Genomic DNA, 57,671 nt, shown 5'->3' on the forward strand with positions numbered 1-57,671 from the left:
AATCTGTTCCCCTGTAGTTCAGTCGGTAGAACGGCGGACTGTTAATCCGTATGTCACTGGTTCAAGTCCAGTCAGGGGAGCCACTTCAAATTAAACCTAAGCGAAATCTGTTCCCCTGTAGTTCAGTCGGTAGAACGGCGGACTGTTAATCCGTATGTCACTGGTTCGAGTCCAGTCAGGGGAGCCACTTCAAGCAAGTCTTATGAAAACAATANCACTTCGATTTCAACTCAACAAAATATTCTATTCCCCTGTAGTTCAGTTGGTAGAACGGCGGACTGTTAATCCGTATGTCACTGGTTCGAGTCCAGTCAGGGGAGCCACTTCACTTCTATTTCTGTGTTTTGTATTTATAACAAATACGTATACAATTTCGACACTCGTTTCGGGATTGGTCTGAACTCAGAAAAATATGGGCATTTCGCGCTTTTTTCAGCTGTTACTACTATTGGGCTTTCTGGCTACCGGCATAGTCCTGCTACAGCAGGAGCGACAAATACTGCAGCAAGAAGGCGATCTGCTATTGCAGCAATTGCAACAAGCAGTAATGCAGGCTCAAGCTACAGAAGAAGCCGCCCTACTCTATCAACAGCTGCAAGACAGAGTGCCACTGCAGTTTTTCCAATATACCGATGACGCCGACGGCCAGAATAATCTCACTCGAGGACATTTCCTGCCGGAGATGAACTGGCAATATTATCTGTTGCCGTTACAACTCGAGTCCCAATACCGCTTCGCTTCCGGACGGGTGTTACTTAAGCCCGACCTCAGCCCGCTTAGATATCAAGGGATCCATACTCTCTGGCTCACCGGATTACGCTTGCTGCCTCTTTATCTGGCGCTGGCGTTAATCTTTGCCTTGATGATGGGCCGTCACAAGCGCGTCCTCCAATATGCGGCCGACTATCTGACAAAGATGTCCCAAGGTGAGTTCAATGCGCTGGCACAGAGCCGCTTTCGGGGTGAGCTCAAGCCCTTGGGGCAAGCATTGGAGCAGAGTCGACAGCTGTTCAAACAGCGGCTTGAGAAACTTGAGTCAGAAAACCTGGCTCTGAAGAAGCTCGCCTACGAGGATCCGATAACCGGCTTTGGCACCCGCCAGCACTTCACCGAAAAACTGCAACAGTTATCGCTCTCCGGCAAATCGCAAATTGGAGTGCTGGCTCTGGTAAAAGCCACTGAGCTTGGTCATATCAATCAACTGCACGGCCGTCAGGGCGGCGATGACTATCTTGCCCGTGTGGCGGTTTGTATTCGCCGGGCACTCCAGGGTTACAAAAACAGCGAAAGCTTTCGTATTGCCAGCACTGATTTCACCATCTTTGTCCCTTCAATAGTGCTGAAAGACGCGCAAACCTTTGCCACCCAGCTCAAGCGTGAGTTGGAAGAATATCAAGCAGAGCTGCAAACCGACTCCATCGCCCATACAGGCATAGTCACCTACACCAGCGACAAAGATCCCATGGGTATTCTCGCCATGGCCGATACCGCCGCCAATGTGGCGCAAACCTTGGGCCCTAATGCAGTGCAGTTTCAGGATAAGAATATGCTGGATGAAAAACTCGGGGATAACCGCTGGAAACTGGCCATTGAAGACTTGCTGAAGCGCCGGGCACTCAAGTTTTACCAGCAAACCATTCAGAGCTGTCGCAGCGAGGTAGATGGCTACCGGGAGCTGTTGGCACGCTTTTACAACAATGAAGGCAAGTTTCTACCGACAGCCACGGTGATCGCCATGGCCGAACGTCACGGCATGAGCCAAGAGCTGGATAAACTGGTGCTACTCAGTGCCTTGAAGCTCTTGCAAAACCTGCCAAACCTCAGCGGTAATATCGGCGTCAATTTGAGCTCAGGTTCAGCCTCCAAAGAAAGCTTTATTGCCTGGGCCAAAGATCTGCTCTCCAAACATCCGAGATTAGCCTCAAGACTGGTATTTGAGATCAACGAGGCAGGTATGCAGAGTAACCTGGCCGCCAGTCACAAGTTTGTTCGCGCCATGCACAGCGTCGGCTGCCGGGTATCGGTGGAACGCTTCGGCATGGGCTTTACCTCGTTTAAGTTTTTCCGTGAGGTACGCCCCGACTATATCAAACTGGATCCCAGCTATACCCAGGCCATCGATGAAGACACCAATAATCAGTTCTTTGTCCGCATGCTGGTCGATGTCGCTCGTCGCAGTGGTGTCAGGGTCATTGCCTGCGGCATTGAGCGCCAGGAGGAGAAAATGGCCGTTGAGAAACTGCTGATCGACGGCATGCAAGGCTTCTACATCGCCAGGCCACAACAGCTGGATCCGGCCGAAATGAACAGAAATTAATGAACTTTAGGTCTCAATCTAGGTGCAAAGAAGGTAAACCCTGCTTTCTATATGTTGTTTATGACCACTGAAACACTGATAATAACCGCTAAGAAATCACAACACCTGTAATGAGATGAGTGAGTATCTCCTGTTGTTGATTGGCACTGTGCTGGTCAACAATTTTGTATTAGTGAAATTCCTTGGTCTGTGCCCTTTTATGGGAGTATCCAGCAAGCTGGAATCTGCCATAGGCATGTCCATGGCGACCACCTTTGTTATGACCCTGGCAGCCATCCTCAGCTACCTGGTTAACCGGTATCTACTGCTGCCCTTCGATCTCGGCTACCTGCGCACCATGAGCTTTATTCTGGTTATCGCAGTGGTGGTACAGTTCACCGAAATGGTGGTGCAGAAAACCAGTGCGACTCTGCATAGGGCGCTGGGTATCTACCTGCCGCTTATCACCACCAACTGTGCCGTGTTGGGGGTTGCCCTGCTGAATATCAATGAAAACCATGATTTTATGCAGAGTGCCATCTACGGTTTTGGCGCTGCCGCCGGCTTTTCATTGGTGCTTATCCTGTTTTCGGCGATGCGTGAACGTCTGGCGGCGGCCGATGTTCCCGCGCCTTTCAAAGGCAGTGCCATCGCCATGATCACCGCAGGCCTGATGTCGCTGGCCTTCATGGGCTTTACCGGTTTAGTCAAATAGAGTTATGTCTTCCATGCTAATTGCAGTCATTTTATTGTCTCTGCTGGCGCTGGTATTCGGCGTTTTACTCGGCTTCGCCGCCGAGAAGTTTAAAGTTCAGGGCAATCCGATAGTGGATCAGGTCGAAGCCCTGTTGCCACAAACCCAGTGTGGTCAATGCGGCTACCCTGGCTGCCGTCCCTACGCCGAGGCCATAGCCAACGGCGAGAAGATCAATCGCTGCCCACCGGGCGGTACCGCCACTATGGAGAAACTGGCCGATCTTATGGGGGTCGATCCCGAGCCTCTCGATGCCAGTGTTGAAACCCAGGTCAAAAAGGTCGCCTACATTCGCGAGGAGGAGTGTATCGGCTGTACCAAGTGTATTCAGGCCTGTCCGGTAGACGCCATTATAGGAACGGGCAAGCTGATGCACACAGTCCTGACCAGCAACTGCACCGGCTGCGATCTCTGTGTTGAACCCTGCCCTGTGGATTGTATCGATATGATCCCGGTGAAACAGGATCTGAAAACCTGGGACTGGCAGCTTAACGCAATTCCAGTGAAGTTGGTGGAAGAGGACAAGCCGTGCTGACATTACTCGAACAGTTGGATAAAGGAACTCAGTGGCGCCTGACCGGTGGAATTCATCCGCCGCAGATGAAAGACCTCTCCAATGGCAGTCCTATTGGGCGTCTACCGCTTGCCAGCGAATTCTTATTGCCTGTGCCTCAGGTTGGTGACAGCGCCGTGCTCGAAGTCAAAGTCGGCGACAGAGTGCTCAAGGGCCAAGCGCTGACCCGCGGGCTGAGCGCCATGTATCTGGCGGTGCATGCCCCCACCTCAGGCATCATTCGCGCCATAGAGCAAAGACCGAGTAACCACCCTTCGGCCCTGCCGGTTTTGACCTGTGTGCTGGAAGCCGACGGCCAGGATCAAGCCATAGATTTTGATCAGCAAGAGGTCTCAGCACTGAGCCGCGAGCAGATCCTCAGCCGCATTCGCCAGGCCGGGATAGCCGGATTGGGCGGCGCCATGTTTCCGGCTCACATTAAACTCAACCCCGCCAGTGAGATTGAACTGCTGTTGATCAACGGCGTGGAATGTGAGCCTTATATCAGCGCCGATGACAGATTGATGCGCGAACACGCCAGCGAAATTCTGAGCGGCATTGAAATTGTTCACGGGCTGCTAAATCCCAAACGGGTAATTATCGCCATCGAAGATAACAAGCCCGAAGCCATACAGGCGATGCAGCAGGCACTGGATAGCTGCCACCTGCCCAAGGGAAGTATCAGGATCACAGTGATCCCGACCAAATACCCTTCCGGCGGCGAAAAGCAACTGATCCAGATCATTACCGGGCAGGAAGTGCCTTCCGGCGCCATTCCGGCGCAACTTGGGATAGTAGTGCACAACGTAGGCACCGCCTTCGCCATTCGCGAAGCCGTTTGCCTGGGTAAGCCTCTCATAGAGCGGGTTGTCACAGTGACCGGCGGCAATATTCCCAAGCCGGGTAATTACTGGGTGCCACTGGGCACGCCCATAGCCCATATACTCGAGCAAAGTGGCTTCACCGCCAGCGGTCAAGATACCGTCATCATAGGCGGCCCCATGATGGGCTACACCCTGCCCCTTATCAAGGTGCCGCTGCTCAAGGGCAGTAACTGTGTCTTGGTGCCATCGGCCAGCGAGATCAGCCCTCCGGCCGAGGAAAAGGCCTGCATTCGCTGCGGTGAATGCGCTCAGGTGTGCCCGGCGTCGCTATTGCCCCAGCAACTCTATTGGCACAGTAAAGCCGAAGAATACGACAAGGCCAGCTCCTACAACCTCAGAGACTGCATCGAGTGTGGCTGCTGCAGCTATGTTTGCCCGTCGGATATTCCGCTGGTGGAGTATTACCGCATTGCCAAGGCGGCCATCAAACGCAGTCACGAGGAAAAACAGCTGGCCGAGCAGGCCAAGCAGAGATTCGATGCTAGGCTCAAGCGGCTGGAGGCCGAGAAACAGGCGCGGGAAGCCAAGGCCAAAGCTGCAGCCGATAAGCGCCGCGCCGCCATGGGCAGTGGTGAGAAAGATGCCGTAGCCGAGGCTATGGCCAGGATCAAGGCGAAAAAAGCAGCCGAAGCCTCTGTGGCGACCACGGCTAAACCGGCAGAAAAAGCGGCCGACACCGCCGACCCGGCAGTTAGCCAGCCAAAGGCGGATAAGAGAAAGAGCGATGTCGCCGCAGCGATTGCCCGTGCCAAAGCCAAAAAGGCCGCAGCACAAGGCACTGCTGCTGCCAAAGAAGTTGCTGATGCGACGACAGATAATGCAGCTGAAGGCACAACACCTGGCGCAGACAAGAAAGCTCAAGTCGCAGCCGCTATCGCCCGTGCCAAGGCAAAAAGGGCCGTTGCAGCCTCAGGGAAGACTGAAACTGACACTGGCGAAACTCATGATGCACAGGCCAGCAGCACTCAAGCGACAGCCGACGAAGCAAGCCAAAGCGTAAGCGATGACAGCAAACAGGCCCGTATCGCGGCAGCAGTTGCCAGAGCCAAGGCCAAGAAGGCCGCGGCGGCATCTGAATCAACTGCGGCCGATGATAATGGCGTGAGTTCAGCGCAAGGCGCCGAAGTAAACCAAGTCGCAAGCGACGACAGTAAACAGGCCCGTATCGCGGCAGCGGTTGCCAGAGCCAAGGCCAAGAAGGCCGCCGCAGCTGAACCAGTTGGGGCAACTGCGACCGATAATAATGGCGTGGGTTCAACACAAGGCACCGAAGTAAACCCAAGCTCAAGCAAAGCGACAAAACAAGCCGAAGGCGATGACAGCAAACAGGCCCGTATCGCAACAGCACTTGCCAAAGCCAAAGCCAAGGCCAAGAAGGCCGCCGCAGCTGAACCAGTGGAATCAACTGCGACCGATAATAATGGCGTGGGTTTAGCGCAAGGCACCGAAGTAAACCCAAGCTCAAGCAAAGCGACAAAACAAGCCGAAGGCGATGACAGCAAACAGGCTCGTATCGCGGCAGCGGTTGCCAAAGCCAAGGCCAAGAAGGCCGCGGCGGCAAGTGAACAACCGCAGGACAACGGCGCAGCAAATACGCAGGTTTCGGCTGAAAGTCGGCCTCCAAGCGAGTCGACAACCGCTACCGAGCCCACGTCCGCTGATAGTACCCCGTCTGATGACAGTAAACAGGCGCGTATTGCCAGGGCAGTAGCCAAAGCCAAACAAAAGGCCAAAGAGAAGGCGCTCAGCGCACAGGAGAAAGATTGATATGGCGTTTAAAATAGCCTCCTCCCCCCATGTCAGCCGACCGCTGCAAACCAGCACTGTGATGCAAAGGGTGCTGCTCTGCGCCCTGCCCGGCCTGGTAGTCCAGTGTGTATTTTTTGGTTGGGGCAGCCTTATTCAGGTACTGCTGGCCGTGATGGTCGCTTTGATTTCAGAGGCCGCCATCCTCAAGTTGCGTAAGCGCAAGGTACTTTCGACGCTGTCGGATAACAGCGCGGCTCTAACAGCGGTTCTTATCGGTATCGCCATACCGCCGCTCGCCCCTTGGTGGATGGTGGTGATAGGCACAAGTTTTGCCATCATCATGGTCAAACAGTTGTATGGCGGTTTGGGAAATAACCTGTTCAACCCGGCCATGGCAGCCTATGTGTTGCTGTTGGTGGCCTTCCCGGTACAGATGACCAGTTGGGTTGCACCGGCGACGGTTGCCCAACATTCTCCAGATTTTCTCACCAGCTTGCAGGTAATTTTCGGCGCCAGCCAAGGCAGCGTTGCCGAGTACTTCCAGCTCGGTATCGATGGCGTCACCATGGCGACACCGCTCGATACGCTGAAGACGGATCTCTCTATGGGAATGACCACCACCGAGAGCCTGCAAAAACCAATTTTTGCCGGCACTATCAACAGTGGCTGGTTTTGGGTCAACCTGGCCTACCTGTGCGGCGGCCTGGCGCTATTGAAAATGAAGCTTATCCGCTGGCATATCAGTGTTGGAGTGCTGGCGTCACTGTTTATCTGCAGCGGCTTTGCCTATGCGCTTGGGCCAGATACCCATGTCAGCCCTCTTATTCATCTGTTCAGTGGCGCTACCATGCTGGCGGCTTTCTTTATTGCCACAGATCCTGTAACCGCGCCCGCCAGTAACCGAGGCAGATTGATCTTCGGCGCCCTTATCGGCCTGGTGGTTTACCTTATCCGAAGCTTTGGCGGGTACCCTGACGCCTTTGCTTTTGCGGTGTTGCTGGCCAACCTATGCGCCCCTTTGATCGACTACTATGTCAAACCCCGAGCCTATGGCCATCGCGCCGGACATTGATAGCAAGAGAGATAGACAGTGCAAAAATCCATGTTGAAAAATGGCCTGCTTTTGGGCCTGTTTGCCCTGATATGCACCGCAGTGGTGGCGGTTGTCAATGACAGCACCCGGGATGCGATTATGGCTCAGCAAAAGTTGGAGCTCAAACGCACCCTGGAGCAGATCATCCCCAATGAACTGCACGACAATCCGCTCGAGGAAAGCTGCATTCTATTGCAGGACAGAGACGCCCTGGGCACGACTCAGCCCATGCCGGCCTATATCGCTACCCAAGATGCCCAGCCAGTCGCCATTGCCATCGAAACCATAGCCCCAGATGGCTACAATGGTGAAATACGCTTGATCATAGGTATCAAGACTGACGGCACTGTGCTTGGGGTTCGCACTCTGTCGCATCAGGAAACCCCTGGGCTGGGTGACAAGATTGAGCGCAAGAAATCTGATTGGGTGGACAGCTTTATCGGCAGAAAGCTTCAAGGCAGTGATGACAAAGCCTGGTATGTGAAAAAAGACGGTGGTGAAATCGATCAGTTTACCGGGGCGACCATTACCCCCAGAGCCTACGTCAAGTCGATAAGAAACACCCTGGCCTTCTTTGAAGCCAATAAGCAGACCCTCTTTTCGCAATCACAGACATGTGAGGCAAGCCAATGAGTTTATATCGTGATATCGCCTGGCAAGGCTTGTGGAAAAACAACCCCGGACTGGTGCAGATGTTGGGACTCTGTCCCCTGTTGGCGGTAACCTCTACCTTTACTAACGCCCTGGGGCTTGGACTCGCTACCGCAGTAGTGTTAATTGGTTCTAACACCACAGTATCCCTGGTGCGCAACTTTGTACCCAAAGAGATCCGCATCCCCGTGTTTGTAATGATCATTGCCGCACTGGTAACCGCAGTGCAGTTGCTGGTTAACGCTTACGCCTACGGCCTCTACCTGTCTCTCGGTATTTTCCTGCCGCTGATCGTAACAAACTGCGTCATCATAGGCCGCGCCGAAGCCTTTGCCTCGCGTAATTCACCTATGGATGCCGCCTTTGACGGCTTGATGATGGGTATTGGCTTTACCTTAGTATTGATGGTGCTCGGTGGCGGCAGAGAAATACTAGGGCAAGGCACCCTATTTGACGGCGCCGATCTGCTTCTTGGACCATGGGCTGAGAGTCTGCGTATTGAAGTTTGGCAAGTCGATACCCCCTTCCTGCTGGCGATGTTGCCGCCCGGTGCCTTTTTGGGTATGGGACTGCTGATTGCCCTGAAAAACGCCATCGACAAGAAACTCGCTGAGCGCCAACCCAGAGAGCAAACTGCGCCAGTGGAGCGCGCCAGGATCACCAAAGTCAACTGAGGTCATTGAGTGAACAAAGACAAGAGACGGGCGATACTCGAACGCCTGCGGGACAATAATCCTCATCCCCAGACAGAGCTGAATTATTCCAGCCCTTTTGAATTACTGGTCGCGGTAACGCTTTCGGCGCAGGCAACCGATGTCAGTGTCAACAAGGCCACTGACAAGCTGTTTCCGGTGGCCAATACCCCGCAGGCTATCGCAGACCTCGGGGTTGAAGGGCTGAAGGAGTATATCAAGACCATAGGGCTCTATAACAATAAGGCCATCAATGTGGTGGCACTGTCCAAGATCCTTGTCGAGCAGTACAACGGCGAAGTCCCTGAAAACCGCGAGGCGCTGGAGTCACTGCCCGGGGTCGGCCGTAAGACCGCTAATGTGGTGCTCAACACCGCTTTTGGTTGGCCAACCATAGCCGTCGACACTCATATATTCCGGGTCAGCAACCGCACCCGCTTTGCGCCGGGGAAAAATGTTCAGGAAGTAGAAGATAAACTGCTGAAAGTGGTGCCGACCGAGTTCAAAGTTGACGTCCACCACTGGCTTATTCTTCACGGGCGCTATACCTGCATCGCCAGAAAGCCCCGTTGTGGCAGTTGCCTGATTGAAGATCTGTGTGAATTTAAAGACAAGGTCTACCCAGAAGATTAACGACAACTTCTGACACTCTGCAAATCTACACGGCGCACGAAATGTTAGCTTACAGAAACAACAATGCCGCCCAGGGGCGGCATTGTTGTGAGTTCTTTAGCGCTATCAATCAAAACATCTGTACAATCATAGCGGCGAAAACGATCGCGATTACCAAAGTAGAGCCGATTGCCATTTTTAGTTCTGTAGTCATGCTTGTCTCCTGCGTCCAGCTAAGATAGGGTTAGCTCCATTATTGATGAAGCAGGCACAAATACCATACTTATTTCATGGATTTGTGAACTGGCTATCAAGTTGAGCCGAAGTAAAGCGACTCCATTTGGGAGTCATTCTCAGCTACCTTGATTTCACTTGATTATCCTTGCGACCGCCACTAAAGTCGGTCTCAGTTTTAGAACCAAAAGAGGTTGCAATGTCACAAGTTCTGCACACTATGCTCAGGGTCGGTAACCTTGAGCGCAGCATCCACTTCTATACAGAAATCATGGGGATGAAACTGCTGCGTCAGTCTGAAAACCCTGAATACAAATATACTCTCGCCTTCGTTGGTTATGGCGAAGAGTCAAGTGGTCAGGCCGTTATCGAATTGACCTACAACTGGGGCACAGAGCAATATGATATGGGTAACGCCTTTGGTCATATCGCCATAGGTGAAGAAGACATCTATGCCCGCTGTGAAGCCATCAGCGCCGCCGGTGGCAAGGTTATCCGTGCCCCTGGCCCGGTTGCCGGCGGCAGCACCGAAATCGCCTTTGTGGAAGATCCTGACGGTTACAAGATTGAGCTCATTCAGATGAGCTCGGCTGAAAAAGGCCTAGGTTAAACAATCAAACATAAAAAAAGCGCCGAAGGCGCTTTTTTTATTCAAAGATGACTTAGAACTTATAAGTCACACCACCATAGATTTGACGACCGATAGTGTCATAGACTTCAGGTACCGTCCCGGCATCACTACCATTGGATACAAATGAAGGTTCTTCATCAGTTAAGTTCTTAACACCCAGCGAGGCTGTCAAACCATCAGTAAAGTGATAAGTACCGACAATGTTGTGATACATGACCGCATCAGCCTTGGCAACCGCCGTAAACGGTTTATCATTCTGATCGTAATCAGTGTAGATATCATCCATCTCGCCTATATAACGGTTGTAGTACATCAGGCTCCAATCTCCACGACTGGCTTGAATACTAAAGTTATTACGAACTTCTGCATAGCCGCCAAAGTTACCGTCTATGGTACCGTCATAAGCAACGCCGTCCTGTTCAAACTCCAGCAGATAGGTCAGGTCGTTGTTGATTTTCCAATCCAGCCCCAGACCTTCAAAGCTGTAAGCTAGGTTGAAATCGATACCACTGGTATTTTGGCTCCCCACGTTGGTTAGAGGGTTAATAAATTTGGACAGATCGCCATCCTGAGTGATCTTGAAAGTGTCACAGGCAACTTGGTTTCCGGCATGACAGTCATTCAAGCCTTTCTGGGCATCCAGACGGGTAATAGCATTGGTTACCCGGAAACGCCAGTAGTCCAGGGTCAGAGACATACCGTCGATAAAGTTTGGTGAGTAAACCAGACCGGCGGTATATGACTCGGACTCTTCTGCCTTCAGGTTTTCATCCGAGATGTAGTTAACCAGGATCTGTGGATCTTGTTCATTACCCCATGGATCATCCAGGTAGTCATAAGACCCTGTGTTACCACCGTAGAGCTCGCTGACGTTTGGTGCCCGGAAACCGGTAGCCGCAACGGCGCGCAGCATTAAGTCATCGGTCGCTTCATAGGTCAGGCCTATCTTCCAGGTCGATGCCTTACCGAAAGTGGAGTAATCATCGAAACGTAGCGCAAATTCACCTGTCAGTTTTTCGCTAAAAGGTACGCTAACCTCTTGATAGATAGAGATAACGTCGTAGTTACCATCAGTTGGGTCTTGCTGGGCCGCTGTACCCTCACCGGCGACAATCACAGGATCCGGATTAAAGTAACCGCTGTCGTAACGGTATTCGGCACCGATAGCAAAGCTGACCGGACCCGCATCGAGATCAAACAGCTCACCGCTCAACACGCCGGCAACCAGATGCTGTTCATTACCACCATCGTTACGCTCGGTAAAACCGATGTCGTTGATGATCTCCTGAGTCAGGGGGGCACCATTAAACCAGGCGCCTTGATTGTTGTAGAGGGAATCTTCCATCTTTTTGGCATTGATGGAATTCTCAACCCAGGTATCGGCTTTGTTCTTGCCATAGGTGTAAGAAAGATCCCAAGTCATGCCGGTATGAACATCCAGCGTGCCCTGCAGGGCAATCGAGGCGCGCAGCGTATCGACGTCTTGATTATAGATACGAGGCCCTACGTCATTGGTACGGCGACGGTAGTTAACACGGCCGGTCTTATCGGCCTTGATACCGGCATCCAGCATAGATTGATCCAATGTGATGCACTTGGCAGGATTGATATCTGTTTGACCACAAACACCCAGCATGATATTGGCTGGTTGAGCCGCCATCTGCTGATCGGACTTACGCTTGGTATACAGTATGTCACCTGTCAGTACCAGCTCATTACCCAACTCCTGGATCATGTTGGCAAATAGGCTATAGCGCTCGCTTGGCGTCTGGAACCAGCTATCCTGAGTGTAGTCATAACCAGTAGTACGCTTAACCCAGTTACCACTGGCGTCTTTGACCATACCGTCCAGTGAACCGTTAGGGATAAAGGAGCTTGAGCCTGGCTCGGTCCAATCACGCTCCCCTTGAATAACACCACGACGGTCGGAGTAAGCGGCGCCGAAGGTGTAATTGCCGCCATTATCTGTGTTAAAACCGTACAACAGGCTCAATTCACCTGTTTCGCCGTCACCCTTATCGGTTCCGCTGCCATTGAAATCCAGTTGAAAACCTTCAAAATCTTTCTTGGTGATGATATTGACCACCCCGGCAATGGCATCAGAACCGTATACCGCCGAGGCACCATCCTTAAGGATCTCTACCCGGGCAATCATAGCCACTGGGATTGAGTTCAAGTCCACTGCACTGTCTGCGCCCGAGCCTGAGTTCACCATACGGCGGCCATTGAGCAATACCAGAGTACGCTCTGCGCCCATACCACGCAGATCGACCTGAGCCACACCATCCGCACCGTTATTTGTGGTTGAACCTACTGCCGCCCCGGCCATAGAGGTTTGAGCCTGCAGCAACTGATCGACAGAAGTGAAACCTTCCGCACGAATGGCATCGGCGCTGATCACTGTCACTGGAGAGGCGGTTTCCATATCCTGACGTTGGATACGTGAGCCCGTAACTTCGATACGTTCTACCTTGGCACCCTCTTCTGCGGCGTAAGCCATCTGGGACACAGATGCCGCTCCCGTAGAGACTGCGGCAAACAGAGCCAGTCTGACTGCCCCAGTCAGCTTATTAGTTCTTGTCATTTTAAACTCCCTTACTTCATGGTTTGTTTTTATTTTGACCACGCTTATTAACGCAGCGTTACCAAGATACTGTCGCCTCGTTTCAATATCGTCAATAACAGGATTTTAATCTGACAAACAACATGGTGTTTATTTTATGTGTATTTTTTGTTTTCATTTATGACAAATAAAACCATTTGCATTCAGCAGGAATAAATATGCAGCCAAACCAGGGGGAGTTGTTAAAAAATTAATTTAATTTACTGTTAATTTTGCATCCTAAATTTAACAACATACAACCCAATAAATGTGACGCATCTCACAGTTACCGCACTTAAACCACAATGCTTCACAATAAATTTGTGGGGTTTCTCCACTCATTTTTCTGCCTTTAATCGCTTTTTGTAACGTTAATTACATCATCAATAAGCCTGATTAGTCATATTGATTAAGTAATAAAACGATACATTCAATACATTTGTTTCGACTTTGTTTTATTTGAGGAGGGGATAACACAAAGAGCGCGATACTATAGACAATAAAAAGTCACTGGCCATACACAGCCAATCATCTCGACTTGTTACAGTTAAAACAGAGAGAATGTGAAGATAATGACGCCAACCAAATTGGCATGGAAGACAAACCAAAAAAGGCCGGAATATATCCGGCCTTTTCATTTACAACACTTAAAATACTGAGACTAATCTCAAGCTTCATCCTGCTTGTACTTAGCAGCGGTTTCCTTGATCAAGGTTTGCAACTCACCTTTTTGGTACATTTCGGTCAGGATATCACAACCGCCGATCAGCTCACCTTCGACCCACAACTGAGGGAAAGTCGGCCAATTGGCATACTTAGGCAATTCTGCGCGGATATCCGGGTGCTGCAGAATATCAACAAATGCGAACTGCTCACCGATATTGATCATGATCTGAGCCACCTGAGAGGAAAAACCACAGCTGGGCAATTTGGGCGAACCTTTCATGTAAAGGATGATGGGGTTTTCAGCAATTTGCTGCTTAATTTTTTCAACAGTTTCCATTTACGTTCCTGAGTACGACACTATTATTGATACGCCATTGTACGCGAGAGCAGCACAGAACAAAATCCCACTATTTGTAAGGGTATTAGTCATTTGATTTTTCAATGATGTCAATCTGCTCAATCATTCAAACAATGATTCACTTCACAAATTTTATCGGTACAATAGATGGCAGTGAGCAAGTCTGAAAATGATAAACCAAGTCCATGGAGAGATACTAATGGCTTTCGAATTACCAGCATTACCATACGCCAAGAACGCACTGGAACCCCACATTTCTCAGGAAACCATCGAATACCACTACGGTAAGCACCACAATACTTATGTGGTTAAGCTGAACGGTCTGATCGAAGGCACTGAATTCGCAGACAAATCTTTGGAAGAGATTGTAAAATCCTCCACCGGTGGTATTTTCAACAACGCGGCTCAAGTTTGGAACCACACTTTTTACTGGAACTGTCTTGCCCCCAACGGTGGTGGCGAAGCCACAGGCGCTGTAGCCAAAGCTATCGATGCCGCTTTCGGTTCTTTTGAAGCCTTCAAGGCTCAGTTCACTGAGTCTGCAGTCAACAACTTCGGTAGTGGCTGGACTTGGCTGGTCAAAAAGGCTGATGGCACTGTGGCTATCGTTAACACCAGCAATGCAGCCACGCCACTGACAGATGCTTCAGTGACCCCTCTGCTGACCGTTGATGTTTGGGAGCACGCTTACTACATCGACTACCGTAACGTACGCCCTGACTACATGGCGCACTTCTGGCAGTTGCTTAACTGGGATTTTGTAAACCAGAACTTCGCCGGTTAATCGTTCTTAAAGACGATGACCCCAAAGGAGCCATATGGCTCCTTTTTTATGCCTTATCAACGCTTGCTCAGCCCGTGTACTCCCGTTCGGCAATCACTCTTTTCTTCCTTCCCTCACAAATGCAATTGTTGCTTTTGCAATGATTTGCCTTTGTTTTTATTTGCATTTTTTGACATGAAGCAAAAATTTGTGACTAAGATTAGTGGTAGGTGACTGCCAAAGACAGTTCCCTTCCCAGACATATTTGGCGTTTCAGGGGGTTTAATATGGGCATATTTGAGCACTACCAACAGCGCTATGAGAAGAAACTCGATGAAGAATACACATTACAGGAGTTTCTCGAGATCTGTAAGCAAGATCGCAGCGCCTACGCTTCGGCAGCAGAAAGGTTGCTAATCGCCATCGGCGAGCCGGAAGTGATCGACACTTCCAAGAATCAGGTTCTGAGCCGGATATTTTCCAACCGCTTAATCTCTCGCTATCCCGCGTTTAAAGACTTCTACGGCATGGAAGATGCCATAGAGCAGATAGTTTCCTACCTTAAACACTCGGCCCAGGGGCTGGAAGAATCCAAGCAAATCCTCTATCTGCTGGGACCTGTCGGTGGCGGTAAATCTTCGCTGGCAGAGAAGCTCAAAGCTTTGATGCAGCAAGTCCCTATCTATATTCTCAGCGCCGATGGAGTCAGAAGTCCGGTCAACGATCACCCCTTCTGCCTGTTTGACGCCGAGGAAGATGGCAAGTTGCTGCAGGAAGAATACCAGATCCCGACCCGTTACCTGCGCAGCATAATGTCGCCCTGGGCGGTCAAGCGCTTGCATGATTTTGGCGGCGATATCTCCCGCTTCCGGGTCGTTAAGGTATTCCCTTCGGTGCTGGATCAAATTGCCATCGCCAAGACTGAACCCGGTGATGACAACAACCAGGATATCTCTTCTCTGGTGGGCAAAGTCGACATTCGCCAACTGGAGCACTTTGCCCAGAATGATGCCGATGCTTACTCCTATTCCGGAGCATTGTGCCGTGCCAACCAAGGTTTGATGGAGTTTGTGGAGATGTTCAAGGCGCCGATCAAGGTGCTGCACCCTCTGCTGACAGCCACCCAGGAAGGCAACTATAACGGTACCGAAGGCTTATCGGCCCTGCCCTTTAACGGCATTATTCTGGCTCACTCAAACGAGTCTGAATGGAGCAGCTTTAAAAATAATAAAAACAATGAAGCCTTCCTCGACCGAGTTTATATCGTTAAGGTGCCCTACTGCCTGCGGGTGTCGGAAGAGATGCAGATTTACCGCAAGCTTATCGCCAATTCAGAGTTGACCAAGGCGCCCTGTGCCCCAGGCACACTGGAGACCTTGGCTCAATTCAGCGTGCTATCGAGGATCAAGACCCCGGAGAACTCCTCCGTTTACTCCAAGATGCGGGTCTATGACGGTGAAAGCCTCAAGGATACCGATCCCAAGGCCAAGTCTTACCAGGAGTATCGTGACTATGCCGGAGTCGATGAAGGGATGCACGGACTGTCGACCCGCTTCGCGTTCAAGATCCTCTCCAAGGTCTTTAACTTCGACCACTCTGAAATTGCCGCCAACCCAGTGCACCTCTTCTATGTGCTGGAGCGGCAGATAGAGCAAGAGCAGTTCCCTTCCGATACCGCAGAAAGGTATATGGAGTTTCTGAAGGGCTATCTGATCCCTAAATATGTTGAGTTTATCGGTAAGGAGATCCAGACCGCTTATCTGGAATCTTACTCGGAATATGGTCAGAACATCTTCGACCGCTATGTCACCTATGCCGACTTCTGGATCCAGGATCAGGAATACAGAGACCCGGAAACCGGCCAACTGTTTGACCGGGCCGCACTCAACGCCGAATTGGAGAAAATTGAAAAGCCGGCCGGGATAAGTAATCCCAAAGACTTCCGCAATGAGATAGTCAACTTTGTGCTCAGGGCTAGGGCCAATAACGATGGCAACAACCCGCAATGGACCAGCTATGAGAAACTCAGAACCGTGATCGAGAAGAAGATGTTCTCAAATACGGAAGATCTCCTGCCGGTCATTTCTTTCAACGCCAAGACCTCCACAGACGATCAGCGCAAACATGATGATTTTGTCAATCGTATGATGGAGAAAGGCTACACCAAGAAACAGGTGCGCCTGTTGTCCGAGTGGTACTTACGGGTACGTAAGTCCTCATAGCTGTGCCCTTTCGGGGCTCTCGGGCCCCGGTATTTGCTTTGGGAGGTGCGTATGGCGAACTTTATCGACAGGCGGTTGAATGCCAAAGGAAAGAGCACGGTTAACCGTCAGCGGTTTATTAACCGCTATAAACAACAAATTAAAAAAGCGGTCAGTGATGCCGTCACTCACCGTAGCGTCACAGATGTCGACAAGGGAGAAAAAATCAGTATCCCCACCAAGGACATCAGCGAACCCATATTCCATCAAGGTCGCGGTGGCGTCCGTGAGCGAGTGCATCCGGGCAACGACCAATTTACCCGAGGCGACAAGATAGACAGGCCTCAGGGCGGCGGTGGTGGTGGCAGCGGCAAGGGCGATGCCTCGGACTCAGGCGAGGGTCAGGATGACTTTGTATTTCAAATCTCCAAAGATGAGTACCTCGAGCTCTTGTTTGAAGATCTTGAGTTGCCCAACCTGCAAAAAAACCGCCTGAACAAACTGGTGGAATATCAAACTTACCGAGCCGGTTATACCAATGATGGTGTGCCCTCAAATATCAATATCGTCCGCTCTTTGAGATCGTCTCTGGCGCGGCGCACCGCTATGTCCGCAGACAAGAAACGGCGACTGCATGAACTGGAAAACGAACTGGCAGAGCTGGAAAACACCCCGGGAGCCAGTGCCGAGCGGATATTGCAGCTCAAAGAGGAGATTGAAGAGCTTAAACAGCGCATCGCCAAAGTGCCCTTTATTGACACTTTCGATCTGCGCTACAACAACTTTGCCAAACGGGAAGTGCCCACCAGTCAGGCGGTGATGTTCTGTCTTATGGATGTTTCCGGCTCCATGGATCAGGCCACCAAGGATATGGCTAAACGCTTCTATATATTGCTGTACCTGTTTCTGACCCGCACTTACAAGAATCTTGAGGTCGTCTATATCCGTCATCATACCCAGGCCAAAGAAGTGGATGAACACGAGTTCTTCTACTCCCAGGAGACGGGCGGCACCATAGTCTCCAGTGCACTGAAACTGATGCACGAAATTCAACAAGAACGCTATCCGGCCAATGAATGGAATATCTATGCCGCCCAGGCATCCGATGGCGACAACTGGGCCGATGACTCGCCCACCTGTTATCAGATCCTCGAAACACAACTGCTACCCGTAGTACGCTATTTCAGTTACATAGAAATCACCAACAGGGCGCACCAGACGCTCTGGCGTGAATATGAAACCCTGCAAAAACAATTCGACAATATGGCGGTACAACATATTCGTCAGGCAGAGGATATCTATCCCGTCTTCCGCGAGTTGTTCAAGAAGCAGGCGGTTTAAGGGGAAGCGATTATGAACAAAAAGAAAACACGCCAGCCACTGAGCGACGGGCCAGAATGGACTTTTGAGCTGCTGGAAACCTATGAAAAGGAAATCGCCCGGGTCGCGGAGCATTATCGTCTGGGGACCTATCCCAATCAGATAGAGGTGATCACCGCCGAGCAGATGATGGACGCCTACGCCAGCATTGGGATGCCCATAGGGTACACTCACTGGTCCTTCGGTAAGCGTTTTATCGAGACCGAGCAGGGTTATAAGCGCGGCCAGATGGGGCTGGCCTATGAAATAGTCATCAACTCTAACCCCTGTATCGCCTATCTGATGGAAGAAAACACCCTCACCATGCAGGCCTTGGTGATAGCTCACGCCTGCTTTGGCCACAACAGTTTCTTCAAAAACAACTACCTGTTCCGCACCTGGACAGATGCCGGCTCCATCATTGATTATCTTGTCTTTGCCAAGCAATACATCAGTGAATGCGAGCGTAAATATGGCATAGATGAGGTGGAAAACCTGTTGGACTCCTGCCACGCCTTGATGAATTATGGCGTTGACCGCTACAAGCGCCCAACAGAAATCTCGTTTCGTGAAGAGCAGGCGCGCCAGAAAGAGCGCGAGGCCTATCTGCAAACCCAAGTCAACGATCTCTGGCGCACCATCCCCTCGCACCAAACCAAAGAGGAAGCCAAACAGCAAAAACGTTTTCCGTCAGAGCCACAGGAAAACATTCTCTACTTTATCGAGAAGCACGCTCCGCTGCTGGAGCCCTGGCAACGGGAGCTGGTGCGTATCGTACGCAAGATGGGGCAGTATTTTTACCCGCAACGCCAAACCCAGGTAATGAACGAGGGCTGGGCCACCTTCTGGCATTACACCCTGCTCAATCATCTCTATGACGAAGGCTTGGTCACCGACAGATTTATGTTAGAGTTTTTACAGAGTCACACCAATGTGGTGGCTCAACCCGCCTACAACAGCCCTTATTACAACGGCATAAACCCCTATGCCCTGGGGTTCAATATGTTTTGCGACATTCGCCGCATCTGCGAACAGCCAACTGAAGAAGATAGATATTGGTTCCCGGATATCGCCGGCAGCGATTGGCTGAAAACGCTGCATTTTGCCATGGAAAACTTCAAGGATGAGAGCTTCATCAGCCAGTATCTTTCCCCCACCATGATCCGCAAGTTCAAGCTGTTTGGCGTACTCGATGATGAAAGCAAAAACTATCTGTCGGTATCGGCCATTCATGATGAACAGGGATACCGCGATATCAGACAAATTTTGTCTTCGCAATACAACCTGTCCAATAATGAACCCAATATCCAAGTGCACAATGTCATGGTCAATGGCGATCGCTCGCTGACACTGAGGTATATACCCAGTAATGGTATTCCTCTGGCGGGCAGTTGTCAGGAAGTGCTGAAACACCTGCATCGGCTGTGGGGTTTTGACGTGACTCTGGAGCAAAAAGAGGACAATGGCGAAATAAAGGTGTTGGCCTCCTGCCCTGAAAAAAGTGAATTTAGTTAGATAATGTCACCCGCAAGAAAAAGACCGCCTTCGGCGGTCTTTTTACTGTATACCAATGAGCTTAAAACTGACTATTGATTATCCTGAGCCATCTCTAGCGGCATGGCATCACGCAACTTCTGCCACATAATACCGCTGTCGATACCATAAGTGCGCATTAAGGCCGGCACTTGAGTGTAGTTTTTGTCTTTGGCCAGCATTTCAAGCTTCTGATAGAAAGACAGCGCCAAGGCTCTCGCCTCCGGGCTACTGAAATAGTAGCGCCCGACTCTGGCATACAGTCCCTTGAAACCATTGAGGATCAGCACGTACAGCGGGTTGCCGGATGAAAACGCCAGAGTATGATGTAATTGGTAATCAAACTCGGCATAGGCCTCGGCATCATCTTCCAATTCGTGAATTTTTGACAACACTTCCACTGCCGTATCGGGATTATGACGCAACGCCCCACGAAAATAGATCGCACTGACATTGGTTCTAGCCGACAAGAGTTGGTCAACCAGTACCGGGAAACCTTCAGGATTGAGATCGGCAATGGTCTCCAAAATATTGAGACCAGAGGTTTCCCAGAAATTATTCACCCGGGTGGGTTTACCGTGTTGAATCGTCAACCAACCGTCACGGGCCAAACGCTGCAACACTTCTCTCAGTGTTGTACGGGTCACACCTATCAGCTCTGATAGTTCCCGCTCTGCCGGAAGTATGGAGCCGGGGGGAAACTTATTTTCCCAAATTGAACGCACGATATATTTCTCTGCAAAGCTTGCAGGTCCTTTGGCATTGATTATCATCAGCCCGGTTTTCCAATTGTTGGCTTTATTCTGGCCACAGATCATACCAGAGCGACAAAAAATGAAAACCTTCTGTTCAGCGAAGTAAAATCTTGACCCATCCAAGTCAAGATAATCGCCAAAAAAGTGACCAAGTTCAAATCAGCAGTCTCTTAATTTTGCGTTCGAGATCCGCTTTTTGAAATCCCTGTATACGCTAATCGTTACATTGAGTTTATCTTTAGGCTAGACTGAACTACGCAAATTTTACCGTTCGTCGAACAAAGACGTTACAACCATTTATAACAGAATTAGAGAGGAAGACATGCCTGCTACACCGATTCAGGCTTTTATGAGTAACTTCTTGGGCAACTCGCCCAAGTGGTACAAGCTTGCAATACTGAGTTTTCTTATCATCAACCCGATACTTTTCAGCATCAATCCTTTTGTTGCGGGCTGGTTTTTGGTCGTGCAGTTTATCTTCACTCTGGCCATGGCACTTAAGTGCTATCCTCTGCAACCCGGCGGTCTATTGGCGATTGAGGCCGTGTTTATTGGCATGACCAGTCCCAGCCAGGTATTGCACGAGATTGAGGCCAACCTCGAAGTATTATTGTTGTTGGTGTTCATGGTGGCCGGTATCTACTTTATGAAGCAGCTGCTGCTTTATGTATTTACCAAGATGATCACCAAGGTACGCTCCAAAATGATCGTATCCTTGATGTTCTGTGTCGCCTCCGCCTTCCTGTCAGCGTTCCTCGATGCCTTGACGGTTATCGCAGTAATCATCGCCGTTGCCGTTGGTTTCTACTCCATCTACCACAAGGTGGCGTCCGGTAAAGACTTCAGCGCCGATCATGACCACACCACTGATGGAAGCGAGCAACTCAATGCCCAAGAATTGGAAGACTTCCGGGGCTTCCTGCGTAACCTCTTGATGCATGCCGGTGTCGGTACTGCTCTAGGCGGCGTATGCACCATGGTGGGTGAACCGCAAAACCTGATCATTGCCGCTCAGGCTAACTGGCAGTTCTCTGAATTCGCCTTGCGGATGTCTCCCGTGACTGTACCCGTATTCTTTGCCGGTATCCTCACTTGTATGCTGGTGGAGAAGTTCCATATCTTTGGATACGGCGCGCAACTGCCTGACGCTGTGCACAAAATTTTGGTGGAATTCGCCGCTCATGAAGATGCCCACAGAACCAGCAAAGACAAGATGAAGCTGGTAATCCAGGCTCTGGTTGGTGTTTGGCTGATTGTCGGTCTGGCCTTCCATCTGGCATCGGTTGGCCTTATCGGTCTATCTGTGATTATTCTGACGACTGCCTTTAACGGTATTACCGATGAGCACGCTCTGGGTAAAGCCTTTGAAGAGGCCCTGCCCTTTACTGCACTGCTGGCAGTATTCTTCGCTGTAGTGGGTGTGATTATCGATCAAGGCCTGTTTGCCCCGGTTATCCAGTGGGCACTCGGCTTTGAAGGCAATATGCAGCTGGTTATCTTCTATGTGGCTAACGGTTTGTTGTCCATGGTCAGTGACAACGTGTTTGTGGGTACCGTCTATATCAATGAGGTGAAAGCCGCGCTGATTGATGGCCAGATCACCCGCGATCAATTTGACCTGCTGGCCGTTGCTATCAACACAGGCACTAACTTGCCATCAGTGGCAACGCCTAACGGTCAGGCTGCATTCCTGTTCCTGCTGACGTCGGCTCTGGCTCCACTCATCCGCCTATCTTATGGTCGTATGGTATGGATGGCGCTGCCTTATACTATTGTGCTGTCCATCGTGGGGGTACTGACAATTGAGCTTGGTTTCCTCGAGCAGATGACCCAATACTTCTATGACTCTGGCATGATCCTGCACCACAGCGCCCAAGAGGTACTGGGTAAAGGTGCTGCAGTAGGCCACTAGTCTGCTAACTATTGACTGAACCTTTCGGTTTCAGTAGAGTCCAAAAAACGCCCCTTCGTGGGCGTTTTTTTATGGGAATTGTATCCAGCAGCGGAGCCATTCTGCTAATTCTTGAACTGATGGATACTCAACGGAGGATCATTTTGACCACAATGATACGTTTTGCGCACTCCCGAATGGCTTGGGGAATTCTGGCGTTGACTGCCTTATCTTTAGAACTGGCTGCCTTGTACTTTCAGTATGTGATGCAGCTCGAACCTTGCGTCATGTGTATCTACCAGCGCCTGGCAGTATTGGGATTACTACTGGCCGGGATAATAGGCTTTCTTGCGCCGAGAGTACGTCCTGTACGAATCTTGGCTGCGGTACTTTGGGGGATTAGTGCCAGTTGGGGGCTGAGATTGGCCATTGAGCTCAACGACATGCAGCAGAACCCATCACCTTTTTCGACCTGTTCATTCCTTCCTGAGTTCCCTTCGTGGATGCCGCTGCATGAATGGCTACCTTCGATATTTATGCCAACGGGCATGTGCTCTGATATTCCCTGGAGTTTTATCGGTATCACTATGTCACAGTGGATGATTGTCGCTTTTGCTACATATCTGGTCGCGCTGTTGCTCTATGTTTTGCCTATTCTGAGCAAGAGCCGTAACTAGGTATTCAATTCAAGCAAACGAGTTTTCTATGAGCATAAAAAAGCCAAACAATCGTGTTTGGCTTTTACTCTTGATGCCTGGATGGCATCAATCCAAGTCCTTCAGTGGCCAGAGTACAATATGATCTTCAAGATCCCGGACTTTGGTTTCGCATTGTGTCTTGCCTTTAACCGACATCCCGGCTGCATGCATGGCATCCTTGGAGCCGGTCAAGAGAGGATGCCATGAAGGCAATGACCGCCCCAGGTATAAACGCCGGTAAGCACAACTATCCGGTAGCCAATTCAGATCAGCGATATTCGTCGCCGTCACCGCAGTGCACAGAGGTACAAATTCAAAGCGTTTTTCATAATGAATACAGCTACAGTCTTTATCAGACAATAACTTACAAGCTGCGTTAGTATAATAGAGCTCTTCAGTTTCATCATCGATGAGCTTATTGAGACAACATTTGCCGCAGCCGTCACAGAGCAACTCCCACTCATCCGGAGTCATTTCGGCCAGGGTCTTGGTTAACCAGAAGGACATAAACTTGTTGATTCGTTCTTGAAAACTTGCGTAAAAAGCTATTTTACACTATTTCCGGGGGGGATACTTGATCCTTTCAGAAAGATAAGCCGCCGCCAGCGCAAAATAGTCCGAGTCCTGCCAACTTCGCAAGGCGCGGAAATTCTTGTACACCAGATAATGGCGACCACTTGTGCCATCAGGCATGAGCAATGATACCTGCATATCAGTCCGGTCCGGCAGATTAGCGCCATCATAGCGACGTACCCCCAACTCTTGCCAATAGCTGAAGCTAGCCTGATGACCCAATCCCAATTGGCTGTCCTCTATGGATGTGGGCGCTTTGACCTGACGTCCCCAGGTTTGGGTATGATCCCAGCCGGCCTGTTGCAGATAATTGGCCACGGATGCCAAGCCATCGGCAAAGCTGTTCCAGATATCGACCTTACCATCACCATCACCATCACTGCCGTATCGCAGATATGCACTTGGCATCAAACCCAAGGGCCCCATGGCACCGGTACTCGAACCCTTGAGTTCATTAAAGTCGAGCGCCTGCGACTCCAGGATTTTCAGTGCCGAGATAAATTCCCTCCGGTAAGCCTCTTGCCCTTCATAGGCCAATGAAGCCGTAACGGAAAGCACGGGGTAACTGCCCTGTTGATTACCAAAATCCGACTCGAGTCCCCAAAGAGCCAAAATAAACCTGGGTTGCACTCGATATTGCTTACCAAGTTTGAGCAGCAGTGGCCGATACTCTTCGGCCAGCACCCGACCTTTGACCACCATCTGTTCATTGATAACTTTAGGAATATAGTTCTCTAGATCCTGTGGCGGCGCGGGGACAGACTTGTCCTCATTGGAGGCCCTTTTAAACAGTTTTATCTGGCTAAAGGCCTTATCCAATGTCAGTTCTTTTATCCCTTGTGCTGCCGCATCCTGCTTCAAGTTATCAAGGTACTGCTCAAAATTACCTTCAGACGCCACGCTAATATTCGTCAGCGATGCACTCAGCAGTGAAATAAACACCAGGGAAAGTCTATCCATAAAACGCGTTATTCCTTAAGCAGAATGATCATCCAAGCCTTTGCTGCGTCTCAAATCCTTAAGCATATCCACAGGAGGCGGTGGTAATTGCAAATAATAGCCCTTTTCTGCCAGTTCTGCTTTGACCTTATTGATGTCAGCAATGCCCAACTGTTGTCGTTTTTGCAGCGGCAACAACATTACCAATTGAGGAGGACCAAATACCTGCATCAAGGGAGCAGGTACATCGTCAAACTGATCTTTCTTGTTGACGAATAAATAGGTATCGGCTTTTTTCAGGCTCTTATAGACAGCACAGATCATAATTGTATCAATTTCCATGGGTTCAAACTTGCCACTCATCGGGGCACACTATAACATGGACGCCTTGGAATATAACGCTGTCACGCAATCTGACTGCTCATTTTCTGGAGAATGACACCGGGATGCCACAACCAAGTCTCGAGCTAAAAGGTTCCTCTTTTACGCTCTCCGTACTCCATATCAATACCCCAGATCTGGACGCCCTTTTCAAAGAACTTGATGCCAAGCTCGCCCAGGCGCCCCAATTTTTCCTTAACGCTCCGCTGGTACTCAACTTAAGTCAGGTCAACGGCACTGACATAGATCTCAAAGGCCTACGCCAGGGGATGATAGAAAGGCAGCTGATAATAGTCGGGGTGACCGCGGCCAATAAGACACTCAACGAGGCCGCCAAAGCACAAGGCTTAGCCAGCATTAAGGCAGGCAAACAATCAGAATTCCCACCACCACCGCCGAGGATCACCAAGATAGTTAAACAAAACGTACGTTCCGGGCAGCAAATTTATGCCAAAGACGGCGATTTAATTGTATTTGGTGCAGTTGGGAATGGCGCAGAAGTCATTGCAGATGGTAGCATTCATGTGTACGGGGCACTGCGTGGGAAAGCAATGGCGGGAGCCAGCGGCGACAAACATGCCGTGATCCTGGCCCAGTCCATGGAAGCTGAACTGGTTTCGATTGCGGGACAGTACTGGTTAACAGAAAACCTGCAACAACACTGTACCGCCAAGAGTAGTTGTATCAGACTCAGCGGTGAGTCATTAATCGTTGAATCTCTGCCCGGATAAGGCAGACGCAAAGGATAAAATAGATCATGGCACAAATTATTGTTGTCACCTCAGGTAAAGGCGGTGTGGGCAAGACCACATCGAGCGCGGCTATCGCTACTGGCTTGGCACTAAAAGGACACAAGACTGTCGTTATCGATTTTGATATCGGCCTGCGTAATCTGGATTTGGTCATGGGCTGTGAGCGCCGGGTTGTTTACGACTTTGTCAATGTCATCAACGGCGAAGCCAATCTGAACCAGACACTAATTAAAGATAAGCGCTGTGATAAACTGTTCGTTTTACCGGCGTCCCAAACCAGGGATAAGGATGCCCTGACCAAAGAGGGTGTCGGCAAGGTACTTGATGATTTGAGCAAAGACTTTGAGTACATCATCTGTGATTCTCCGGCGGGTATTGAGACCGGCGCCATGATGGCACTCTACTTTGCCGATACTGCCATAGTGACAACCAACCCTGAAGTCAGCTCAGTCAGAGATTCTGACAGGATACTCGGTATGCTGCAAAGCCGCAGCCGCCGCGCCGAACAAGGGCTTGAGCCCATCAAGGAGTATCTGTTGTTGACCCGTTACTCTCCAGCCCGAGTAAAAACCGGCGAAATGCTCAGCGTGGAAGATGTGCAGGAGATATTGGCGATTCCGTTACTCGGGGTGATCCCTGAGTCTCAGGCGGTACTCAAGGCCTCCAACTCAGGGGTACCGGTAATCATAGATCACGACAGTGATGCAGGACAGGCTTACGAGGACACTGTCGCTCGTTTGCTGGGTGAAGAGCTTCCGCTACGCTTCGTTGCGGAAGAGAAGAAGGGATTCCTTAAACGAATATTTGGTAGCTAAATTATGTCATTACTCGACTATTTCAAAAGCAGTAAGAAAAGCAGTACCGCAGCAACCGCCAAAGAGCGTTTGCAAATCATCGTAGCTCACCAACGTGGCGAGCGCGGGGTACCGGATTACTTTCCGCAGATGAAGCAGGAGATAATTGCAGTGATCCGCAAGTATGTACATATCTCTGAAGAACAGGTGTCTGTACAGCTGGATCAGAACGATGACAACCTGTCGGTACTCGAGCTCAATGTAACTCTGCCGGAGCGTCCCTGATACGCGCTCCAGCGGTAAAAGCCTGTGCCTGTGCATCCTCAAATTTAAAGACGAGCAAAGCACAAATAAAAAGTACATATGCAGCTGCAATAAAGAAGGCACCCTAGGGTGCCTTCTTTATTAATATAAGCAAACTCAGAAAGTCAGCTTAGCTAACTTATCGGCCACTAACTGACCACGCCAGCCCAACAATACCAAGGGGATTGGCCCCTGTTTACCGGCCCATACCCATTCAAGGTATTCGTGAATATGGCGCTTGGAGCCGAGTAACTCCATGGGCACATTGTCAGACTCAGCAACCTCTCCCAAACACTGCTTGATACTCTTGAAGGCGCTCTTATATCCAGGCTTGAGAGCCAACACATCCAAGGGCTCCGGCAGATTGCTCATATCCGCCTTGGCCATGACCTTAAGCACATCTTTGGCGTAGAGACGCTTTTCATGATCCGTTAGCTCTTTCATGGCAAGCACGTCGTTGATCCCTCTTGGCTGACGCTTAGCCAAACCGATAAGAGCGTGGTCTTTCATGACAAAACCCAGCGCCATGTCCTTTGCCAGCGCCTTACGCAAACGCCAGGCTGCCAACACCTTAAGCACGGCTAACTGTTGCGTACTCAGTTGAAAGGCGTTCTTGACTCTTAGATATGCCGTGTCTTCATCAGGCGCATCCAGACGCCCTTCGGTCATGCGCTGACTCTCTTCCAATGCCCACTCAAGCCTGCCCTGCTGTTGCAATTTCTGCAGTAGCTGAGGATAGAGCTGGTGTAAATAATAAACGTCATTGGCCGCATAACTGAGCTGCGCTTTAGAAAGTGGTCGTTTCAACCAGTCAGTACGAGACTCTCCCTTGTCGAGCTCAACCCCTAAGCATTCTTGCACCAGCTTGGCATACCCCAAGCCGTGGCCCATACCGGCAATGGCAGCCGCCAATTGACTGTCAAACAAAGGCTTAGGTTGACAATGGCCCTGACGGGCAAACACTTCCAAGTCTTCACTGCAGGAATGCAGCAACTTGGTGATCTTTTCATCGGTCAGCAAGGCCCAGAAACTAGAAAGATCCGAGATAGCCACAGGATCTATCAGCGCCAGAGTCTTACCATCATAGGCTTGAATAAGCCCTAGACAGGCATAGTAAGTGCGAGTGCGTACAAACTCAGTATCCAGTACCAATAATTTGGCCTCACGGTACTGGGCCACCAGCTGAGCCAAGGCGGCATCATCTTCTACATACAGGTAATCTTGCAAATTCAACTCCCATCCTGCGCGAGTTTCCAGGCCCCGGAAACACGAGAGCCGGCTGGCGCCGGCTCTCTATATTATGCAGATTTGGCCTCATCTCTGAGTTCTCTGCGCAGGATCTTTCCTACGTTGGTTTTCGGCAATTCGTCCCTGAATTCTACCAGTTTCGGCACTTTATATCCTGTTAAATGATGACGACAATGCTTGATAAGCTCCTTGTCGGTCAAAGATTTGTCTTTTGCCACCACAAAAATCTTCACCAGTTCACCACTGACCTCATGGGGTACCCCCACGGCGGCCACTTCAACTACCTTGGGATGCAAGGCCACTACCTCTTCCACTTCATTGGGGAAAACGTTGAAGCCAGAAACTAGGATCATATCTTTCTTGCGGTCAACGATATAGAAAAAGCCCTTTTCATCCATATAGCCGATATCGCCTGTGGCCAACCAACCGTCTTTGTCGATCACTTTGGCAGTTTCTTCAGGACGCTGCCAATAACCCAACATCACCTGGGGTCCCTTTGCGTAAAGCTCGCCTGTCTCCCCCTGAGGCAATACTTGACCATCGTCACCCCGTACCTGAATTTGTGTCGAAGGTGCTGGCAAGCCGATAGAACCGTTATAACCGGCCAAATCATAAGGGCAGCAAGCCACTAGAGGTGAAGCTTCGGTCAGGCCATAACCTTCGAGCAAGCGGGTCTTGGTGATGTTCTGCCACTTGTCGGCTACGGCGCGCTGCACTGCCATCCCCCCACCAATTGAGAGCTTGAGGCGAGAGAAATCCAATGCCTTAAACTCTTCACTGTTGACCAGGGCGTTGAACAGAGTATTAACTCCAGTCAGCGCGGTAAAAGGCGTTTTCTTGAGTTCGGCAACAAACCCAGGAATGTCCCTTGGATTGGTGATCAGCAAATTGTTGGCACCTTTATGCAGGAACAACAAACAATTCACCGTCAAAGCGAAAATATGGTAAAGCGGCAAGGCGGTTACCACAAACTCCTTGCCATCGTTGAGCAGGGGGGCATAAGCACCGTTGGCCTGCAATACGTTGGCAACTATGTTGCCATGGCTGAGCATGGCGCCCTTGGAAACGCCTGTGGTACCGCCGGTATATTGCAAAAAGGCCACATCATCACTCTTGACCTCAGGCTTGACATATTGTGCTTTCTTGCCGGCTCTCAAGGCTCGGCGCATGGAGATGGCGTGGGGCAGAGAGTATTTGGGTACCAAGCGCTTGATGTACTTCACCACAAAATTAACCAAGGTACGCTTGGGAGCACTCAAGAGATCACCAAGCCCTGTGATAATCACATTCTTGACCGGCGTTTGATCGACAACAGCTTCCAGCGTACTGGCAAAGTTGGACACAACCACGATAGCCTTGGCACCGGAATCGACCAGCTGATGCTTGAGCTCTCTTGGGGTATAGAGCGGGTTGACATTGACCACGACCATGCCGGCTCGCAACACACCAAACAGCGCGATAGGATATTGCAACAGGTTTGGCATCATGATCGCCACTCGATCGCCCTTTTGCAACTTGAGATCATTTTGCAAATAGGCAGCAAAAGCCCGGCTGCGCTCTTCCAACTTTCGGTAGGTCAGGGTTGCCCCCATATTGACGAACGCGGGCTGATCGGCATAGGTATTCACCGCCTTCTCAAACATCTCCAGCAAAGAAGTATAACGGTGTACATCAATTTCAGCTGGCACATCGGCAGGCAGACTGTTAATCCAGGGCTGGTCCACAAATTTCTCCTAAAATTCCGTCTTCAGCGGAAACGACTCTCTGTCGTTAAAGCCCGCGGCGTTTGCGGGCAAAGCACTGAGTATTTTTATGAAGTTCTTATTAAGGCCTTTGGCCTCGACTCTTGGTGTTTAACTTTCGCGCCGCAAAAATCATACGGGCGTTTAAAATTTTGATCATCATCACATAAAAGCTTTTATTTGCCTAGTCCCCCGGATTGGATTTTCTCCCATGGAGAAATCCGGCCAAGGTCTGCGCTACTTCGCTGGCATTGCCCATGTGTAAATGGTGATCCCCTTGTAGTTGCACTATTTGCAAGTCACTGTACCAGGCGCGGGCCTGGGGTAAACTCTGCACCAATCCAGGAAATCCCTGCTCACCCGTGATAAGTAAGCTGGGGATGGCGATCCCCTGCATCAGCGATGCTACCTGCTCAAAACAAAGTCGCATCGGCGAATCGAGTCGCAGTCTTGGGTCGCTGCGCCATCTGGCGCCTTGGGCATCAATTTGCATATTGCGCGTCACCAACAATCTGGACCAAGGCTCGGCCAATCCGGTCAGTTGTACCCGGGCTCTGATGGCCGATTCAACACTGTCATAAACCACTTGGCGGCGTTTGCTGCAAAGCATGCGTTTATGGGCTGTAAAGCTCTTTCTCAGTCTCGGCTTGACCTGCTCGACCGCTTCATAGAGAGGAGCGAAAGCTTCAATCAACAGCAGCTTGGCAACTCGCTCGGGAAACGCGGCAGCATAGGCGCTGGCGACGATTCCCCCCAGCGAATGCCCTAAAAGAATGACAGGTTCATCGACAGTTAAACTGTCGAGCAGCAACTCAAGATCATATAGATAATCAACCCAATGTAGTGGGTAATGCCCAGGTCTGTGCTCCGATAAACCATGTCCCGGCCAGTCGATGGCCAGAACACGATAATCATCCATCAGCTTCTCAGCCAAAGGGGCAAAGCTGTTGCTGTTATCCAGCCATCCATGCAATGCCAATATCAGGGGTTTATCTTCCGCGCCCCAGCATTGGGCGGCCAGGTTGAGATGCGGCAGCGGGATGTTCTGTGCTTTTACGGGGGCGGAAGGTTGCCACATAATTCCTCTGTTGTCAGCGTATCAGTTCGCTTTTTTGATAAATTTGAGTGTCATCCGGTCACTTTCTCCTATCTTGAGGTAAGTGTCCCTGTCCTGCTCACCCAATCGTAATGTCGGCGGCAAGGTCCAGACGCCTTTGGGGTAATCTTTACTATCCCTGGCATTGGCGTTGATCTCACTACTGGCTTCCAAGGTGAAACCGACCTTTTCTGCCAGTGCTATCATCTCACTTTGCATCATGTAACCGCTGTCAGGGCCGTTGCCGGCTTTGCCCCTGTGCTCAACCACACCAAAGACGCCGCCATCTTTAAGCACATTAAAGGCAGCCTGAAACACGGTTTGCAGTTGCCCCTGACTGGCCCAGTTATGCAGGTTTCTGAAAGTGAGTACAGCATCGGCGCTGGCATCTTCCCCCAGTTTGACCTGCGCGGGAGGATCCAATACCACCTGTTTGATTTTCCCAAGCTCTTTGGGGTGGGCTTGCAGCCATTCAAGATAACGCTTGCCCGCCTTGGCCCGATAACGGCTGCCAGGGGTGTCTTCCTGCGGCGCTGTGTTAAAACCGGCGGCAATATACTGCCCCTTGTCCGCCAACATGGGCGCCAGGATTTCTGTGTACCAGCCACCGCCGGGCCAGAGTTCAATCACGGTTTGCTCTGCGGTGATCCCAAAAAAAACCAGCGTTTGCTCTGGATGACGATATTGGTCGCGTTCAACATTGGCTTCCCGGCGAAAGTCACTGTTAACCGCCTCCAGCAACGCCTGTTCGCCGGCCTGCACCGCACCGCTGCCAAGCAGCAAGCCTGCCAATAGCCACACCTTGCCAAGCGGCGTTGCCAGCTTGCGATTGAATTGCTTGTATTCCATTTCCCTTCTCCTTTGAATCTGGACTTATGCTACGGCAACAGACCCGCCGACACGACTTTTTGGCACACACTAGTGCCAAATAAAATTGCAGTTCAAGCTAACAGTGAGCGGCAGACTTGCCAAGGATCAGTTTGATTTTCCATCTATGCGGCGCCAGCAAAGCAGTAGCGCCAATAAGCCGGAAGTGAACCACAGCAATACCCAGACGAACGCAGGCACCCAGCTGTACTCAGCCAGCAATACCGCATCCCCCCTGTCGTCCAGCCCCAGCAACACTGCAGGACTGGCAAGCGCGTTGAGCATCACCATCAAGGCCACCAGGCGCAGACTGCCGCTGAGCAATCGATTGCCGCCAAATTTCAGCGGCAGCAAAAACAGAACACTCAGGCTAATGAGGATACTCAGGGTCAGTACGTCCCGCCCCCACAACAGTATGGTGAGCAGCACCAAGGCGCCGATAAAGGCGAAACTTATACGGATCCCCCGCGGCCAAGTAGCCAGGTGGTAAAGCAGGCAGCCCCAAAAGGCCGCCCCCAAATAACCACTGAAGCCGATAAGGAGCGGCCAACCACCCTGACTGAAGCAGAAACCGGCGCCACTCGGAAAGAGTTGGATATGGCTGACAATCCCGCCGCTTAACAACGTTGCCAGCGCATGGGACAACTCATGGAAATAGCTTTCCAACCATTTGAAGGGTACAGAGACATAGGGCAGATGAGTCAACATCAAGGCCAGCAGGAGTTCCAGCAGAAACTGGCCTCTTCCGGGTAATTGCACTGAATGGGACGATTTTACAAACGCGTTAACGGCTGCGGAACTATCAGGCGTAGACATCTATGCCCACCATGGCTGAGATAGCGTCCCGCTGCGCGGCGTGTTGGGTATGGAGATAGAGGGCGATTGCATCAGAATGACCTGCGGTTTCCCGCTTCAGTTGCTCTCTTTGTTGGTATTTGTCGTTAAGGGCTTGGCTGTCAAACTCGACCAGTTGCCTGGATGGGCTGACAAGAATTTCATCATAAGTCTCAACGGTTTGCTGGGCACGCTCAGGAGGCCTGTTGCCGGCTACCGCCTGCGACAGACTTTGAACTGCACCCGGATGTCCCGTCTGCTTGATCATCATGATACTGGTTTGATCCCCGTTTACCCCTGGCCCTTGGGTTAATTAAGCCACCAGCGCCCTATTCTCTTCCTGGCAACTTTTTCCAGGCAACAGTATCTCGCAAATACACTGGCGCCAGCTCATCGACCGAGGTGGCCAGCCCTTGTTGCCAACCAAGGTTTGCCAAAGCAAGCATAGCACTGGCTTGAGGATATTTCACCGCATCCAGCAAGGTCAAGTTTTCGGCATGTTGTAAAAGTGCCGGGTAGGCATCAAACCCGGTGCCGCAGCAATACACCTTGTCCGCATTGGCAAAGGGCGAGGTCATTGTCTCTGGGGCGCTCACTTGCTCTATGCCAACCAGTTTGGCCATACCGGACTCCTGTTCAAACGCCGCCCAATAGATTTCGCCCATGCGGGCATCTATGGCACAAATCACCTGCTGTGCACCATGTTCGGTTATGGCCTGTTGCGCCATTGCTGCCAAGGTAGAGATGCCGATTACAGGGACATCCAGCCCTAGCGCCAACCCTTGAGTCATAGAGGTGCAGATACGGATACCGGTGAAACTGCCTGGCCCACGGCCATAGGCGATAAGGCCGATATCTTGCATCTTGAGCCCGGACTGACTCAGCAAGTTCTCTATCATGGGCAGCAATCTTTGGCTGTGTTCACGGGGCGCATCGACAGATTCCGCAATACTGCCACCTTGCCATGCCAGCGCCGCTGAGCAAAGTTCGGTACAGGTATCCAGAGCCAGAATAACAGGAGAGTTGGCAAGCTTAGTCGATGTCATGGGTTCAACCTTGATGGGCGAAGGCATGGCCTTCGGCGAGTTAATAGCGGCGGGATCATACCATCAAATACGCTGAAACCAAGCCCGGATCTGCCCTTGTGATCCTTATCATGGACAATGAGAACAGTTCTCAACTAATATGGAGTCCCCTTTTCGGTTAGCGTCTGTTATGTCCAGCCCTTCTCAATCTTCCAATGGAACCGCGGTTTCGCGGTTGAAACATGCCTTTGTCGCCGGTATTTGGGCCACGCTCATCAGCATAGCCATCGGGTTTTCCTTCAAAGTCTGGCTCGCAAGCTGGGTTCCCAAGGCGGACCTGGCCATCTATCACACGGTTATCGATATCATCTCGCTGTCACTGATCCTGATGACAGGCTTTCGCTCATCCATGGTGGTGTCTTACAGCCAGATCCGCAACGACAGGGATATCATCAATATTTTTCGCTATGCGCTGATCCTTGTGGTGCTGCTGACCTGGGGCATCATACTGCCCTACATCAAGCATAAGCTCGCCATAGATGTGGAGTACCTGCAGCTGGTGGGCATCATAGTCAGCATGGGACTCAAGGTGTACTTTACCAACTTGGTTGCCATGTATCGCCTCTATGAAATCAGCAATAAGGTAACCTGGCTGGAGCCGCTGTCTTTGGTGCTGGCCTTTGCCCTGTGTTACTACGGGCTGAGTATGGCGCCGCTGGGGGCACTCTTTTACGCTACAACGCTGTCATCTCTGATTATCGCGGCCTTTATGTATCTGAGAAGACGGCGTCAAATCGCCACCGCGCCGCTCGCCAAGGTCAATCTGGAGCCAGCACTAAAAAGCTTTATGAAGCGCAGTGTCACCGCCTCGCTCGAAGCCGGCTCCAGCATTCTGATGATCTATATTACCGTACTGCTGACCATACGTTATTTCAGTGTCGAAGAGTTGGGGGATTTCCAAGTGGTGGTCAGGCCGGTATTTACCTACATGACCTTGCTGTTTGTATTCCCCATCTACCGCTTCGTATTGCCTGAATTGGCGGTCTGTGTTCGCGCCCAGGACAATGAACAGATCCGCGCCATCAAACACTGGCTCTACAAGCTGGCGCTGGTTGTCAGCATCAGTTTCTTTGTTGTCATGCTGCTGGGCGGCGAGAGTCTGTTCAGAATGTTGTTTCCGCCCCAGTATCACGGCGCCGTCCCGGTACTGCTGCACTATGCCATTTTCTTCATCTTTCTAATGCTTAACGGCTACCAACTGGCCTATATCAAGGCCGAAGGCTACTTCAATGCCAGTTTGCTGATCCGCCTCGCCGGCATAGTTACTCTGGTGGGCGCCTTCTTCCTGCTCAGGCAACTGACGGCCAATGTGGTGGCCGTGATCCTCGCTCTCGGCTGCGGTTACTTAATGATGTACCTGATAGGTGCTCTGGTGGAGCGCCATATCCGCCGCAGTAAAACCCTGGGCTCACCGGTCGTTTCCTAAGGAAGGTGCGAACAAGTCCCATCTGTGCTCTGCGTTGGCTTACGGGCACCAACCAAGGAAAGCGGCCAGTCTGATTTACTCTTGAGTCAATTGCGCTTGATAGTAGCTTCGGGCTATGGCCGTTTTCACCTTCAGCGGCTAAGGTTAACCCCAAGGAATAGTACGCAATAGCAAAGGATTGGAGGCCAGGGAATGCCAGGCGCCTATGCACACCTCACAATGGTCAATAGCCTCAGACAGCCACTTGAGCTGGAGGCTGTTCCCAATATGCCCAAGGCCGCTATTCGCGCCTTACTGAGACACTTCAAGTACTGCGAACTTGGAGCGGTCAGCCCGGATTATCCCTATCTTGCTCTCAATGACCGCCAACAGGCCAAAAGCTGGGCCGACAAGATGCATTACCAGCATAGCGGCGAAATGCTCAAGGCCGGGGTTCGTCACCTGGCATGCTGCGAAGGGGAAGAACGCGACAAAGGCCTGGCCTGGTTGCTGGGCTATTGTGCCCATGTGATCACAGATGTCACTGTGCATCCGGTTATTGAGATGAAAGTCGGCCCCTACAAAGACAACGCCGATGCCCACAGGCATTGTGAAATGCATCAGGATGCCTACATCTATCCCAAGCTCAATCTCGGGGCAATCGGTCTGTCCGAACACTTGGATTCCGGCATTGCCGCCTGCTGCGATGCCACAGGCCAGAAACTGGATCCTGTCATAGAGAGATTGTGGGACAACTGCTTCAAAGATGTATATAGAGAGGAATGGGCCAATAATCCGCCAGCCATCAATGACTGGCATAAAGGCTTTATCACCGTGGTGGACAAGATTGCCGAGGAAGGCAACAGACTGCTACCTTTTGCCCGCCACTTGGGCGTCAAGTTCGCCGTCCTCTACCCGAGCCAAGAGCAGATTGAAACAGCGTATTTAACCCTAGCTACCCCTGAAGGCGAGATGCATTATGACGAGATTTTTCTGCGCGCCAAAGAAAACGTCAAACACTTTTGGCAACTCATCGCCAGCGGCGTACTGGCGCAAGACAGCACCTATCTGGAAAGTATCAAAGATTGGAATTTGGACACGGGCCGAAATGCCGCAGGTAAACTGGCGTTTTGGCAGGAACAGACCTAACAGGAACTAGCGCCGACCTACTATTTGTAGATAAGGATTCAAGGATGAAGTCAATTTTCCATCAAGGCCCAATCGTCTGCCTGCTGCTAGCGCTGCTACCAATACTTGGTGGCTGCGGTCTCGGTGACAGGCATGAACAAGACTACCAACCACTGGCACCGGCACTGACCAAAGTAACCAGCGCCGCCGAGGCCACCATACGTTATGACGACCATCCTGACAGCATAGATGGTCAAAGCTTGTTGGCGTTGGCTACCGCCCATGATGCCTCTCTGCTCGAGCCATTCCGCCAATATCAACTGCATCTGTTTCGTATCGAGGATCATGCCCTCTTGTTGCTGTGCAGCGCAGACGGTAAAAGGGCTCTGATGGAAGACAGTGGCTGCACCGCCAAACTCGATAAACAACATTGGCAACAGGGCACACATCCCTGCGAAACCAGTATTGCACCTGCCAACATCTGCCAGGAAGAACTGTGATCTTCATCATAGAGTCCCGTTTCGGGCAAAGGGTATCCTAAGCGCTATTGGGCGCTTGTGCCCCTTTAACCTCAATAGCTTAGTGCTGGTTGCCAGATCTTGAGAAAAGTGCCGGCAAACAGCTATCCGCCATAGCAGTAAAGGAACTCTCATGTCAGACAGTCATTGCCGTCACGGCAGCTTCACCAAACCTCTTCGTCGCCTTCGCCGTCTTCGCAGCTCAGAAGCCATGCGGGATCTGGTTCGCGAGCAGCAAGTTTCCCTGACCGATCTGGTGCACCCACTGTTCATCGAAGAAGGCATTACTGAGCCTGTGGCCATCAGTACCCTTCCCGGGATCAGCAGATTGCCCGAGAGCATGCTGGCAGCTGAGATCCGTGAGCTGAAGGCCCTCGGGATCCGCTATGTGATGCCCTTTGGTATTTCACACCATAAAGATGCCATCGGCAGCGATACCTGGAACGATGATGGCCTGTTGGCTCGGATGATCCGCACCATCAAGCAGGAAGCACCCGAGATGCTGGTGATCCCGGATATCTGTTTCTGCGAGTACACAGATCACGGCCACTGTGGTGTGGTTGAGCACAATGAAGTTTGTAATGACGCGACTGTGGAAAACCTGGTCAAGCAGTCTGTCTGCGCTGCCCGCGCCGGTGCCGACATGCTGGCTCCTTCGGCCATGATGGACGGCCAAATTCGGGCCATACGTGAGGGCCTGGATGCGGCCGGTTTTGAAAATGTCGCCATTTTGGCCCACGCGGCCAAGTTTGCTTCCTCTTTCTATGGCCCATTCCGGGCGGCGGTAGATTGTGAACTCAGCGGCAATCGTAAAGGTTATCAACTGGATAGCGCCAATGGCCGGCAAGCGCTGTTGGAGGCCCTGCTCGATGAAGAGGAAGGCGCCGATATTTTGATGGTTAAGCCAGGTACGCCTTATCTGGATGTGTTGTCACAATTGAGAGAGCGTACCGAGTTGCCTTTGGCGGCTTATCATGTGGGCGGTGAGTATGCCGGGATCAAGTTCGCGGCTCTGGCCGGCGCTCTGGACGAAAGGGCCGTGGTTACCGAAAGCTTTGTCGGCTTCAAACGCGCCGGTGCCAGCTTGATTGTCAGCTACTACACCAAGCAATTTGCTTCCTGGCTGGCCGCAGATCGCGGCTAATCGCTAGTACAGAGAGCAAAAAGGCGCTTAGTTTTAGGCGCCTTTTTACTATCAACTTATTTGTTCCAAAAATTGGATTAATACTATCAAATACAGTATCTAACTGTTTTTAATCAATCTATCCCTTCAAGAAAAGACAAAGCAGACTGCAAGTTGCGGGTTCGGTACATGGGCGGCAACGAGTTGAGAAATGCCTGACCATAGCTGCGATTGACGATGCGGTTATCACAGAGAATTAGCACACCGCGGTCGCTCTCGTCACGAATGAGCCGTCCAACACCCTGCTTGAGTGCTATCACCGCCTGGGGCAAGGCCAACTCCATAAAGGGGTCTCCCTGACGCTTGTTGATCTCTGCGGCTCTGGCGCGATAGAGATTATCGTCCGGGGACACAAAGGGCAGTTTGTCGATTATCACGCAAGAGAGTAACTTGCCGCGCACATCCACGCCTTCCCAAAAACTGCCGGTGCCCAGCAGCACGGCATTACCCAGCTGACGAAACTTTTTCAGCAGAGTCTGCTTACCGGCGCTGCCTTGCACCAGGAGTGGATAGCGGCTGCGACCATGAAGCGCCTGCGCCACCCGTTGAAGCATCCTGTGACTGGTAAACAAAATAAAGGTTCGGCCCTTAGCCGCATTAATCGCCTGTTCGCACACCTCAAGCAGGCGCCGAAATTGATAATCCCCTTCAGAGCGCACATCCCCAAGCTCCCTGGGGACACACAAAATAGCCTGGCGCCGATAGTCAAAGGGGCTGTCCAGAATAAGCTCCCTGGCCCCCTTAAGCCCCAATGTCCGGCAAAAATGGCTCAGGCTGCGATTCACCTGTAGCGTTGCCGAGGTAAATAGCCAACGGGTTTGCACCTCAAACAGCGCCTTACACGCCTTGGCAACATCAATAGGCGCCATTCTCAGCGTCGGCAGGCGACTGCCCTGCTCTATGCTGTAAGCCGCACTTTGATCTTCACAGTTAAAAAACTGCTCCAGCTGCCCACAGTAGTCGAGCCATTTTTCCAGGCAATCATCCAGTTCATCACTGCGACCGATATTGGCCAGCATCACCCGCTCCAGCGCCCGAAACTCTTCGAGCAGCTGCCAGCATTGCCTCGCAAGTTCTTTATCGGCCAACAAGGGGCGCCAGTCGCTTTGCCCGGAAGCCTGAGTCATCTGCGCCCAATCCGCCAGGCGGGAGCCGCAGCGTCTGGCGAGATCGCTCAGTTGTGAAGTATCCCTGAGTTCCTGTTGATATACCGCTTCCACCCGCTCCAGCACTCGCTGCATGGCCGCGAGCGACAGCTGGCGACCAAAGTAGGTTACGGCGATATCGGCAAGCAGGTGAGCCTCATCGAAAATCACCGCATCGGCATCGGGCAATAACTCGGCAAAGCCGGTATCCTTGAGGATCCTGTCGGCAAAAAACAGATGATGGTTAACCACTATAATCCTGGCTTCCAGGCTTTTCTGTCTGGCCTTGCGGGTAAAGCAGCTGTCATAGAAGGCGCAGCGCTTGCCGCTGCAGCGCTCTTTCGAAGAAGCCACCAGCGCCAGTGCCGGTGACTGCTCGGAAACCGTGGCCAGAGTGCCGAGATCGCCATCTGTGCTGGCCGCGGCCCATTGATTTATCCTGAGCAGATCATCAAGCACTTCCGGGCTGCGGCTCTGGGCCCCATCCAACTGCTGCTCCAGCAATAACTGACACAGATAATTGTTGCGCCCTTTGAGCAGCGCCACCCTAACTTGCAGATCCAGCATCTGCAGCAAGGCCGGCAGATCTTTATAAAACAGCTGTTCTTGCAGGTTCTTTGAGCCGGTGGAGACAATCACTTGCTTACCGGAGAGCAGCGCCGGGATCAGATAACCGAAGGTCTTGCCAACCCCGGTGCCGGCTTCGAGCACCAAAGGCACTGCAGCGCCGCTTGAGCCATGGAGTAACTGGGCCACTTCTCGGGCCATCTCCAGTTGCGGTTCTCTGGGCTTGAAGCCCCTGATATTGGAGGCCAAAGGGCCGCCCGGGGCGAAGGCCAGTGCCGTTTCGCTGACGAGTCGATTACGCATTGTGCTCCATTTTGCCCTAGGGTATGGCGTGCATTATCGCTATTTGAGTGACGGATACAAGGGACAAACCTTATCGCCAAGCCGCTCTAGCCAACAGAATTGGCATTGATATAGTTAACATAACCACTTAAACCAAACTCTTCAGGCTAAGGATTCGCAAACTTATGCCCAAGCGGGCCGTTTGATGAATCCTTTTCAAGCAGCAGATATTTTTTGATTTTGGGTGTTGCAAAATCCGGCCAAAGGGATTAGCTTAAAAACACACCAGCCGAATCGGCTCAGAATTGAATGTTTATGCGCTGCCAAATTACAGCGTGAAATCACAGGATTTATTACATGACACAGCTTCGCAACGCTATCCATCATCACCACCACGAGCGGTAGCCTTCGGAGCTGACTGCCGAAGGTTCATTCCTTCTGGCGGTTGATTCATAAGATCTGAAAACCCCTGGAAGGAATTCCGGGGGTTTTTCGTTTCCGGATTTGAGTTTTTTAACCAAGATTGAATTGACCAACAGGAATGACCACTATGACTTTAAATCGACTGCGCATCGCCATCCAGAAATCGGGCCGGCTTTCGAAAGAATCACAACAACTGCTGAAAAACTGCGGCGTAAAATTCACCGTCAACGAACAGCGTCTGATAGCCCACGCCGACAATATGCCACTGGATCTGCTGCGGGTGCGTGATGACGACATTCCCGGCCTGGTCATGGATGGCGTGGTCGATTTGGGGATCATTGGCGAGAATGTGCTGGAAGAGGAGCAGATAGAACGGCAGACACTGGGCAAACCTTCGGCCTGCAACAAACTCAGACAACTGGACTTCGGCGCCTGCCGTCTGTCGCTGGCGGTACCCAGTGAGTTCCCTTATCAGGACGCCGCCTCACTGGAAGGCTTGCGAATTGCCACTTCCTACCCCAACCTGCTGCGCCGTTTTATGCAAAATAAAGGCATAAGTTATCGCGACTGTATGCTCAAGGGCTCGGTAGAGGTCGCTCCCCGCGCCGGACTTGCCGACGGGATCTGCGATCTGGTTTCCACCGGCGCTACTCTGGAAGCCAACGGCCTGTACGAGACCGAAGTGATCTTTCGCTCTATGGCCTGTGTCATCCAATCACAGCAAACCCAAACCCCGGCCAAACAGGCCTTGATAGACAAGCTGATGAGCCGGGTCAACGGCGTCATTCGTGCCCGTGAAAGCAAATATATCCTGCTGCACGCTCCCACAGAAACCCTGGAGCAGATTGTTGCCCTGCTGCCCGGCGCGGAGAACCCCACAGTGTTGCCGCTCAACGATGACAGCAACCGGGTCGCCATCCACGCGGTCAGCACCGAAGATCTGTTCTGGGACACAATGGAAGAGCTGACCAAGCTCGGTGCCAGCTCGATTCTGGTAATGCCAATTGAAAAGATGATGGGGTGAAGCATGCAGTATCTGATATGGGACAAACTGAGCGAAAGCGAGCAGGCCGCCGCGCTCCAGCGCTCCTCCCTGGTGAGCAGCAAAGCGCTCGAGCAGAGCGTCAGCGAGATCATTGAGGCCGTCGCCGCCAAGGGGGACCAAGCCCTCAGGGAGTACAGCGAGCGCTTTGATGATATCCCCCTTGAAAATATCGCCCTCAGTCAGGCGCAAATAAAAGCCGCTGCCCAGGACGTGAGCCCTGAGCTCAAAGACGCCATCAAGACCGCCATGGCCAACATAGATGTGTTCCACAGCGCGCAGCAGCCTCAGGCTTTGGATATCAATACCCAGACCGGAGTGCGCTGTGAGCTCAGAAGCGAAGCCATAGACAGCGTCGGCCTCTACATACCGGGCGGCAGCGCGCCGCTAATCTCCACTGTGTTGATGCTGGCGCTGCCGGCACGAATCGCCGGTTGTCGCCGCCGGGTCTTGATAAGCCCGGCTCCGATAGACAGCGCCATCATCTACGCCGCCAGCGAATGCGGCATCGAAGAGATTTACCAATCCGGTGGCGCCCAGGCCATTGCCGCGCTGGCATTGGGCACGGAAACCATAGCACCGGTGGACAAGATATTTGGCCCCGGCAACCGTTACGTCACCGAAGCCAAGCGCCAGTTGTCCCAGGACCCCAGGGCGCGAGTCAGTATCGACATGCCCGCGGGGCCATCCGAAGTGCTGGTCATCGCCGATGAGACTGCGAGTCCAGCCTTTGTGGCGGCCGATCTCCTGTCACAGGCCGAGCACGGTCCCGACTCTCAGGTGATATTGCTCTCTAGCTGTGAATCGCTGGCAAAAGCCGTCATCCAAGAGCTGGACAAGCAGCTTGCGTCCCTGCCCCGCGCCGATATTGCCCGCCAGGCATTGGCCGAAAGCCGTATTTTACTGCTCGATTCACTGGATAAAGCCGCAGCCGTTTCCAACCGCTATGGCCCCGAGCACCTGATCATCCAGACCCGCAGCCCAAGAGCGCTGCTGGCGCAAATTCGCGCTGCCGGCTCTGTGTTTCTCGGCCCTTATACCCCGGAATCTGTGGGTGATTACGCCAGCGGCACCAACCATGTGCTGCCCACTTACGGCTACAGCCGCTCGGTATCCAGCCTGTCACTGGCAGATTTCTGCCGCCGCTTTACCGTGCAGGAGCTGAGCGCCGAAGGTCTGTGCGCCTTGGGGCCCTCGGTAATGACCCTGGCCCAGGCAGAGCAGCTTGACGCTCACAGCAATGCCGTTGCCCTGCGTCTGGCCTCTCTTGGGGTATCCGGAGCAGAAGCTTCAACCGAGAGTGTTTCATCCCCAAGTGCTTTATCCGAGAGTGTTTCATCATCGCGCGCGCCGTCCGCGAGTATGGAGGAATAAAAGCCATGCCTGCAGCCATCAATACCCCCACAGAGGATCCAAAGAACAGCACTGCAGCCGTTACCCGCCAAAGCCGCGAGCTGGCCGCCGCTCTGGCCCGCCCCGAGCTTTTGGCGCTCGAGCCCTATCAAAGCGCCAGGCGCCTTGGCGGCCAGGGGGAAGTCTGGATCAACGCCAACGAATCCCCCTTCAACCACACGGATATCGACCGGGTCAATCGCTACCCCGAGTGCCAGCCGCCAGAGGTGATAGCCGCCTATGCCGCCTATGCCGGAGTCTCAGATTTGCAGCTCATCTGTAGCCGCGGCGCCGATGAAGCAATAGAGTTGCTGATCCGCACCTTTTGCACCCCGGGGGCAGACAGCATCGCCCTCTTTGGCCCCACCTACGGCATGTACGCCATCAGCGCCGCGACCTTCAATGTCGAGGTCAAGACACTGTCGTTGGATGACAACTTTCAGTTGCCCAAAGCGTTAACCCTGGCCCAAGGCGCCAAACTGCTGTTTATCTGCAACCCCAACAACCCCACAGGCACCTGGGTAAGCCAGGGTGAAATTCTGCGGGTGCTCGAGGCCATGCCAAACACGCTGGTGGTAGTGGATGAAGCCTATATTGAATTCAGTCCCGAGCTGAGCGCCGCCTCTTTGCTCGAGCGTTATCCCAACCTGGTTGTGCTGCGCACCCTCTCCAAGGCGTTTGCCCTGGCCGGAGCCCGCTGCGGCTTTATGCTGGCCAATGAAGGCATTATCGAGATGGTAAAACAGGTGCTGGCCCCCTACCCGGTACCTGTCCCTGTGGCACGCTTGGCGGCTTTGGCGTTAAGCCCTGAGGGCATAGCCAGAATGCAGGCCGATGTGGCGCTGCTCAAGACCCAGGGGCAAAGAGTGGCTGCGGCGCTGGAAAGACTCGGTGCCCGGGTACTGCCAAGTGGCGGCAACTATCTGCTGGCGTATTTCGCCGATGCCCCCAAGGTGCGTGAGCAGTTGCAGCGCTTTGGCATAGTCGCCCGCAGCTACCGGGATCCGCGTCTTGTCGACGCCATACGTTTCAGTTTCAGCGATGACTCAGATACCGAGCGGCTGCTCGCCGCCCTGAGCCAGGTGCAATAACGATAATAATCAGCCCGGCAGCGGCCGGCACAAGGAAACATCAATGAGCCAGAAAATACTCTTTATCGATCGCGACGGCACCCTTATTGAAGAGCCGCAAACCGACAAACAGGTGGACAGACTGGATAAGCTGGTGTTTGAACCCGGCGTTATTCCGGCACTGCTCAAACTGCAAAGCGCCGGTTACCGCTTGGTGATGGTCTCCAATCAGGATGGCCTGGGCACCCCCTCCTTCCCGAAAGAAGACTTCGATGCCCCCCACAATCTGATGATGCAGATTTTTTCAAGCCAGGGGGTCAACTTCAGCGAGGTGTTGATTTGCCCTCACTTCAACGATGAAAACTGCAGTTGCCGCAAACCCAAACTCGGGTTGGTAAAAGCGTTTCTGACCCAGGGCCTGGTAGATTTCACCCGCTCGGCAGTTATTGGTGATCGGGAAACCGATATTGCCCTGGCCGAGGCCATGGGCTTGACCGGCTATCGCTATGACAGGGAAAAGCTCAACTGGGGCGATATCTGTGATGCCCTCTTGAGCCGGGGTCGCCAGGCAACTGTGGTGCGCACCACCAAAGAGACCGACATTCGGGTCGAGGTGGATCTCGACCGCGCCGGCAACAGCGACATCAATACCGGCATAGGCTTTTTCGATCACATGCTGGATCAGATTGCCACCCACGGCAACTTCAAACTGGCGGTCAAGGTTGACGGCGATCTTGAGATAGACGATCACCACAGTGTGGAAGATACCGCGCTGGCGCTGGGCGATGCTTTGCGTCAGGCGCTGGGCGATAAACGCGGCATTGCCCGCTTCGGTTTTTCCCTGCCCATGGATGAAGCCCGCGGCGACTGCCTGCTGGATCTCTCCGGCCGTCCCTTCCTCAAGTTCAACGCCGTATTTGAGCGGGAAAAGGTCGGGGAGCTGGCCACAGAGATGGTAGCGCACTTCTTTCGCTCCTTTGCCGACGGCCTGCGCTGCACCCTGCACCTTGGTTGCGAAGGCGACAACGACCACCACAAGGTAGAGGCGCTGTTCAAGGTGCTGGGGCGCACTCTGCGCCAGGCCATCAAGGTTGAAGGTGATGCCTTGCCTTCCAGTAAGGGAGTGTTGTAATGACCCAAGCCATTGCCAAGACAGTGATTATAGATACCGGCTGCGCCAACTTGAGCTCGGTGAAATACGCCTTTGAGCGCCTCGGCGCCGAAGTCTGTATCAGTGATGATGCCGAGGTTATCCGCAGCGCCGAAAGAGTGGTGCTTCCCGGGGTGGGCACAGCCAGAGCCGCCATGGCGGCGCTCACTGAAAAGCAGTTAATTCCTGTTATCAAGGCGCTGAAACAGCCGGTGCTGGGAGTGTGTCTCGGTATGCAGCTCATGTGTGATAGCTCGCAGGAAAGTGGCGAGAATACCGATGAATGCCAGTGTCTTGGGCTGATCCCGGGCACTATACGTTCACTCGACTGCAAGGGGTTGCCCAGTCCACATATGGGCTGGGATCAACTGAGCCCCGTACTTGATGTAAACGGCCAAGCGCACCCGCTGTTTGCCGGTATCGATGAAGGCAGCTACTGCTATTTCGTCCATTCCTTTTGCGCCGCGCCTTCGGCGGCCACCATAGCCGAATGCTGTTACGGCGAGCGTTTCAGTGCCGCCATTGCCAAAGACAACTTTATGGGAGTGCAGTTTCACCCGGAAAAGAGCGCCGCTATCGGCAGCCTTATCCTGGCTAACTTTCTCACTCTGACCCAGGATGATTTTAACGGAGCCGCAGCATGATTATACCGGCAATCGATCTTATAGAAGGTCAGGTAGTGCGCTTGTTTCAGGGCGATTACCAACAGGAAACCCGCTTCAATCTGCAACCTGAGGCTCAACTGCTCGCTTATCAGGCCCAGGGCGCTTCGCTCTTGCATCTGGTGGACTTGACCGGCGCCAAAGACCCTGAGCGCTGCCAGAGCAGCTTGATAGCTTCGCTCGCGGCCGCCCTGGATACACCACTGCAAGTGGGCGGCGGCGTGCGCAGTCAGCGTCAGCTCGATGAACTATTCAAGGCCGGGGTTTCCCGGGTAGTGATAGGTTCATTGGCGGTGCGTGAGCCCAAACTGGTTGGCGCCTGGCTCGAGCAATACGGTCCTGATGCCATCTGTCTGGCGCTGGATGTCAATATCAATGCCGCGGGCGAGAAAATAGTGGCGGTTCACGGCTGGCAGAGTGGCGGTGGTAAAACCCTGGAATCTATGGTGGCCCAGTTTGCCCCTTTGGGCCTTAAAAATGCCTTGGTCACCGACATCAGTCGTGATGGCACCATGACGGGGGCCAACACGGCACTGTACCGCGAGTTGGCGCAGACCTTTCCCGATATCGCCTGGCAGGCCTCCGGCGGTATCGCCAGTCTGGATGATGTGGCTGCAGTCAGGGATTCCGGCGCCAGCGGCCTGATTATCGGCAAGGCCTTGCTCACCGGCGAATTCAGCGTAGAGGAGGCGATCGCATGCTGGCAAAACGTATAGTCCCTTGTCTCGATGTACGGGACGGTAAGGTGGTCAAAGGCGTGCAGTTTCGTAACCACGAAACCATAGGTGATATCGTACCGCTGGCGGCCAGATATGCCGCCGAAGGCGCCGATGAACTGGTGTTCTATGATATCACCGCCAGCGCCCACTCGCGGGTGGTGGATAAGTCCTGGGTCAGCCGGGTGGCACAGCAGATAGATATACCCTTCTGCGTGGCCGGCGGCATCAAGACCCTGGCCCAGGCTCGCGAGCTGCTGGCATTCGGTGCCGACAAGATCTCCATCAATTCACCGGCACTGTCGGATCCCAGCCTTATTCGCAGGCTGCAGGATGAATTCGGCCGCCAGTGCATAGTGGTGGGTATAGACTCTTTCTTCGATGCCAATGACAACAGCTATAAGGTGAAACAGTTTACCGGCGATGAAGCGGCGACCCGCGACACTCAATGGCACACCTTGGATTGGGTCGAAGAGGTGCAGCGCCAGGGCTGCGGCGAAATCGTCCTCAATGTGATGAACCAGGATGGGGTGCGACAGGGTTATGATATCGAGCAGCTCGCCAAAGTGAGAGCCGTCTGTGATGTGCCGCTTATCGCCTCCGGCGGTGCCGGCACCATGGCGCACTTTCTCGAGGTCTTCGACAAGGCCAAGGTCGATGCCGCTTTGGCCGCCAGCGTATTTCACAAGGGGATCATAGAGATCCAGGCGCTGAAAGCCTTTCTCAAGCAAAGTGGCGTCGCCATTCGCAGCTAATGCCCTATGCCCCACAACCCAATACAGGTATTTGATATGACAACCGAGACAAACAATGCCGACTGGCTCAAACAGTTGGACTGGGATAAACAACAGGGATTACTGCCGGCCGTAGTGCAGGACTTTCACAGCGGCAAGGTGTTAATGCTGGGTTATATGAACCGCGAAGCCCTGGATGTCACTCTGAGCAAAGGCCTGGTGACCTTTTACAGCCGCAGCAAACAGCGGCTGTGGACCAAAGGCGAAAGCTCGGGCAATCTGCTGCAATTGGTCAGCATAGGAGTGGACTGTGACAACGACAGCCTGCTGCTGCAGGCCAACCCCTTAGGCCCCACCTGCCACAAGGGGACTGACAGCTGCTGGGATAATCCGGCCTGCGGCGAAGTGCACCCCTTTATCAATCGCCTGCAAAGCCTTATCGCCTCCCGTAAGGAAGAAGACCCCAACGAGAGCTATACCGCTTCGCTGTTTCAGCGCGGTACCAAGCGCATTGCCCAGAAGGTGGGCGAAGAGGGTTTGGAAACCGCGCTGGCGGCGGCCACTCATGATCGCGAAGAGTTGGTGAATGAAGCCTCGGATCTCCTCTATCACCTCTTGGTACTGCTGGAAGATCAGCAACTGTCCCTCGATGATATCCATGCCAACCTGGCCAAACGCCACACCCAGGCAAATAAAGGAAAGTCTTAGCCTAGTATTGTCCCCCATGCCCCTTGAGGGGCATGTACCAAGCCTTTGCAGTGAATGGATAACTAACCGCTGGGAATGCTCTGGTTGGAACGAGGATGAAGCTTCAATAATATATCAACAAGAAGGCTCCCCTTCTTGTTGACAATTAAGCGAGGGCGAAATGTTATTATTTAGGCTGCAACGATTTGCTGCTGGGCTCTTAGCGGATGCAAGCGATCGTGCATCACCTTGATCGTTTCGAAGCGGGTCAGGGTTTTGACATCGCTGAGTCGGCATTCGTTGGCCAACATCATCACCAAAGAAGCCTGCAACCCGGTCTCTACCACCATCACCAGCACGCGATCCCCACGACATTTGAGATCAAACATCTTGCCCGGCTCACTGTAGACACAGACCCCACTAGGCTCAAAAAACCATGATTTGGGCATCTGTGGCTTTTGCATAAAGTGGGCAGCAGTGGCATTTAATGCCAGTTGAACAATTTGAGCATCCGTCAACGACAGTGACTTGGTCAGCCGATCAAGCAGGTCAATATAGAACTTGGCGTGCTCGACGCTAAATTCTGCTTCTTTCATTGCATCCGGTATCAAAGTTTTGGCTTTATAAGGAGTCAGAAATTCCATTTCCGAACCTAACGATACGCTAAGGACACCATACGAATCGTTATATCTCCATTGCCAATCTCTATTTGGCATTAATAACATAACGCAATCCAATAAGACCTGTGATTTATTACAGATGGAATAATAGATGATATTTTACCCAATATCAAAAAAAGTTTTAGATATTAGATTGAGATAACAATATCTTAGAACGATCCTTTAGATCAAAAAACGATCGATATAATCAAAAAAGGATCGCATACGCGATCCCTTTGGCTGTTTTTTAACTTATTTGGATCTATAGGCGTCAACAATATCTTTAATTAATTTTGGACCCTGGTAAATAAAGCCTGAATAAATCTGCACCATGCTCGCTCCGGCATCCAATTTTTCCAAAGCATCATCGGCACTATTAATCCCACCTACCCCCAAGATCGGGATCTCACCTTTCAAACACTGCGCGAGATATTTTATCACCTTGGTTGACAGCTGGTTCAGCGGCTTACCGCTGAGGCCTCCGGTCTCGTTGGAGTTGGCTAAGCCGCTGACCCCATCACGGGTCAAAGTGGTATTGGTCGCGATGGCGCCATCGAACTTATGTTTCAATAACGACTCGGCAATCTTTTCGATCTCTTCTTCAGTCAGATCCGGCGCAATTTTCAATGCAATGGGGACATATTTACCATGCTTTTCTGCCAGCTCAATTTGTTTGTTTTTTAGGCTAGATAACAAGTCATCCAATAATTCGCCATATTGCATGGTACGCAGGCCAGGAGTATTGGGTGATGAGATATTGACTGCGATGTAATCGGCATAGGCGTATACCTTATCCATACAGATCAGATAATCATCTTTCCCCTGCTCTACCGGTGTATCTTTATTTTTACCTATATTGACACCGACCATGGCGTTAGATTTTTTAGCCTTGAGATTGGCCACCAGATTATCTACGCCGAGATTATTAAAACCCATGCGATTGATAATCGCCTTGGCCGGCTTAATCCGGAAAAGCCGTGGTTTATCGTTACCGGGTTGCGGTCTTGGAGTCACAGTTCCGACTTCAATATGACCAAATCCCATGGCATGAAAGGCATCGATACATTCACCGTCTTTATCCATACCGGCAGCCAAACCGACGGGATTGGGAAATGTCAGCCCCATGAATTCGACCGGGGCCGGGGCAAAATGCTGCGCATAAAAGCAGTTCAGCGGTGAGTTACCTGTTGCTCTGAGGCTGCCTATGGCCAAGTTATGGGCGCGCTCAGGATCCATCTGAAACATGACTTTTTGTGCGAGTTTGTAAAACATGGTTTCTCCTAGACCTAAAAAAAGCCCCGGCGTTTGCCAGGGCTCTTATTGTTATAATAGCTTACTTCTGCCCTTCGCAGTGCAGGATCAGCAGATTCAGTTCTCGTAACGCTACAGAAAACTTCGCAAATTCATGAGTTTGCGAGGTTTTGAAGTCAGCCAGCATGTGGAACCAGCGCTCCAGCAAGCCCTGATTGAGTTCGACCCACTGCTCAATAATGGCATCGGACTCACAACTATCGCTACAACTGCGCAGTACCGCCGAAGTCAGTGCTCTTTGCTGCCAATCCAACTCCTCGCGGAACGCCGCCCTGGCCAGTGCCTGCCAGTGGTTGGCCACTGGTTGACCACCTATCTGTTCCAAGAACCAGTGCAGATCGATTCTGGCACCCAACTTAAAGTAAGTCTCGGCCACCAAGGAAATCGGCTTGGATTCCAGCTGAGCTATCTGAGCGATATCCAGTGCCGAGAACAGCGTGCTCATCTTGGCAACCAGACTGGCCACCTCGTGAGGCACGGCTTCTTTTTCCAGCGCGGCAATATCTTCTTCGATACCCGCCAGTTCATCGGCCACCAAGTAGGAACGGATATTGGTTTTCAGCTCGTCAAACACCGGCTTATAGAAAGCTACTACCTGTTCAATGCCCATATTCCGGCTGCGATTACGCAGGAACCAGCGACAGGCGCGGCGCATGTTACGGCGCAGCTGGTGCAGCATTTCACCCTGAACAACCGCGGGTACTATGCCGTTCAAATCAGTAATGGCTTTGGTTAAATCTGCCAAACCAAACACTTCACGGGCCATAGTGTAACAAATGGCGGCATCGGCAACTGAGGCGCCTGTCTCATCCTGCATACGCTGGACAAAATTGAGCCCCATATCGTTAACCAGTTCATTAGCCAGCGAAGTGGCGATGATCTCGCCGCGCAGCGGATGCTGAGTCATCTTGTCGGCATATTGTTGTTGCAATTTACCGGGGAAGTAGTTGACCAGCAGTTGGCTCAACCAGGCATCCTCTGTGATATCGGGCGTCAACAATTGCTCCTTGAGCACCATCTTGGCGTAAGCCACCAATACAGACAGTTCAGGACGGGTCAAACCACGACCGCTGGCCAGACGCTCTGAAAGCTCCTCTTCTGTGGGCAGGAACTCCAGTGCCCGGTCCAACTTGCCCTCTTTTTCCAGGTAGTTGATAAAGCGGATCTGCTCTTTGAGCTGTTCGGCGCCGCGCACCTGGGTCACAGAGATGGTACGGGTCTGATCTTTACAGTCCTGCAGCACTATCTGCGCCACTTCGTCAGTCATCTCTTCCAGCAGGCGGTTACGCTGCTTGAGGGTCATCTCGCCTTCGGCCACCAGGGCGTTAAGCAGAATTTTGATGTTAACTTCGTTATCCGAGCAGTCTACACCGCCTACGTTATCGACAAAGTCGGTGTTGATACGACCGCCATTGGCTGCGTATTCAATCCGGCCGAGCTGAGTACAGCCTAGGTTACCACCTTCGCCTATGATCTTAGCCTTAAGCTCATTGCCATTGACTCTCAAACCGTCGTTGGCGCGGTCGCCAACTTCGGCGTGAGTCTCTTTGCTAGCCTTGACATAAGTGCCGATACCGCCATTCCAGATCAGATCTACCGGCATTTTCAGCAGGCACTTGATCAGCTCGGTCGGTGTCATCGCATCCTTGTCAGTCGCCAGCATCTTCTTGATTTCCGGCGTCAAACTGATGGACTTGGCGCTACGGGCAAACACGCCCCCCCCCTTTGGAGATCAGCTCCTTGTTGTAATCTTCCCAGCTGGAGCGGGGCAGATTAAACAGACGCTTGCGCTCAACAAAGCTGGTCGCTGAGTCCGGCGTTGGGTCGATAAAGATATGCATGTGGTTAAAAGCGGCCACCAGCTGGGTATGCTCAGACAAGAGCATGCCGTTACCGAATACATCGCCGGCCATATCACCGATACCGACACAGGTGAAATCTGTGGTCTGGCAATCGATACCCACTTCGCGGAAGTGACGTTTCACCGACTCCCAAGCGCCACGGGCGGTGATCCCCATCTTCTTGTGGTCATAACCGTTAGAACCACCGGAAGCAAAGGCATCACCCAGCCAGAAGCCATATTCAATAGCAATGGCGTTGGCAGTGTCAGAGAAGGTGGCTGTTCCTTTATCGGCAGCGACCACCAGGTAAGGATCGTCTTCATCGTGACGCACCACATCCATAGGGGGCACTAGGTCACCGTTGACGATATTGTCTGTGATATCCAGCAGACCCCGGATAAAGATCCGGTAGCATTCCTGACCTTCGGTGAAGAAGGCTTCACGTCCGCCCTCGGTCGGCAACTGTTTACAAACAAAGCCTCCCTTGGCACCCACAGGCACAATCACAGTGTTCTTAACCTGCTGTGCCTTCACCAGCCCCAGCACTTCGGTACGGAAGTCTTCGCGGCGATCAGACCAGCGCAGACCACCACGGGCCACCTTACCACCGCGCAGATGCACACCCTCAACCCTTGGGCTGTAGACGAAGATTTCAAACTTCGGCAGTGGCTTGGGCATTTCTGGGATCTGATCCGGGGCAAACTTGAAGGAGATATAATCCTTCGGCAAACCCGCAGCATCTTGTTGATAGAAGTTGGTTCTCAACGTGGCGTTGATAAGTTCCAGATAGCGACGGATGATACGGTCATCATCCAGGCTGGAGACATCATCGAGACGCAGATTGATCTGCTCGATAAACTTGTCCAGCGTGCGGGTCTTCAGCTTGGGGTTGAACTTACGAATAAACATCTTCACTAGCGAATCGGCGATCTGCGGATAACGGCTGAAGGTTTCTTCGATGTAAGCCTGGCTGAAGGTTGCATCGATTTGGCGCATATACTTGGCATAGGCGCGCAGCACTGACACTTCGCGGCCGGAAAGTCCGGTAGCCAGCACCATACGGTTGAAGCCATCATCTTCCAGCTTCTTCTGCCAAACCTGTGCCAGCGCAGTCTGGAATCTGTCCTGACTGTCAGCCAGATTCTCAGTGGCGCTGCCTTGTACCGTCATCAGGAAGTCGAGGATCCAGAAGGTCGCCCCATCTGTGGTCTTCACTTCATAAGGGCGCTCATTGATCACCCTGAGACCGAAGTTTTCCAGCATAGGCAGCACATCCGACAGATGGATAGGCTCATCCTTGTGGAACAGCTTCAAACGCACCTTGTTACTGCCGGGTGCCGCTTCCTGCGGCTGATAGAACAACATGCCCAGCTTATGATCGTCGTCCAGCGCTTCCAGTTGTTGCAGATCTACCACGGCCGAGGTGGCCAAGACATCATCTTTGTAACTCTGTGGGAAAGCGGTCAGATAACGCTTGAACAGGCGGGTGCCCTGCTCTTCACCCAGTGAATTGTTGAGCGCGCTTTGAAGTTTATCTTCCCATAAGCGTGCCGCTTCAATCAGGTTGTTTTCTATGGCAGCCACATCGAGTTCCAAATTATTGTTGTTGTCGACTTTAACTATGTAGTGGGTACGGGCCAAGCTCGACTCGGAGAAGTAAGTGGTAAACTCCACCTCTTCAGTGCTGTTAAAGGTTTGGGCAAAGATCCTTTGAGTCTCTTCACGCAGGCGGGTGTTGTATCTGTCTTTGGAGACATACACCAAACAAGACAAGAAACGGCCGAAACCATCTTTACGGACAAACAGTTTGAGTTTGTCTCTGTCCTGCATATCCAACACACCGTGTGCCATGTGCGACAGCTCATCGACACTGGCCTGAATAATCTCATCCCTTGGCAGGTTTTCCAGAATATTCATCAGAGCCTTGTAATCGTGGGAGCGCGGTGCCAGTCCTGACTTGTCCATTACCCGCTGGATCTTCTCGGCCAGCAGGGGGATCTCTTTCGGGCTACGGTTGTATAGATTAGAGGCGTACAAGCCGATGAATCTATCTTCACCGACAACATTACCGGCCTCATCGAAACGTTTGACGCCGATATAATCGACATAAGCAGGCCTATGAACCCGGCTCTTGGCACTGCTCTTGGTCAGGATCAACAGGCTGTTGTCCAATGCTTCACGGCGAGCCGACTCTGAGAAAGAAGACAGCATTAAGCCGTGCTCGGGCTGCGCCTTGCCGGGTTTATTCATCAGGCCAAGGCTGCTGGCCATATCGGGTACCAGCTCAACGTCACCCTCGACTTTACGCAGGTCGTAGCGACGATAACCCATCAGAGTAAAGTGATGGTTGTTCAAATAGTTAAGGAAGCGAGTCGCTTCTTCAAGCTCGGCCTTGTCACCGGGGAATGGGCGCTTGGGCAACTCTTCTGCTACTTCGGCCAACTTGTCGGACATGGCACTCCAATCATTGACGGCGGCGGCCACATCGCCGAGCACGGACTCTATCTCTTTTTCGAGTTGTTTTATGTCCTTGTCGCTGCTTTGGCGGTCGATTTCAATCAGGAAGACCGCCACCTTATCGCTGTCTTCCTTGCTGTCGTTAACAAAGCTGACGCGATTGATGTCTTTGCCTTGGCGCTCGATGGCCAGTGGCGTATGCAACATCATATGAGCGGTGATCCCCAAACGGTTGAGAGCCATACCCAAAGAATCCACCAAGAAAGGCATGTCGGGCTGCACAACTTCGATGATGGAGTGGGTTGATTGCCAGCCGTGCTTGGCCTGGCTTGGGTTGAATACCCTTAAATGAGTTTCCCCACAAGGCGTGCTGTTCAGGGCATTCCAAAGACTCAAAACGGCACCGTAGAGATCGCTGTCGTTACGGGCTTGGAGATCGTCTTTGGACATGTGAGCGTAGAGGCAGGTGGCGAACTGTTCCACCTGATTTGCTTGTGCTTTAGGGACTTTGGAGCGAATTAAACTGACTACCTTTTCAAGTAGTACTGAAGGCATTGCATCTTTCAAGGCCATTTTGCTGTTTCCTTAAGCGTCTATGGCAGCGCTTTTTTCATTATATGGATGCTTCGACGAATGACCCGGACCTGAATTTTTGTGACCGAGGTCATGCCGCGCAGTGTATTACTAAACACACCATAATTCGAGCAAAATTTTAGTGGTACATCCTGTACAAATCCAGCAATGACGGGATATTGAAGGGAGTGATGAAGAAACAATCGGAATAACAGACTAACTATGCAGCAGGGGCAGGAGAAACTTCTTCTCCTGCCCCTATCACTAGCTGTGTTTGCGCCAGAAAAGTGCCGCCAGCGCAGGCAGGATAATTATGGCACCTAGCATGTTGACCACAAACATGAAGGTAAGCAAAATTCCCATATCCATCTGGAACTTAAGTGCAGAGAAGAACCAAGTACTCACCCCAATGGCCAAGGTCAGGCCGGTGAAGATGACCGCACTGCCTCGCTCCATCAAGGCTTCGAAATAGGCTTGCTGCACCGCCATACCATCACGCAATTTCACCGCCATGGTCGACAGGATATAGATGCCATAGTCCACCCCAATACCCACCCCGAGGGCTATAACCGGCAAGGTGCTCACCGTCAGGCCGATATCCAGCCAGGTCATCAGTGCCTGCGCCAGTGTCGATACCACATACAGAGGCAGAATGACTGCAATCGTGGCTTTCAGCGAGCGGAAGCTTATCAGACAGAGGATAAACACGGCGCCATAGACATACAGCATCATAGGCAGTTGCGCCTCGGCCACCGCCTCGTTGGTTGCCGCCATCACCCCCACAGGGCCGGAAGCGAGTTTAAAGCTCAGCTTGTCGTCATCCATTTCGGCGGCCAGCAGCTTTACCTTACTCACCACCTGCTCTATGGTTTCCGCCTTGTGATCCTTAAGAAACAGATAAACAGGCATCACAGAGCAATCGCCGTTCAGCAGGCCGGTACTGGTAGGAATTTGTGACACCAGCTGGGCTAGGCTCGCCGGGCTCCTGGGCAATACCTGCCACTTGGGGCTACCCTCGTTGAAACCGGCATTCACCTGGCGTGCCACCGAGGCAATACTGGCAGTAAACTCAACCCCTGGGGTGTTGCGTGCCAACCATTCGAACCTGTCAATCTTCTCCAGCGCCGAGTGATAGGTGCAGGCCTCGGGATAAGCTTCCACTATCACGCTCATCACGTCAGTGGTGATAGAGAAATGATCAGTAATAAAGAAAGTGTCCTGGTTATAGCGAGAGTCCTGATGCAGCGCCGGTGCTCCGCCCTGAAGATCGCCGATTTGCATCTTGCCGGCTTGCTGCAGCCCGCCCAGATAAAGCAGCGCCGTCACAGCCACTACCACCACAGCATATTTTGGGGTGGCAAAACAGGTGAGCTTTTGCCAAAAGGCCGCTGTCTTAGCCTCGGTGCCAGCATCCGCTTTCGCGGCCTTTATCTGGAAGAAGGAGATCACCAGAGGCAAGAGTATCAGGTTGGTCAGGATGATCACTGCTACCCCAAGCGATGCGGAAATCGCCAACTCGCGAATAATGCCGATATCGATTGCCAGCAAAGTCATAAACCCTATGGTATCCGACAACAAGGCGACCCCGCCCGGCACCAAGAGGCTACGAAATGCCGAAGCCGCCGCCACCTTGGTACTCAGGCCATCGGCAACCCGCTTGCGGATGGCATTGATCATCTGTACCCCGTGGCTGACCCCTATGGCAAATACCAAAAACGGCACCAGAATCGACATGGGATCCAAGCCAAAGCCCACCACGGTCAAGAGTCCAAGCTGCCAGACCACGGCAATCAAGCTGCACACCAAAGGCAGCAGGGTCAACACCATGGAGCGGGAGAAGAGATATACCATCAGGGCCGTGACCAAAATGGCTATCAGGAAAAACAGCAGCACTCCTTTGGCCCCGTCTGCCACATCACCGGCCATCTTGGCAAAGCCTATGATGTGAATCTTTATGCCATCTTTTTCAAACTGGCCTCTGAGTTGCTCTTCCAGTTGCGCGGCAAACGCCAAAGTGTCCAATGGCTCGCCGGTTTGCGGATCAAAGTCCATCAGCTGCGCCGTCACCATGGCGGCGCTGTAATCCTCAGCCACCAAACGGCCGACTATGCCGGCTTTTTCGATATTGCCTCTAACCCGTTCAAGCCCGGCTTCTGTGGTACTGAAATCCGCCGGGATCACCGGCCCCCCGGCAAAGCCGTCTTCCACCACTTCAGTAAAACGTGTCGACGGCGAAAACAGGGATTTCACCTGGGAGCGTTCTACCCCGGGAATGAAGAACAGTTGATCATGTACATTCTTCAGGGTGTCGAAAAACGCGGGATTGAAAATATTACCGCTGCTGTCTTCTACCGCCACCATGATCGAGTTGGCGCCGCCAAACTGCTTCTGGTGTTTGAGGTAGGTCTGCATATAGGGATGATGCAGCGGGATGTTTTTGACAAATGCCGCATCCATTTTCAGCTGACTGGCCTGAAAGCCCAGAAATACCGTGGTCAGCGCAAACAGCAGTATCACTCCGATACGATTGCGAAAGAGAAAACTCTCAATCCCATTGACCAGTCTGTCTAACATAATAATGGCCCTTTATTGTTGTTTTAGTTCGAAAAGCCCTTTGGTCCCGGCTATCCATAACCGGCCCTTAGGGTCTACAGCAACTGCCGATAAATTTTCCCCTCTGCGCTGGGTCACCAGCTCAGCGTGTAAATTGTTATCCAAACGAATAACGGCGCCGCCATTGCCGACCAGCAGTAGGCCCCCTTTGACCGGCGCAGCCGCATTGAGGGTCGATTCAAGCGGCATCTTTATCTCCTGCCACTGACTCATATCTTCCGGTGCGCTGAAGGCATGCCCTCGCAGACCAAACACATAGAGCTGTTTATCCTTTTCTATGGCATTAAACAAAGAGCCGTCATAAATAAACTCCAGTCGCTGCCACAAACGGCCGCCATCTTCGGAAATGGCTACCATTCCCAGCTCCCCGACCATGAGTAAACGCTGATCTTCAAGGGCGATGACCCGGTTGAAATGGGGCAGAATAGAATCAGACTCGGCCCGATAGGCCTCTTCATCCTGCTGTTTGAGATCCGCCAGATAGTCGGCATCATCTTGGCTCAAGAGCTCAGGGTGAAACTCTT

Annotated in this window: 48 protein-coding genes, 3 tRNA genes and 1 pseudogene (1 of these 52 running past the window's edge); 33 read left to right on the forward strand and 19 right to left on the reverse strand. The window is 52.1% G+C overall.

The genetic code is table 11. The features are described 5' to 3' along the window. Positions 1-7 precede the first annotated feature (7 nt). The 12 genes from CBE72_RS05415 (at position 8) to gloA (ending at position 10,128) form a co-directional block, all read left to right on the forward strand. A tRNA-Asn gene (locus tag CBE72_RS05415) sits at positions 8-83 on the forward strand. A gap of 28 nt (positions 84-111) precedes the next feature. Then, positions 112-187 (forward strand) — tRNA-Asn (locus tag CBE72_RS05420). A gap of 60 nt (positions 188-247) precedes the next feature. Next, positions 248-323: transfer RNA gene (locus CBE72_RS05425), tRNA-Asn, on the forward strand. Between the two features lie 89 nt (positions 324-412). Beyond that, the gene (locus tag CBE72_RS05430) at positions 413-2,317 is read left to right on the forward strand and encodes an EAL domain-containing protein (RefSeq protein ID WP_100142652.1); all 1,905 of its coding nucleotides are present in this window, start codon (positions 413-415) and stop codon (positions 2,315-2,317) included. A 115-nt stretch (positions 2,318-2,432) separates the two neighbouring features. Beyond that, on the forward strand, positions 2,433-3,011 hold the full coding sequence (gene rsxA, locus CBE72_RS05435; protein ID WP_100142653.1) for an electron transport complex subunit RsxA: 579 nt from the start codon (positions 2,433-2,435) through the stop codon (positions 3,009-3,011). Positions 3,012-3,015: 4 nt separating this feature from the next. Continuing rightward, positions 3,016-3,585, forward strand: a complete 570-nt coding sequence (gene rsxB / locus CBE72_RS05440) for an electron transport complex subunit RsxB (RefSeq protein WP_025010231.1) — start codon at positions 3,016-3,018, stop codon at positions 3,583-3,585. Beyond that, positions 3,579-6,254: an electron transport complex subunit RsxC gene (gene rsxC, locus CBE72_RS05445; protein WP_100142654.1), complete on the forward strand. Its 2,676-nt coding sequence runs from the start codon at positions 3,579-3,581 to the stop codon at positions 6,252-6,254. Before rsxB ends, rsxC begins: the two co-directional genes overlap by 7 nt. Position 6,255: 1 nt before the next feature. After that, positions 6,256-7,308 carry an electron transport complex subunit RsxD gene (gene rsxD / locus CBE72_RS05450; protein ID WP_039033978.1) on the forward strand — a complete coding sequence of 351 codons (1,053 nt, stop codon included), beginning with the start codon at positions 6,256-6,258 and terminating at the stop codon, positions 7,306-7,308. An 18-nt stretch (positions 7,309-7,326) separates the two neighbouring features. Next, positions 7,327-7,962: an electron transport complex subunit RsxG gene (gene rsxG, locus CBE72_RS05455; RefSeq protein WP_188726009.1), complete on the forward strand. Its 636-nt coding sequence runs from the start codon at positions 7,327-7,329 to the stop codon at positions 7,960-7,962. Beyond that, positions 7,959-8,654, forward strand: a complete 696-nt coding sequence (locus tag CBE72_RS05460; RefSeq protein ID WP_100142656.1) for an electron transport complex subunit E — start codon at positions 7,959-7,961, stop codon at positions 8,652-8,654. Before rsxG ends, CBE72_RS05460 begins: the two co-directional genes overlap by 4 nt. 9 nt (positions 8,655-8,663) lie before the next feature. After that, complete coding sequence (gene nth, locus CBE72_RS05465; protein WP_100142657.1) at positions 8,664-9,305, forward strand: endonuclease III; 642 nt, start codon at positions 8,664-8,666, stop codon at positions 9,303-9,305. A gap of 412 nt (positions 9,306-9,717) precedes the next feature. Continuing rightward, positions 9,718-10,128, forward strand: coding sequence for a lactoylglutathione lyase (gene gloA / locus CBE72_RS05470; RefSeq protein ID WP_100142658.1), 411 nt, complete (start codon positions 9,718-9,720; stop codon positions 10,126-10,128). 52 nt (positions 10,129-10,180) lie between these two features. Here the strand turns inward: gloA and CBE72_RS05475 are convergent, their stop codons facing one another. Further along, complete coding sequence (locus tag CBE72_RS05475; protein WP_100142659.1) at positions 10,181-12,733, reverse strand: TonB-dependent receptor plug domain-containing protein; 2,553 nt, start codon at positions 12,731-12,733, stop codon at positions 10,181-10,183. Positions 12,734-13,418: 685 nt separating this feature from the next. Then, entirely contained in the window at positions 13,419-13,754 is a 336-nt protein-coding gene (locus CBE72_RS05480) for a Grx4 family monothiol glutaredoxin (protein ID WP_039033973.1), read from the reverse strand. A 220-nt stretch (positions 13,755-13,974) separates the two neighbouring features. Between CBE72_RS05480 and sodB the strand changes: the two genes are divergently transcribed. The 4 genes from sodB (at position 13,975) to CBE72_RS05500 (ending at position 19,613) form a co-directional block, all read left to right on the forward strand. Continuing rightward, on the forward strand, positions 13,975-14,559 hold the full coding sequence (gene sodB / locus CBE72_RS05485) for a superoxide dismutase [Fe] (RefSeq protein ID WP_100142660.1): 585 nt from the start codon (positions 13,975-13,977) through the stop codon (positions 14,557-14,559). 266 nt (positions 14,560-14,825) lie between these two features. Further along, positions 14,826-16,760 (forward strand): PrkA family serine protein kinase, encoded by a 1,935-nt coding sequence (locus tag CBE72_RS05490; protein WP_100142661.1) that lies wholly within the window; start codon positions 14,826-14,828, stop codon positions 16,758-16,760. Between the two features lie 51 nt (positions 16,761-16,811). Continuing rightward, positions 16,812-18,080 (forward strand): YeaH/YhbH family protein, encoded by a 1,269-nt coding sequence (locus tag CBE72_RS05495; RefSeq protein WP_100142662.1) that lies wholly within the window; start codon positions 16,812-16,814, stop codon positions 18,078-18,080. Between the two features lie 12 nt (positions 18,081-18,092). Next, positions 18,093-19,613: a SpoVR family protein gene (locus CBE72_RS05500; RefSeq protein WP_100142663.1), complete on the forward strand. Its 1,521-nt coding sequence runs from the start codon at positions 18,093-18,095 to the stop codon at positions 19,611-19,613. 71 nt (positions 19,614-19,684) lie between these two features. On the opposite strand, the gene fadR is transcribed toward CBE72_RS05500, so the two are convergent. Continuing rightward, positions 19,685-20,404 carry a fatty acid metabolism transcriptional regulator FadR gene (fadR, locus tag CBE72_RS05505; protein WP_100142809.1) on the reverse strand — a complete coding sequence of 240 codons (720 nt, stop codon included), beginning with the start codon at positions 20,402-20,404 and terminating at the stop codon, positions 19,685-19,687. Positions 20,405-20,708: 304 nt separating this feature from the next. Between fadR and nhaB the strand changes: the two genes are divergently transcribed. After that, a complete protein-coding gene (gene nhaB, locus CBE72_RS05510; protein WP_100142664.1) occupies positions 20,709-22,298 on the forward strand; it encodes a sodium/proton antiporter NhaB in 1,590 nt (529 codons plus the stop codon). Between the two features lie 143 nt (positions 22,299-22,441). Next, entirely contained in the window at positions 22,442-22,954 is a 513-nt protein-coding gene (gene dsbB / locus CBE72_RS05515) for a disulfide bond formation protein DsbB (RefSeq protein ID WP_100142810.1), read from the forward strand. An 87-nt stretch (positions 22,955-23,041) separates the two neighbouring features. Here dsbB and CBE72_RS05520 read toward each other — a convergent pair whose 3' ends face one another. The 3 genes from CBE72_RS05520 to CBE72_RS05530 are packed head-to-tail and all read right to left on the reverse strand — an operon-like array spanning position 23,042 to position 24,811. Next, positions 23,042-23,482 (reverse strand): YcgN family cysteine cluster protein, encoded by a 441-nt coding sequence (locus CBE72_RS05520; protein WP_100142665.1) that lies wholly within the window; start codon positions 23,480-23,482, stop codon positions 23,042-23,044. Between the two features lie 48 nt (positions 23,483-23,530). Next, the gene (locus tag CBE72_RS05525) at positions 23,531-24,508 is read right to left on the reverse strand and encodes a lytic murein transglycosylase (RefSeq protein ID WP_100142666.1); all 978 of its coding nucleotides are present in this window, start codon (positions 24,506-24,508) and stop codon (positions 23,531-23,533) included. A gap of 15 nt (positions 24,509-24,523) precedes the next feature. Further along, positions 24,524-24,811, reverse strand: coding sequence for a YcgL domain-containing protein (locus tag CBE72_RS05530; protein ID WP_100142811.1), 288 nt, complete (start codon positions 24,809-24,811; stop codon positions 24,524-24,526). A gap of 122 nt (positions 24,812-24,933) precedes the next feature. Here CBE72_RS05530 and minC point away from each other — a divergent pair, with 122 nt between their 5' ends. The 3 genes from minC to minE are packed head-to-tail and all read left to right on the forward strand — an operon-like array spanning position 24,934 to position 26,699. Continuing rightward, a complete protein-coding gene (gene minC / locus CBE72_RS05535; protein ID WP_100142667.1) occupies positions 24,934-25,599 on the forward strand; it encodes a septum site-determining protein MinC in 666 nt (221 codons plus the stop codon). Positions 25,600-25,625: 26 nt separating this feature from the next. Beyond that, positions 25,626-26,435, forward strand: a complete 810-nt coding sequence (gene minD, locus CBE72_RS05540) for a septum site-determining protein MinD (protein ID WP_100142668.1) — start codon at positions 25,626-25,628, stop codon at positions 26,433-26,435. 3 nt (positions 26,436-26,438) lie between these two features. Next, positions 26,439-26,699, forward strand: a complete 261-nt coding sequence (gene minE, locus CBE72_RS05545; RefSeq protein WP_100142669.1) for a cell division topological specificity factor MinE — start codon at positions 26,439-26,441, stop codon at positions 26,697-26,699. A gap of 135 nt (positions 26,700-26,834) precedes the next feature. On the opposite strand, the gene rnd is transcribed toward minE, so the two are convergent. The 7 genes from rnd to tsaB all read right to left on the reverse strand — a co-directional run bounded on the left by rnd (position 26,835) and on the right by tsaB (position 33,550). Further along, a complete protein-coding gene (gene rnd, locus CBE72_RS05550) occupies positions 26,835-27,944 on the reverse strand; it encodes a ribonuclease D (protein ID WP_100142812.1) in 1,110 nt (369 codons plus the stop codon). A gap of 71 nt (positions 27,945-28,015) precedes the next feature. Beyond that, a complete protein-coding gene (gene fadD / locus CBE72_RS05555; protein WP_100142670.1) occupies positions 28,016-29,689 on the reverse strand; it encodes a long-chain-fatty-acid--CoA ligase FadD in 1,674 nt (557 codons plus the stop codon). 202 nt (positions 29,690-29,891) lie between these two features. Continuing rightward, a complete protein-coding gene (locus CBE72_RS05560) occupies positions 29,892-30,785 on the reverse strand; it encodes an alpha/beta fold hydrolase (RefSeq protein ID WP_100142671.1) in 894 nt (297 codons plus the stop codon). A gap of 21 nt (positions 30,786-30,806) precedes the next feature. After that, positions 30,807-31,652: a class I SAM-dependent methyltransferase gene (locus CBE72_RS05565; RefSeq protein ID WP_100142672.1), complete on the reverse strand. Its 846-nt coding sequence runs from the start codon at positions 31,650-31,652 to the stop codon at positions 30,807-30,809. Between the two features lie 126 nt (positions 31,653-31,778). Next, positions 31,779-32,486 (reverse strand): M50 family metallopeptidase, encoded by a 708-nt coding sequence (locus CBE72_RS05570; RefSeq protein WP_100142673.1) that lies wholly within the window; start codon positions 32,484-32,486, stop codon positions 31,779-31,781. Continuing rightward, on the reverse strand, positions 32,473-32,775 hold the full coding sequence (locus tag CBE72_RS05575) for a hypothetical protein (RefSeq protein ID WP_100142674.1): 303 nt from the start codon (positions 32,773-32,775) through the stop codon (positions 32,473-32,475). Before CBE72_RS05575 ends, CBE72_RS05570 begins: the two co-directional genes overlap by 14 nt. 58 nt (positions 32,776-32,833) lie before the next feature. Then, entirely contained in the window at positions 32,834-33,550 is a 717-nt protein-coding gene (gene tsaB / locus CBE72_RS05580; protein ID WP_100142675.1) for a tRNA (adenosine(37)-N6)-threonylcarbamoyltransferase complex dimerization subunit type 1 TsaB, read from the reverse strand. 169 nt (positions 33,551-33,719) lie between these two features. On the opposite strand from tsaB, the gene CBE72_RS05585 reads away from it, so the two are divergent. From CBE72_RS05585 to hemB, 4 genes are all read left to right on the forward strand, one after another. Next, positions 33,720-35,015, forward strand: a complete 1,296-nt coding sequence (locus CBE72_RS05585; RefSeq protein WP_100142676.1) for an MATE family efflux transporter — start codon at positions 33,720-33,722, stop codon at positions 35,013-35,015. 192 nt (positions 35,016-35,207) lie between these two features. Next, on the forward strand, positions 35,208-36,143 hold the full coding sequence (locus CBE72_RS05590) for a zinc dependent phospholipase C family protein (protein WP_100142677.1): 936 nt from the start codon (positions 35,208-35,210) through the stop codon (positions 36,141-36,143). A 44-nt stretch (positions 36,144-36,187) separates the two neighbouring features. Continuing rightward, positions 36,188-36,622 carry a hypothetical protein gene (locus CBE72_RS05595; RefSeq protein ID WP_100142678.1) on the forward strand — a complete coding sequence of 145 codons (435 nt, stop codon included), beginning with the start codon at positions 36,188-36,190 and terminating at the stop codon, positions 36,620-36,622. Positions 36,623-36,773: 151 nt separating this feature from the next. Then, positions 36,774-37,784, forward strand: coding sequence for a porphobilinogen synthase (gene hemB / locus CBE72_RS05600; protein WP_100142679.1), 1,011 nt, complete (start codon positions 36,774-36,776; stop codon positions 37,782-37,784). A gap of 113 nt (positions 37,785-37,897) precedes the next feature. On the opposite strand, the gene CBE72_RS05605 is transcribed toward hemB, so the two are convergent. Then, positions 37,898-39,838, reverse strand: coding sequence for a DNA repair helicase YoaA (locus CBE72_RS05605; protein WP_100142680.1), 1,941 nt, complete (start codon positions 39,836-39,838; stop codon positions 37,898-37,900). 529 nt (positions 39,839-40,367) lie between these two features. On the opposite strand from CBE72_RS05605, the gene hisG reads away from it, so the two are divergent. The 8 genes from hisG to hisIE are packed head-to-tail and all read left to right on the forward strand — an operon-like array spanning position 40,368 to position 47,714. Beyond that, the gene (gene hisG / locus CBE72_RS05610) at positions 40,368-41,264 is read left to right on the forward strand and encodes an ATP phosphoribosyltransferase (RefSeq protein WP_100142681.1); all 897 of its coding nucleotides are present in this window, start codon (positions 40,368-40,370) and stop codon (positions 41,262-41,264) included. 3 nt (positions 41,265-41,267) lie between these two features. Then, entirely contained in the window at positions 41,268-42,656 is a 1,389-nt protein-coding gene (gene hisD, locus CBE72_RS05615) for a histidinol dehydrogenase (protein WP_100142682.1), read from the forward strand. A 5-nt stretch (positions 42,657-42,661) separates the two neighbouring features. Continuing rightward, positions 42,662-43,765, forward strand: coding sequence for a histidinol-phosphate transaminase (gene hisC, locus CBE72_RS05620; protein WP_100142683.1), 1,104 nt, complete (start codon positions 42,662-42,664; stop codon positions 43,763-43,765). A 43-nt stretch (positions 43,766-43,808) separates the two neighbouring features. Beyond that, entirely contained in the window at positions 43,809-44,876 is a 1,068-nt protein-coding gene (gene hisB, locus CBE72_RS05625) for a bifunctional histidinol-phosphatase/imidazoleglycerol-phosphate dehydratase HisB (protein WP_100142684.1), read from the forward strand. Next, positions 44,876-45,538 (forward strand): imidazole glycerol phosphate synthase subunit HisH, encoded by a 663-nt coding sequence (gene hisH / locus CBE72_RS05630; RefSeq protein WP_100142685.1) that lies wholly within the window; start codon positions 44,876-44,878, stop codon positions 45,536-45,538. Before hisB ends, hisH begins: the two co-directional genes overlap by 1 nt. After that, positions 45,535-46,272: a 1-(5-phosphoribosyl)-5-[(5-phosphoribosylamino)methylideneamino]imidazole-4-carboxamide isomerase gene (gene hisA / locus CBE72_RS05635; protein WP_100142686.1), complete on the forward strand. Its 738-nt coding sequence runs from the start codon at positions 45,535-45,537 to the stop codon at positions 46,270-46,272. The genes hisH and hisA overlap by 4 nt, the downstream gene beginning before the upstream one ends. Beyond that, a complete protein-coding gene (gene hisF, locus CBE72_RS05640) occupies positions 46,254-47,027 on the forward strand; it encodes an imidazole glycerol phosphate synthase subunit HisF (RefSeq protein ID WP_044734598.1) in 774 nt (257 codons plus the stop codon). Before hisA ends, hisF begins: the two co-directional genes overlap by 19 nt. Positions 47,028-47,063: 36 nt before the next feature. Further along, positions 47,064-47,714 carry a bifunctional phosphoribosyl-AMP cyclohydrolase/phosphoribosyl-ATP diphosphatase HisIE gene (hisIE, locus tag CBE72_RS05645; protein ID WP_100142813.1) on the forward strand — a complete coding sequence of 217 codons (651 nt, stop codon included), beginning with the start codon at positions 47,064-47,066 and terminating at the stop codon, positions 47,712-47,714. Between the two features lie 170 nt (positions 47,715-47,884). Here hisIE and CBE72_RS05650 read toward each other — a convergent pair whose 3' ends face one another. From CBE72_RS05650 to CBE72_RS05670, 5 genes and pseudogenes are all read right to left on the reverse strand, one after another. Continuing rightward, positions 47,885-48,418: a cell division protein ZapC gene (locus CBE72_RS05650; RefSeq protein ID WP_100142687.1), complete on the reverse strand. Its 534-nt coding sequence runs from the start codon at positions 48,416-48,418 to the stop codon at positions 47,885-47,887. A 186-nt stretch (positions 48,419-48,604) separates the two neighbouring features. Continuing rightward, positions 48,605-49,624: a quinone-dependent dihydroorotate dehydrogenase gene (pyrD, locus tag CBE72_RS05655; protein ID WP_100142688.1), complete on the reverse strand. Its 1,020-nt coding sequence runs from the start codon at positions 49,622-49,624 to the stop codon at positions 48,605-48,607. Positions 49,625-49,685: 61 nt separating this feature from the next. Next, positions 49,686-54,534 (reverse strand): annotated as a pseudogene (locus tag CBE72_RS05660) (NAD-glutamate dehydrogenase). A gap of 264 nt (positions 54,535-54,798) precedes the next feature. Further along, positions 54,799-57,108, reverse strand: a complete 2,310-nt coding sequence (locus CBE72_RS05665; RefSeq protein ID WP_100142689.1) for an efflux RND transporter permease subunit — start codon at positions 57,106-57,108, stop codon at positions 54,799-54,801. 12 nt (positions 57,109-57,120) lie between these two features. Next, positions 57,121-57,671: the 3' portion of a WD40/YVTN/BNR-like repeat-containing protein gene (locus CBE72_RS05670; RefSeq protein ID WP_100142690.1), read on the reverse strand. It continues 490 nt past the right edge of the window; 551 of the gene's 1,041 nt are visible here — the last part of the coding sequence; the start codon falls outside the window, past its right edge; the stop codon is at positions 57,121-57,123.

The sequence above is a fragment of the Shewanella carassii genome, assembly GCF_002777975.1.
GTDB lineage: Bacteria > Pseudomonadota > Gammaproteobacteria > Enterobacterales > Shewanellaceae > Shewanella > Shewanella carassii.

Coding starts and splice junctions, on each gene's coding strand:
- CBE72_RS05430 (WP_100142652.1), top strand. CDS start 413: ATGGGCATTTCGCGCTTTTTTCAGCTGTTACTACTATTGGGCTTTCTG.
- rsxA (WP_100142653.1), top strand. CDS start 2,433: ATGAGTGAGTATCTCCTGTTGTTGATTGGCACTGTGCTGGTCAACAAT.
- rsxB (WP_025010231.1), top strand. CDS start 3,016: ATGTCTTCCATGCTAATTGCAGTCATTTTATTGTCTCTGCTGGCGCTG.
- rsxD (WP_039033978.1), top strand. CDS start 6,256: ATGGCGTTTAAAATAGCCTCCTCCCCCCATGTCAGCCGACCGCTGCAA.
- CBE72_RS05460 (WP_100142656.1), top strand. CDS start 7,959: ATGAGTTTATATCGTGATATCGCCTGGCAAGGCTTGTGGAAAAACAAC.
- gloA (WP_100142658.1), top strand. CDS start 9,718: ATGTCACAAGTTCTGCACACTATGCTCAGGGTCGGTAACCTTGAGCGC.
- CBE72_RS05475 (WP_100142659.1), bottom strand. CDS start 12,733: ATGACAAGAACTAATAAGCTGACTGGGGCAGTCAGACTGGCTCTGTTT.
- CBE72_RS05480 (WP_039033973.1), bottom strand. CDS start 13,754: ATGGAAACTGTTGAAAAAATTAAGCAGCAAATTGCTGAAAACCCCATC.
- sodB (WP_100142660.1), top strand. CDS start 13,975: ATGGCTTTCGAATTACCAGCATTACCATACGCCAAGAACGCACTGGAA.
- CBE72_RS05490 (WP_100142661.1), top strand. CDS start 14,826: ATGGGCATATTTGAGCACTACCAACAGCGCTATGAGAAGAAACTCGAT.
- CBE72_RS05495 (WP_100142662.1), top strand. CDS start 16,812: ATGGCGAACTTTATCGACAGGCGGTTGAATGCCAAAGGAAAGAGCACG.
- CBE72_RS05500 (WP_100142663.1), top strand. CDS start 18,093: ATGAACAAAAAGAAAACACGCCAGCCACTGAGCGACGGGCCAGAATGG.
- fadR (WP_100142809.1), bottom strand. CDS start 20,404: ATGATAATCAATGCCAAAGGACCTGCAAGCTTTGCAGAGAAATATATC.
- nhaB (WP_100142664.1), top strand. CDS start 20,709: ATGCCTGCTACACCGATTCAGGCTTTTATGAGTAACTTCTTGGGCAAC.
- CBE72_RS05520 (WP_100142665.1), bottom strand. CDS start 23,482: ATGTCCTTCTGGTTAACCAAGACCCTGGCCGAAATGACTCCGGATGAG.
- CBE72_RS05525 (WP_100142666.1), bottom strand. CDS start 24,508: ATGGATAGACTTTCCCTGGTGTTTATTTCACTGCTGAGTGCATCGCTG.
- CBE72_RS05530 (WP_100142811.1), bottom strand. CDS start 24,811: ATGATCTGTGCTGTCTATAAGAGCCTGAAAAAAGCCGATACCTATTTA.
- minC (WP_100142667.1), top strand. CDS start 24,934: ATGCCACAACCAAGTCTCGAGCTAAAAGGTTCCTCTTTTACGCTCTCC.
- minD (WP_100142668.1), top strand. CDS start 25,626: ATGGCACAAATTATTGTTGTCACCTCAGGTAAAGGCGGTGTGGGCAAG.
- minE (WP_100142669.1), top strand. CDS start 26,439: ATGTCATTACTCGACTATTTCAAAAGCAGTAAGAAAAGCAGTACCGCA.
- CBE72_RS05560 (WP_100142671.1), bottom strand. CDS start 30,785: ATGTGGCAACCTTCCGCCCCCGTAAAAGCACAGAACATCCCGCTGCCG.
- CBE72_RS05565 (WP_100142672.1), bottom strand. CDS start 31,652: ATGGAATACAAGCAATTCAATCGCAAGCTGGCAACGCCGCTTGGCAAG.
- CBE72_RS05570 (WP_100142673.1), bottom strand. CDS start 32,486: ATGTCTACGCCTGATAGTTCCGCAGCCGTTAACGCGTTTGTAAAATCG.
- CBE72_RS05575 (WP_100142674.1), bottom strand. CDS start 32,775: ATGATGATCAAGCAGACGGGACATCCGGGTGCAGTTCAAAGTCTGTCG.
- tsaB (WP_100142675.1), bottom strand. CDS start 33,550: ATGACATCGACTAAGCTTGCCAACTCTCCTGTTATTCTGGCTCTGGAT.
- CBE72_RS05585 (WP_100142676.1), top strand. CDS start 33,720: ATGTCCAGCCCTTCTCAATCTTCCAATGGAACCGCGGTTTCGCGGTTG.
- CBE72_RS05590 (WP_100142677.1), top strand. CDS start 35,208: ATGCCAGGCGCCTATGCACACCTCACAATGGTCAATAGCCTCAGACAG.
- CBE72_RS05595 (WP_100142678.1), top strand. CDS start 36,188: ATGAAGTCAATTTTCCATCAAGGCCCAATCGTCTGCCTGCTGCTAGCG.
- hemB (WP_100142679.1), top strand. CDS start 36,774: ATGTCAGACAGTCATTGCCGTCACGGCAGCTTCACCAAACCTCTTCGT.
- CBE72_RS05605 (WP_100142680.1), bottom strand. CDS start 39,838: ATGCGTAATCGACTCGTCAGCGAAACGGCACTGGCCTTCGCCCCGGGC.
- hisG (WP_100142681.1), top strand. CDS start 40,368: ATGACTTTAAATCGACTGCGCATCGCCATCCAGAAATCGGGCCGGCTT.
- hisD (WP_100142682.1), top strand. CDS start 41,268: ATGCAGTATCTGATATGGGACAAACTGAGCGAAAGCGAGCAGGCCGCC.
- hisC (WP_100142683.1), top strand. CDS start 42,662: ATGCCTGCAGCCATCAATACCCCCACAGAGGATCCAAAGAACAGCACT.
- hisB (WP_100142684.1), top strand. CDS start 43,809: ATGAGCCAGAAAATACTCTTTATCGATCGCGACGGCACCCTTATTGAA.
- hisH (WP_100142685.1), top strand. CDS start 44,876: ATGACCCAAGCCATTGCCAAGACAGTGATTATAGATACCGGCTGCGCC.
- hisA (WP_100142686.1), top strand. CDS start 45,535: ATGATTATACCGGCAATCGATCTTATAGAAGGTCAGGTAGTGCGCTTG.
- hisF (WP_044734598.1), top strand. CDS start 46,254: ATGCTGGCAAAACGTATAGTCCCTTGTCTCGATGTACGGGACGGTAAG.
- hisIE (WP_100142813.1), top strand. CDS start 47,064: ATGACAACCGAGACAAACAATGCCGACTGGCTCAAACAGTTGGACTGG.
- CBE72_RS05650 (WP_100142687.1), bottom strand. CDS start 48,418: ATGTTATTAATGCCAAATAGAGATTGGCAATGGAGATATAACGATTCG.
- pyrD (WP_100142688.1), bottom strand. CDS start 49,624: ATGTTTTACAAACTCGCACAAAAAGTCATGTTTCAGATGGATCCTGAG.
- CBE72_RS05665 (WP_100142689.1), bottom strand. CDS start 57,108: ATGTTAGACAGACTGGTCAATGGGATTGAGAGTTTTCTCTTTCGCAAT.